Source organism: Streptococcus cristatus (genome assembly GCF_003943535.1).
GTDB lineage: Bacteria > Bacillota > Bacilli > Lactobacillales > Streptococcaceae > Streptococcus > Streptococcus cristatus_L.
Map to the genome: position 1 here is coordinate 460,669 of NZ_RJPU01000002.1, position 57,095 is coordinate 517,763.

Annotated in this window: 54 protein-coding genes and 1 riboswitch (1 of these 55 running past the window's edge); of the genes, 11 read left to right on the top strand and 43 right to left on the bottom strand. The window is 43.6% G+C overall.

Going from position 1 to position 57,095, the window contains the following annotated elements; genetic code table 11:
* The 19 genes from D8790_RS05520 to D8790_RS05605 all read right to left on the bottom strand — a co-directional run.
* Window positions 1-368 carry the 5' portion of a sensor histidine kinase gene (locus D8790_RS05520; protein ID WP_125387875.1) on the bottom strand. The gene continues 1,012 nt to the left of window position 1, outside the view, so only the first 368 of its 1,380 coding nucleotides appear in the window; its start codon is at window positions 366-368; its stop codon lies off the left edge, out of view.
* Window positions 358-1,032 carry a response regulator transcription factor gene (locus tag D8790_RS05525; RefSeq protein ID WP_125387876.1) on the bottom strand — a complete coding sequence of 225 codons (675 nt, stop codon included), beginning with the start codon at window positions 1,030-1,032 and terminating at the stop codon, window positions 358-360. The genes D8790_RS05520 and D8790_RS05525 overlap by 11 nt, the downstream gene beginning before the upstream one ends.
* Window positions 1,033-1,151: 119 nt before the next feature.
* A complete protein-coding gene (locus D8790_RS05530) occupies window positions 1,152-1,589 on the bottom strand; it encodes a hypothetical protein (protein WP_125387877.1) in 438 nt (145 codons plus the stop codon).
* Between the two features lie 216 nt (window positions 1,590-1,805).
* The gene (locus D8790_RS05535; RefSeq protein ID WP_125387878.1) at window positions 1,806-4,349 is read right to left on the bottom strand and encodes a M1 family metallopeptidase; all 2,544 of its coding nucleotides are present in this window, start codon (window positions 4,347-4,349) and stop codon (window positions 1,806-1,808) included.
* Window positions 4,350-4,572: 223 nt separating this feature from the next.
* Entirely contained in the window at window positions 4,573-5,226 is a 654-nt protein-coding gene (phoU, locus tag D8790_RS05540) for a phosphate signaling complex protein PhoU (RefSeq protein ID WP_125387879.1), read from the bottom strand.
* A gap of 50 nt (window positions 5,227-5,276) precedes the next feature.
* Entirely contained in the window at window positions 5,277-6,035 is a 759-nt protein-coding gene (pstB, locus tag D8790_RS05545) for a phosphate ABC transporter ATP-binding protein PstB (RefSeq protein WP_125387880.1), read from the bottom strand.
* Between the two features lie 27 nt (window positions 6,036-6,062).
* Window positions 6,063-6,866: a phosphate ABC transporter ATP-binding protein PstB gene (pstB, locus tag D8790_RS05550; RefSeq protein WP_125387881.1), complete on the bottom strand. Its 804-nt coding sequence runs from the start codon at window positions 6,864-6,866 to the stop codon at window positions 6,063-6,065.
* 10 nt (window positions 6,867-6,876) lie between these two features.
* On the bottom strand, window positions 6,877-7,761 hold the full coding sequence (pstA, locus tag D8790_RS05555) for a phosphate ABC transporter permease PstA (RefSeq protein WP_125387882.1): 885 nt from the start codon (window positions 7,759-7,761) through the stop codon (window positions 6,877-6,879).
* Entirely contained in the window at window positions 7,751-8,668 is a 918-nt protein-coding gene (gene pstC, locus D8790_RS05560) for a phosphate ABC transporter permease subunit PstC (RefSeq protein WP_005590255.1), read from the bottom strand. The genes pstA and pstC overlap by 11 nt, the downstream gene beginning before the upstream one ends.
* On the bottom strand, window positions 8,665-9,549 hold the full coding sequence (locus D8790_RS05565; protein ID WP_125387883.1) for a phosphate ABC transporter substrate-binding protein PstS family protein: 885 nt from the start codon (window positions 9,547-9,549) through the stop codon (window positions 8,665-8,667). The genes pstC and D8790_RS05565 overlap by 4 nt, the downstream gene beginning before the upstream one ends.
* A gap of 97 nt (window positions 9,550-9,646) precedes the next feature.
* Window positions 9,647-10,960: an RsmF rRNA methyltransferase first C-terminal domain-containing protein gene (locus tag D8790_RS05570; protein WP_125387884.1), complete on the bottom strand. Its 1,314-nt coding sequence runs from the start codon at window positions 10,958-10,960 to the stop codon at window positions 9,647-9,649.
* 1 nt (window position 10,961) lies between these two features.
* Window positions 10,962-11,732: an inositol monophosphatase family protein gene (locus D8790_RS05575; protein WP_125387885.1), complete on the bottom strand. Its 771-nt coding sequence runs from the start codon at window positions 11,730-11,732 to the stop codon at window positions 10,962-10,964.
* Complete coding sequence (locus D8790_RS10500) at window positions 11,722-12,000, bottom strand: UPF0223 family protein (protein WP_045497230.1); 279 nt, start codon at window positions 11,998-12,000, stop codon at window positions 11,722-11,724. The genes D8790_RS05575 and D8790_RS10500 overlap by 11 nt, the downstream gene beginning before the upstream one ends.
* 3 nt (window positions 12,001-12,003) lie before the next feature.
* Window positions 12,004-12,402 (bottom strand): Spx/MgsR family RNA polymerase-binding regulatory protein, encoded by a 399-nt coding sequence (locus D8790_RS10505; RefSeq protein ID WP_005590248.1) that lies wholly within the window; start codon window positions 12,400-12,402, stop codon window positions 12,004-12,006.
* A 119-nt stretch (window positions 12,403-12,521) separates the two neighbouring features.
* Window positions 12,522-13,445, bottom strand: coding sequence for a bifunctional riboflavin kinase/FAD synthetase (locus D8790_RS05585; RefSeq protein ID WP_312023748.1), 924 nt, complete (start codon window positions 13,443-13,445; stop codon window positions 12,522-12,524).
* 143 nt (window positions 13,446-13,588) lie between these two features.
* Window positions 13,589-14,590: a UDP-glucose 4-epimerase GalE gene (gene galE / locus D8790_RS05590; RefSeq protein ID WP_125387886.1), complete on the bottom strand. Its 1,002-nt coding sequence runs from the start codon at window positions 14,588-14,590 to the stop codon at window positions 13,589-13,591.
* A 77-nt stretch (window positions 14,591-14,667) separates the two neighbouring features.
* Window positions 14,668-16,149 carry a UDP-glucose--hexose-1-phosphate uridylyltransferase gene (gene galT / locus D8790_RS05595; RefSeq protein ID WP_125387887.1) on the bottom strand — a complete coding sequence of 494 codons (1,482 nt, stop codon included), beginning with the start codon at window positions 16,147-16,149 and terminating at the stop codon, window positions 14,668-14,670.
* The gene (locus D8790_RS05600) at window positions 16,146-16,805 is read right to left on the bottom strand and encodes an HAD family hydrolase (RefSeq protein WP_061909096.1); all 660 of its coding nucleotides are present in this window, start codon (window positions 16,803-16,805) and stop codon (window positions 16,146-16,148) included. Before D8790_RS05600 ends, galT begins: the two co-directional genes overlap by 4 nt.
* An 11-nt stretch (window positions 16,806-16,816) precedes the next feature.
* Window positions 16,817-17,995 (bottom strand): galactokinase, encoded by a 1,179-nt coding sequence (locus D8790_RS05605; RefSeq protein ID WP_125387888.1) that lies wholly within the window; start codon window positions 17,993-17,995, stop codon window positions 16,817-16,819.
* Window positions 17,996-18,192: 197 nt separating this feature from the next.
* On the opposite strand from D8790_RS05605, the gene D8790_RS05610 reads away from it, so the two are divergent.
* Complete coding sequence (locus tag D8790_RS05610; protein WP_125387889.1) at window positions 18,193-19,194, top strand: LacI family DNA-binding transcriptional regulator; 1,002 nt, start codon at window positions 18,193-18,195, stop codon at window positions 19,192-19,194.
* 14 nt (window positions 19,195-19,208) lie between these two features.
* On the top strand, window positions 19,209-20,144 hold the full coding sequence (gene birA, locus D8790_RS05615) for a bifunctional biotin--[acetyl-CoA-carboxylase] ligase/biotin operon repressor BirA (protein WP_125387890.1): 936 nt from the start codon (window positions 19,209-19,211) through the stop codon (window positions 20,142-20,144).
* A gap of 88 nt (window positions 20,145-20,232) precedes the next feature.
* Here the strand turns inward: birA and D8790_RS05620 are convergent, their stop codons facing one another.
* The 3 genes from D8790_RS05620 to dnaG form a co-directional block, all read right to left on the bottom strand.
* Window positions 20,233-20,571 (bottom strand): metal-sulfur cluster assembly factor, encoded by a 339-nt coding sequence (locus tag D8790_RS05620; RefSeq protein WP_125371420.1) that lies wholly within the window; start codon window positions 20,569-20,571, stop codon window positions 20,233-20,235.
* Between the two features lie 123 nt (window positions 20,572-20,694).
* Entirely contained in the window at window positions 20,695-21,807 is a 1,113-nt protein-coding gene (rpoD, locus tag D8790_RS05625) for an RNA polymerase sigma factor RpoD (protein WP_002895944.1), read from the bottom strand.
* A 2-nt stretch (window positions 21,808-21,809) separates the two neighbouring features.
* The gene (dnaG, locus tag D8790_RS05630; RefSeq protein WP_125387891.1) at window positions 21,810-23,615 is read right to left on the bottom strand and encodes a DNA primase; all 1,806 of its coding nucleotides are present in this window, start codon (window positions 23,613-23,615) and stop codon (window positions 21,810-21,812) included.
* 132 nt (window positions 23,616-23,747) lie between these two features.
* Between dnaG and mscL the strand changes: the two genes are divergently transcribed.
* On the top strand, window positions 23,748-24,134 hold the full coding sequence (gene mscL / locus D8790_RS05635; protein ID WP_061909123.1) for a large conductance mechanosensitive channel protein MscL: 387 nt from the start codon (window positions 23,748-23,750) through the stop codon (window positions 24,132-24,134).
* Between the two features lie 254 nt (window positions 24,135-24,388).
* Here the strand turns inward: mscL and rpsU are convergent, their stop codons facing one another.
* From rpsU to D8790_RS05670, 6 genes are all read right to left on the bottom strand, one after another.
* Window positions 24,389-24,565, bottom strand: a complete 177-nt coding sequence (gene rpsU / locus D8790_RS05645; RefSeq protein ID WP_000048054.1) for a 30S ribosomal protein S21 — start codon at window positions 24,563-24,565, stop codon at window positions 24,389-24,391.
* Window positions 24,566-24,769: 204 nt separating this feature from the next.
* Window positions 24,770-25,453: a DUF4956 domain-containing protein gene (locus tag D8790_RS05650; protein WP_125387892.1), complete on the bottom strand. Its 684-nt coding sequence runs from the start codon at window positions 25,451-25,453 to the stop codon at window positions 24,770-24,772.
* Window positions 25,454-25,524: 71 nt separating this feature from the next.
* On the bottom strand, window positions 25,525-26,196 hold the full coding sequence (locus D8790_RS05655; protein ID WP_125387893.1) for a polyphosphate polymerase domain-containing protein: 672 nt from the start codon (window positions 26,194-26,196) through the stop codon (window positions 25,525-25,527).
* 273 nt (window positions 26,197-26,469) lie between these two features.
* Window positions 26,470-27,954: a M56 family metallopeptidase gene (locus D8790_RS05660; RefSeq protein ID WP_125387894.1), complete on the bottom strand. Its 1,485-nt coding sequence runs from the start codon at window positions 27,952-27,954 to the stop codon at window positions 26,470-26,472.
* A gap of 15 nt (window positions 27,955-27,969) precedes the next feature.
* Window positions 27,970-28,347 (bottom strand): BlaI/MecI/CopY family transcriptional regulator, encoded by a 378-nt coding sequence (locus D8790_RS05665; RefSeq protein ID WP_125387895.1) that lies wholly within the window; start codon window positions 28,345-28,347, stop codon window positions 27,970-27,972.
* Window positions 28,348-28,458: 111 nt separating this feature from the next.
* Window positions 28,459-28,815 (bottom strand): DUF1304 domain-containing protein, encoded by a 357-nt coding sequence (locus D8790_RS05670; protein WP_125387896.1) that lies wholly within the window; start codon window positions 28,813-28,815, stop codon window positions 28,459-28,461.
* Window positions 28,816-29,008: 193 nt separating this feature from the next.
* On the opposite strand from D8790_RS05670, the gene D8790_RS05675 reads away from it, so the two are divergent.
* Complete coding sequence (locus D8790_RS05675) at window positions 29,009-30,325, top strand: FAD-containing oxidoreductase (protein WP_125387897.1); 1,317 nt, start codon at window positions 29,009-29,011, stop codon at window positions 30,323-30,325.
* A 110-nt stretch (window positions 30,326-30,435) separates the two neighbouring features.
* Window positions 30,436-31,404 (top strand): NAD(P)/FAD-dependent oxidoreductase, encoded by a 969-nt coding sequence (locus tag D8790_RS05680; protein WP_125387898.1) that lies wholly within the window; start codon window positions 30,436-30,438, stop codon window positions 31,402-31,404.
* A 32-nt stretch (window positions 31,405-31,436) separates the two neighbouring features.
* On the opposite strand, the gene whiA is transcribed toward D8790_RS05680, so the two are convergent.
* The 4 genes from whiA to D8790_RS05700 form a co-directional block, all read right to left on the bottom strand.
* Window positions 31,437-32,348 (bottom strand): DNA-binding protein WhiA, encoded by a 912-nt coding sequence (gene whiA / locus D8790_RS05685; protein WP_125387899.1) that lies wholly within the window; start codon window positions 32,346-32,348, stop codon window positions 31,437-31,439.
* A complete protein-coding gene (locus tag D8790_RS05690; protein ID WP_125387900.1) occupies window positions 32,345-33,322 on the bottom strand; it encodes a YvcK family protein in 978 nt (325 codons plus the stop codon). The genes whiA and D8790_RS05690 overlap by 4 nt, the downstream gene beginning before the upstream one ends.
* Window positions 33,319-34,209, bottom strand: coding sequence for an RNase adapter RapZ (rapZ, locus tag D8790_RS05695; RefSeq protein WP_125387901.1), 891 nt, complete (start codon window positions 34,207-34,209; stop codon window positions 33,319-33,321). The genes D8790_RS05690 and rapZ overlap by 4 nt, the downstream gene beginning before the upstream one ends.
* A gap of 67 nt (window positions 34,210-34,276) precedes the next feature.
* Window positions 34,277-34,660: a RidA family protein gene (locus tag D8790_RS05700; RefSeq protein WP_125387902.1), complete on the bottom strand. Its 384-nt coding sequence runs from the start codon at window positions 34,658-34,660 to the stop codon at window positions 34,277-34,279.
* A 133-nt stretch (window positions 34,661-34,793) separates the two neighbouring features.
* Window positions 34,794-34,838, top strand: a riboswitch (PreQ1 riboswitch).
* Window positions 34,839-34,959: 121 nt separating this feature from the next.
* On the opposite strand from D8790_RS05700, the gene D8790_RS05705 reads away from it, so the two are divergent.
* Window positions 34,960-35,937: a nucleoside hydrolase gene (locus D8790_RS05705; RefSeq protein ID WP_125387903.1), complete on the top strand. Its 978-nt coding sequence runs from the start codon at window positions 34,960-34,962 to the stop codon at window positions 35,935-35,937.
* Window positions 35,938-35,941: 4 nt separating this feature from the next.
* Window positions 35,942-36,508 carry an ECF transporter S component gene (locus tag D8790_RS05710; protein ID WP_125387904.1) on the top strand — a complete coding sequence of 189 codons (567 nt, stop codon included), beginning with the start codon at window positions 35,942-35,944 and terminating at the stop codon, window positions 36,506-36,508.
* Between the two features lie 146 nt (window positions 36,509-36,654).
* On the opposite strand, the gene D8790_RS05715 is transcribed toward D8790_RS05710, so the two are convergent.
* The 5 genes from D8790_RS05715 to D8790_RS05735 all read right to left on the bottom strand — a co-directional run bounded on the left by D8790_RS05715 (window position 36,655) and on the right by D8790_RS05735 (window position 40,692).
* A complete protein-coding gene (locus D8790_RS05715) occupies window positions 36,655-37,572 on the bottom strand; it encodes an aspartate carbamoyltransferase catalytic subunit (RefSeq protein WP_061422925.1) in 918 nt (305 codons plus the stop codon).
* Window positions 37,573-37,628: 56 nt separating this feature from the next.
* Entirely contained in the window at window positions 37,629-38,909 is a 1,281-nt protein-coding gene (locus tag D8790_RS05720; protein ID WP_045497156.1) for a uracil-xanthine permease family protein, read from the bottom strand.
* Window positions 38,906-39,433, bottom strand: coding sequence for a bifunctional pyr operon transcriptional regulator/uracil phosphoribosyltransferase PyrR (gene pyrR / locus D8790_RS05725; protein ID WP_005590199.1), 528 nt, complete (start codon window positions 39,431-39,433; stop codon window positions 38,906-38,908). The genes D8790_RS05720 and pyrR overlap by 4 nt, the downstream gene beginning before the upstream one ends.
* A 285-nt stretch (window positions 39,434-39,718) precedes the next feature.
* Complete coding sequence (locus D8790_RS05730) at window positions 39,719-40,345, bottom strand: Pr6Pr family membrane protein (RefSeq protein WP_125387905.1); 627 nt, start codon at window positions 40,343-40,345, stop codon at window positions 39,719-39,721.
* A gap of 8 nt (window positions 40,346-40,353) precedes the next feature.
* A complete protein-coding gene (locus tag D8790_RS05735; protein WP_125387906.1) occupies window positions 40,354-40,692 on the bottom strand; it encodes a zinc ribbon domain-containing protein YjdM in 339 nt (112 codons plus the stop codon).
* A 209-nt stretch (window positions 40,693-40,901) separates the two neighbouring features.
* Here D8790_RS05735 and D8790_RS05740 point away from each other — a divergent pair, with 209 nt between their 5' ends.
* The 3 genes from D8790_RS05740 to D8790_RS05750 all read left to right on the top strand — a co-directional run bounded on the left by D8790_RS05740 (window position 40,902) and on the right by D8790_RS05750 (window position 43,400).
* Window positions 40,902-41,426 (top strand): ECF transporter S component, encoded by a 525-nt coding sequence (locus tag D8790_RS05740; RefSeq protein ID WP_125387907.1) that lies wholly within the window; start codon window positions 40,902-40,904, stop codon window positions 41,424-41,426.
* A gap of 38 nt (window positions 41,427-41,464) precedes the next feature.
* A complete protein-coding gene (locus D8790_RS05745; protein ID WP_125387908.1) occupies window positions 41,465-41,977 on the top strand; it encodes a transcription repressor NadR in 513 nt (170 codons plus the stop codon).
* A 139-nt stretch (window positions 41,978-42,116) separates the two neighbouring features.
* A complete protein-coding gene (locus D8790_RS05750; protein ID WP_125387909.1) occupies window positions 42,117-43,400 on the top strand; it encodes an aminotransferase-like domain-containing protein in 1,284 nt (427 codons plus the stop codon).
* Window positions 43,401-43,440: 40 nt separating this feature from the next.
* Here D8790_RS05750 and D8790_RS05755 read toward each other — a convergent pair whose 3' ends face one another.
* From D8790_RS05755 to D8790_RS05770, 4 genes are all read right to left on the bottom strand, one after another.
* Window positions 43,441-45,180, bottom strand: coding sequence for an ABC transporter ATP-binding protein (locus tag D8790_RS05755; protein ID WP_125387910.1), 1,740 nt, complete (start codon window positions 45,178-45,180; stop codon window positions 43,441-43,443).
* Window positions 45,177-46,925 carry an ABC transporter ATP-binding protein gene (locus tag D8790_RS05760; protein WP_125387911.1) on the bottom strand — a complete coding sequence of 583 codons (1,749 nt, stop codon included), beginning with the start codon at window positions 46,923-46,925 and terminating at the stop codon, window positions 45,177-45,179. Before D8790_RS05760 ends, D8790_RS05755 begins: the two co-directional genes overlap by 4 nt.
* Window positions 46,926-47,037: 112 nt before the next feature.
* Window positions 47,038-47,709: an MmcQ/YjbR family DNA-binding protein gene (locus D8790_RS05765; protein WP_125387912.1), complete on the bottom strand. Its 672-nt coding sequence runs from the start codon at window positions 47,707-47,709 to the stop codon at window positions 47,038-47,040.
* 11 nt (window positions 47,710-47,720) lie between these two features.
* Window positions 47,721-48,353, bottom strand: coding sequence for a copper homeostasis protein CutC (locus tag D8790_RS05770; RefSeq protein WP_125387913.1), 633 nt, complete (start codon window positions 48,351-48,353; stop codon window positions 47,721-47,723).
* Between the two features lie 281 nt (window positions 48,354-48,634).
* On the opposite strand from D8790_RS05770, the gene pepT reads away from it, so the two are divergent.
* Window positions 48,635-49,858, top strand: a complete 1,224-nt coding sequence (pepT, locus tag D8790_RS05775; RefSeq protein ID WP_125387914.1) for a peptidase T — start codon at window positions 48,635-48,637, stop codon at window positions 49,856-49,858.
* Between the two features lie 172 nt (window positions 49,859-50,030).
* On the opposite strand, the gene D8790_RS05780 is transcribed toward pepT, so the two are convergent.
* Together D8790_RS05780 and D8790_RS10740 are read right to left on the bottom strand one after the other, a co-directional pair.
* Window positions 50,031-51,179 carry a glycosyltransferase gene (locus D8790_RS05780; protein WP_125387915.1) on the bottom strand — a complete coding sequence of 383 codons (1,149 nt, stop codon included), beginning with the start codon at window positions 51,177-51,179 and terminating at the stop codon, window positions 50,031-50,033.
* A gap of 117 nt (window positions 51,180-51,296) precedes the next feature.
* Window positions 51,297-57,095, bottom strand: a 5,799-nt coding sequence (locus D8790_RS10740; protein ID WP_221765900.1) for a collagen-flanked surface repeat-containing protein, incomplete at its 5' end; no start/stop codon positions are given.

Sequence of the window (57,095 nt, forward strand, 5' to 3'; positions counted from 1 at the left end):
TTGGCTGATACATTCTGATAATCATCATTCAAAAGAATAGCTGAAGTATTGGCGCTAACATTTACCCTACCCGGTTCCTCAATCTTGATATCATGAGCTTGCACAGACTCTGAATCTTTGTGCTCTGAATCCTTGTTCTCTGGCTCTTGGTATTGCCGCCCCGTCGTCCGATAGGCTAGATTGGCTACCCAGGCGGGATTTTGACTGAGACTTTTGAGATTATCATCAACGGTCGTGTAAAGGCTAGAGCGCATGACTTGGATAATAATGAGCGTCATGGCCGAGAAAATCAGGGTGAAAACACCAAAATAGCGAATGAAATAAGAAAAATCATCCGCATATAAGGTTTTTTTGAGTTTATTCAGCATTCTTTAAAATGTAACCGACACTGCGAAGGGTTTGAAGATTATTCGCAAAAGCCGTTCCTTTCAATTTTTTCCGAATCTTAGATACGTAGACTTCCACCACAGAAATGGTCGTATCGCTGTCAAAGCCCCACAAACGATCGAAAATCTGTGTCTTGGGCAAAATAACATTTTGATTCTGAAGGAAGTAGACCAACAGATCAAACTCTTTACCCAGCAGTTCCACTTCTTTTCCGTCTACCAAGGTCGAGTTGGTCGAAAGATTGACCACTACATCGCCATAGGACAGGGTATTTTCATTAAACTTACCAGAACGTTTGAGCAAGGCCTGAATCCGCATTTTAAGCTCTTCCAGATAAAAAGGCTTAGTCAGGTAATCGTCAGCACCGAGTTCAAAACCATGGCCTTTATCATCGATACTTTCCTTGGCAGTCATGATGAGGACAGGAGTGGTGACCCCTTTTTCACGCAATTCTTTAAGCACTTGGAAGCCGTCCTTTTCAGGAAGCATCAAGTCCAGTAGAATCAGGTCATACACGCCGCTTTCTGCTTCGTATAAACCTTCTTCGCCATCAAAGACCTGCATAACATCTGCAAAATCATCTAAAAAATCAAATACTGAATTTGACAGACCGAGGTCATCCTCCACTAATAGAATCTTAATCATCCTGTTCCTCCCTTTCTAGAAAAAGCTTATGCTGTGTAGTTTAAATAGAGACATGGTAAACACTCTCATTCTATCTTCACTTATCTTTTTCTATTATATCATGTCTTGTCGAAAATGCTTTAAGAATTTGTTGTTTTCGAGTTATTTTCGCTATTCTTATCATCTTTTGTTGTGCCGTCAGCGTTTGATGGCTTCTTTTTTGATTGATTTCCTTCTTGGGGTCCTCCTGGTTGACCATTTCCTTGTGGTGGCTGGCCTCCACCTCCAGGACCGCCTTGGCCATCTTGACCGTTTTGTCCCCCCATCTGTGGTGGCATACCATTTTCATTTCCCTGCCCCTGACCTTGAGGAGGTTGACCACCTTGACCTGGCATCCTGCCATCTTGCTTGTTTTGCTGAGGCATAGTGGCTTGCAATGAGCTCTGTTGCGAGCTTTTCTGGGTCAAAGCACCAATTCCATAGCCACCAATTGCTCCGACAGCTAAGGAGGCACTAGCTACTGCTGTCATCCACCATTTGGTACTCTTTTTAACTACAATCATTTTTTCCATATCCATTAAAGTTTTCCTCTTTCTAAATTTTGTATTTCATGGATTTTAACACTATGAAGCAATATAAAGTTTGATTACACAAGTTCACATCTTTTCACGTGCTAGAGTTATTATAGGGAGTTTTGCTTAAACAGGACTGAATTTTTTCTTAAAGAAGGCTGAAACTATGGGATTCTAAACAAGAAAAAAAGACCAGATATTATAATCTGATCTTTTCATTAGCTAAACTGCTGCCTTGATTGCATTTTCCACCGCTGCTTTTTCACGGGCAATCAAGTCAACACGCGCTGCGATTTCTTTGATTCCCATGCTGATGTTACGGCTGATAGCCATATCGTCCAACTGTGGCTCAAAGAAGGCCTTGTATTCTGCTAGCCTTTCTGATGTCTTGAAAGCATTAGCTGGATAAATAACGAATTTGTCGAAGCTCATATCGCCACCCAAAGCCGCCTTTATCCACTCCCAATTCTCACACGCCCATGTCCAAGCAGTGGCTTGAGTAAATTGGTGATTCAAGAGAGGGAAATACCAACTCATGGCCAAATCTTGTGGTTTTACGATATCCTTGTTTTTCAAAGATTCCAAGATACGAGCAAGTGTTTCTGCGTCCTTAGTGTAAGCCAAAGCAGCTGCCAATTGGCGTTTGAAGCTACCATCAACTGTCGAAACATAATCATTCAAGTATTGGTCGGCCAATTCTTTGCTCTCAAAATGCTTGATTTGGTTGATGAGAATATGTAAGCGAATAGCTGCAGGCAATTTCTCCAAGTTCTCTTGATGAGCAGCAAAAATGCGACTTGCTTCTTGACTTGCTGCTTGATCGTCAGCTGCAATCAGACCTCCTACAACGATCTGGCGAACCAACTCATCCTCATCACTTTCCCCTTCTTTTGCTTCAAAGCCTAGACGATCAAAGTTGAATTTGATAAGTTTAACAACCAATTCGTTATATGCTTTCTCGCACTCGCTTCCTTCGTCCACAAATAGCTTGAGACCGTTCAGAACGGCTTTGACTCCAGAGACAACCAAATAGGAGGTTTCTTCTGTCAGTTTTTCAATAACTGGAACCAAAGCAGCAAATGAAATGCTGCCTGCTTCAGCCAAGAGACGGCGCTCTTGCACCACTTGAAGCTTGCTGGTGCTATCCAAGTCTGTAATGGTATCTAAAATCTGCTCAAGCAAGACACCCTGATAGTCCGTGATATAGTGGGCTGTATTTTCAGTATTAAAGCGCAGAGCACCTTGGTTTTGAGCAGCCAAGGCAGAGTAATTTGGAATTTCCAGCGTTTCTGTCCCCAGCGTATCTGGTAAACCTTTCCAGTTGCTATTCAAAGGCAAGACCCAAGTGCGTTTCTTATCTTCGTGCTCCCCGATAAAGAATTGTCTTTGAGAGAGTTTGAGGGTATCGTTTTCTACTGTAGCTGTCAAAACAGGGTAGCCTGGCTGTTCCAACCAAGAGTCCATAAAGGCTGCTACATCACGCCCAGAAGCAGCTCCCAAGGCATTCCAAAGGTCACGACCGATAGTATTTCCATACTGGTGTTTAGCAAAGTAAGCATTCAAGCCTTTAGCAAAGGCCTCATCTCCCAACCAACGACGAAGCATGTGCATGAGGCGGCTTCCCTTAGCGTAAACGATAGCCGGATCAAACAAAGTATTGATTTCGTCAGGGTGCTTCACTTCCACATGGACAGATTGAACTCCGTCTGTCGCATCTCGTTTAAGTGCCAGAGGAACACCTGTTGTTTGGAAATTCTCAAAGATATTCCAGCTTGGTTCAATCGCATTGACACAGACATACTCCATCATGTTGGCAAAACTTTCATTGAGCCAAAGGTCATCCCACCACTTCATAGTGACCAAGTTTCCAAACCATTGGTGAGCCAACTCATGAGCAACGACAAGTGCCACATCTTGACGGCTGGATACCGTAGAATTTTCATCTACTAAGAGATAAATCTCACGGTAAGTCACCAGACCCCAGTTTTCCATAGCACCAGATGAAAAGTCCGGCAGGGCTACGTGCAGTGACTGAGGAATCGGGTATTTGACACCATAATATTCTTCGTAAAATTCAATTGAGCGAACCGCAATGTCCAAAGCAAACTCTAAGTTGCTGGCTGGGTGAGCCTTAGTTGCATAAACACCAACCAAAGTACCGTTTTTAGTTTTAGCAGTAATGCCTTGCATATCCCCAGCAGCAAAGGCCAAAAGATAGGAAGACATGCGAGGTGTTCTTTCAAACTTCCAAATGCCTGTCGCTTTCCGGTTTTCAACGTTGATTTCAGGCATGTTAGACAAGGCAAGTTCACCTTCTGCTTGGTCAAATTTCAATGCCAAATCAAAAGTTGCCTTAGCCTCTGGCTCATCCACACTCGGAAAGGCTTCGCGGGCAAAGTGGCTCTCAAACTGCGTAGAAATAATCTCTTTTTTCACTCCATCTACAGTATAGTAAGATGGGTAAATCCCCGTCATATTGTCTGTAATCTTACCTGTATAGGTCAAGGTTACTCCCACAGGGCCTGCTGCTTCCAACTCAACATAAAGAGCTTCATTGTCATTATCAAGAGTGAAGGGACGAGCTTGTCCATCTACTTCTACGGCCTCAATCGTCAAATCCTTTTGGTGCAAGGAAATTTTCTCAGATTTGGCTTCACCGGTAATGGTAACTTTTCCTGAGAAAGTCTTATCCGCACGATTTAAATCCAAAAAGAGATCATAGTGCTCTGGAACAAAAGTATCAATAAAATGTGCAACTGCTTGCATGTTTTTCTCCTCATCTAATTGAAGGGGCTGGTATTAAACCAACCTCCATCAAGATTCATCTCTTACTATTCTACCATATTTAGTGACTTTATACTCATCCTAACTGACTCAAAATTGATTTTCATCTTCAGACATAAAGTAATCATTTTAAAGCTATCCTGTTATTCACTTTTCTCCTCCTCAAAACAAAAAAGACAAGCTTAGCCTGTCTTTTTACTATCAATTATAATTCAATAATCTTACCTGTTTCGAAGTAAACGACCCACTCGCAGATATTTTTTGCGTAGTCGCCGATGCGCTCCAGATAAGAAATCACTTGGAAATAATCGCGGCCAGTCACAATCAGTTCTGGATTCTGCTTGATTTCTTCGGTTGCCAACTCACGAATATCGTCAAAGTAATGGTTGATTTTTTCATCCATGGCTGCAATCGTATAAGCCTGATCCACATTTCCGTTCAAATAGACGTTGAGGGTCTCCTCCACGAAATTCTTAACGTCGCGGCCCATTTGTTTAATCTCTTCTTCAACAGACAGGATGCGGACTTCACCTTTCATCCGAATAGTCGCCTGGGCGATAGAAACAGCGTGATCTCCCATGCGTTCCAAGTCGCTACTGGCTTTCAGCACTGTGATAACGGTCCGCAAATCTTGCGAAACAGGCTGCTGTAAGGCGATGATTTCTAGAGATTTTTTCTCTAGTTTTACCTCATAGTCATTTACTTTAGCATCGTCTTCAATGACTTGGCGAGCCAAATCACGATCATGAGTTACAAAAGCTCGCACTGTTCTGTTAATCTGCGACAAGACTTCATTTCCCATCGCATAGAATTGATTATGGAGTTTCTGTAAATCTTCTTCAAATTGTACTCTAAGCATAATTTTCCTTTCAAAAGTTATTTCTGATTTCTTTTGATAAAATCAGAATTCTAACCAAATTTACCACTAATATAGTCTTCTGTTTCTTTGTTGGCTGGATTCATAAACATTTCTTTTGTCGCGCTAAACTCGATCAAATCACCACCCAAGAAGAAGCCAGTTTTATCCGAAAGCCGAGAAGCCTGCTGCATGGAGCGAGTTACCAAGAGCATGGTATAGGTGTCCTTAAGTCCATAGAGAGTTTCCTCAATCTTACCCGCAGAGATTGGATCTAGCGCTGACGTTGGCTCATCCAAGAGGATAATTTTCGGACTGGTAGCTAAAACGCGTGCTACACAAATCCGCTGCTGTTGACCACCAGAGAGACCAATGGCCGAATCATGTAGACGGTCTTTCACTTCGTCCCAGATAGAAGCCCCAATCAAGGATCGCTCTACCGCTTCATCTAAAACCTGTTTATCCTTGACACCGTTGATGCGCAGTCCATAAACAACATTTTCATAAATGGTCATTGGGAAGGGATTAGGCTGCTGGAAAACCATGCCAATTTCCTTGCGCAACTCCACCGTATCTGTCCTAGGACTGTAAATATTATGTCCGTTATAGATGACTGTGCCTGTCGTAGTGACTTCAGGATTCAAATCTCCCATGCGATTGATAGCCTTGAGCAAGGTAGATTTCCCTGAACCTGACGGTCCAATCAAGGCAGTAATTTCATTAGACATAAAGTTCAAGGAGACACTATTGAGTGCTTTCTTTTTATTATAATAAACCGACAAGTCCTTGACTTGCAAAATAGGTTCTGTCATAAGTTCATTCCTTTAGTTTCTTCACCTCTAACCAAAATGACCAGAAACATAGTCATTGGTCGACTGCAGTTTGGCATTTTGGAAGATATTGGCGGTCTTGTCGTGCTCAATCAAATCTCCCAGATAAAAGAAGCCGGTGTAGTCACTGGCCCGGGCAGCCTGCTGCATATTGTGCGTCACGATGATGATCGTATAGTCCTTCTTGAGCTCAAACATGGTTTCTTCTAGCTGCATGGTCGCAATCGGATCCAGCGCAGAAGCCGGCTCGTCCATGAGCAAGATATCAGGCTTGACCGAAATAGCTCGGGCAATACAGAGCCGTTGCTGCTGGCCGCCTGACAAGGTCAAGGCTGATTTATGAAGATCATCCTTTACTTGGTCCCAAAGCGCGGCTTGCTTAAGCGATGTTTCAACAAGCTCATCCAAGATCTTTTTATCTTTTACACCTGCACGTTCATGGGCAAAGGTAATGTTGCGATAAATAGACTTGGCAAATGGATTAGGTCGTTGAAAGACCATGCCGATGTGCTTACGCATTTCGTAAACGTTGATATCAGACCGATTGACGTCTATTCCTTGGTAAAGAATTTGCCCTGTTACCTTAGCAATATCAATCGTATCATTCATACGATTAAGACTGCGGAGGTAGGTAGATTTCCCTGAACCAGACGGTCCAATCAGAGCTGTGATTTTATTCTTTTCAAACTGCATATCAATACCCTTGATGGATTCCTTTTTACCGTAGTAAACATGCAAATCCTTGGTCGAAAGGGCTACCTTTTCTTCAGGAAAAGTAATGATATGTTTTTCATTCCAATTATATTCTGTCATTGCTTCTCCTTTATGCAGAGGTTAATTTCTTGTGCAAGTAAGAACCGAGTTTACGGGCTCCAAAGTTGAAAATCAAGATAAAAATCAGAAGCACCGCTGCTGATCCTGCTGACACCACAGTGCCATCAGGAATGGTTCCCTCACTATTGATCTTCCAGATATGGACAGCAAGTGTCTCCGCCTGCCGGAAAATCGAAATCGGGCTGGTAATGCTAAAAATGTTCCAGTTAGACCAATCCAGAGCTGGCGCAGATTGCCCCGCAGTATAGATCAAGGCAGCTGCTTCACCGAAAATCCGACCAGAAGCAAGGACAATCCCTGTCACAATCCCTGGCAGAGCCTCTGGAATGACCACATGCAGTACTGTTTCCCAGCGGGAAATTCCGAGAGCCAGTCCTGCTTCACGTTGTGTATGGTGAACGTGGCGTAAGCTATCCTCGACATTACGAGTCATCTGAGGCAGATTGAAGACAGTCAGCGCCAAAGCACCTGAGATGATAGAAAAGCCATACTCAAACTGAACAACGAAAATCAAGTAGCCAAAGAGTCCGACTACCACGGATGGCAGCGAGGACAGGATTTCAATGCAGGTACGGACAAAGTTGGTCACTGGACCTTTCTTAGCATACTCTGACAGATAAACTCCAGCCCCCATAGAGAGAGGAACAGAGATAATCAGAGTAATCACCAGCAGAAAGAAGGAATTGTAGAGCTGAATCCCAATACCACCGCCAGCCTGATAGGAAGAAGATTTTCCAGTCAGGAAAGACCAAGAAATGTGCGGTAATCCTCTTACCAGAATATAAAGAATCAGAGAGGCAAGGATAGCAACAATGATACCAGCTATCGTGTAGAGGATACCAGTCGCCAATTTGTCTAATTTCTTAGCGTGCATAGTTTTTCTTACCTCTTTCTTTTGTAATCAGTTTAATGACACTGTTAAAGGCCAAGCTCATCATCAAGAGCACCAGAGCCAGAGACCAGAGAACGTTATTGTCCACTGTTCCCATAACCGTGTTTCCGATTCCCATAGTCAAAACGGAAGTCAGGGTCGCCGCAGGTGTTGTCAAAGAAGTCGGAATCACCGCAGAGTTCCCAACGACCATCTGGATAGCCAGGGCTTCACCGAAAGCACGCGCCATTCCAAAGACCACAGCTGTAAAGATACCAGAGCGAGCAGCCTTGAGAGTCACCCGCCAAATAGTTTGCCAGCGCGTAGCCCCCATAGCCAGACTCGCTTCACGGTAGTGGCGTGGTACAGCACGCAGACTGTCCGTCGTCATAAAGGTAACGGTCGGCAAAATCATGACAAAAAGTACGAAAATACCAGACAAAATCCCAAATCCGGTACCGCCAAAAACAGTCCGAACAAAGGGAACCACAACCTGCAAGCCGATAAATCCGTACACAACAGACGGAATCCCAACCAAGAGTTCGATCGCAGGCTGAAGAATCTTGGCTCCTTTAGGCGACACTTCAGTCATAAAGACAGCCGCTCCAATAGCAAAGGGAGTTGCAATCAATGCTGACAGGATCGTAACAATGAAAGACCCCAAGATCATCGGCAGGGCACCGAATTCCTTACCTGACGGATTCCAAGTGGAGCCAAATAAAAATTCAAACACATTGACTCCATTGACAAAGAAGGTCGATAAGCCTTTTTGTGCTACGAAGATTAAAATCATGGCTACAATCAGGACGATTAAAGACAGGCAGGCAAAGGTGATATATTTCCCAAATTTTTCCAGACGAGAGTTTTTCGAAGGGGATAGTAATTTTTTTGCTAATTCTTCATTTCTCATTTGCTATCTCCTTTTAAGCTCATAACATTTCCATCAGCATCCTTGCTGACCTGCATTTCCTTGATGGAAATATAGCCCATTCCTGAGACGATTCCATCTTGAACTTCATCTGACAGCATGTAGTCCAGAAACTCTGCTGCCAAGCCCTTAGGCTGACCAAGAGTGTACATATGCTCGTACGACCATAGTGGCCAAGCATTGGTCGCAACATTCTTAGCCGTTGGCTCGTAGCCATTAAGCTTCAAAGTCTTGACAGAATCATCCACGTAAGCAAAGGCCAGATAAGAAATGGCTCCCGGTGTTTGAGAAACAATGGACTTAACCATCCCATTTGAATCCTGCTCCTGACTTTGAACGGCTGATTTACCATTCATGATGACACTGTCAAACGTAGCTCGAGAACCAGAGCTTGCCGCACGGTTGATGATGGAAATCTCTAGATTTTTCCCACCCAGCTGCTTCCAGTTGGTCACTTCACCAGTAAAAATCTTCTGCAGCTGCTCCGCCGTTAAATTATCGACAGATACTTCTTTATTGACAATCACGGCAATTCCAGCAACTGCTACTTTGTGGTCAACAAGGGCTGAAGCATCAATCCCTTCTTTTTCCTCAGCAAATACATCTGAGTTGCCAATTTCGACCGCACCAGACTGAACCTGAGACAAGCCCGTACCTGATCCGCCACCTTGAACATTGACCGTTTTTCCAATATTGGCTGAACCAAACTCATCTGCTGCAGCTTCAACGAGCGGCTGAAGGGCTGTCGAACCAACGGCAGTCATGGACTCCCCTCGGTCAATCCAGCTGGAACAGGCTGATAGGCTGACTGCAAATAGCACTAGAACCGCTGACAAAATCAGCTTATATTTTTTCTTTACCATTTTTTTCCTCGAAATCTTGAGAATGATAGTGGAATGTCTATTTGAAAGAAACTGAAAATCCCACTATATCCACTATAACATAGAAAGAGGGCTTTGCCTAGTCTTTTGAACGAAAGCGAAGCCCCTTTGGGAAATAATTTTTCAAGGTATTCCCAGTAATTTTTGCAAAACCCAAACCGTTTCCTTGGGCAAGCACTTGATACCAGCCATTTGGATAGTTTTGAGAAAGTTGAACCGTCTCGCCTGCTACATATTTGCTAAAGGCCTCGTCATCAATCTCAAGGACTGAGACGACTTCACTCGGCCTCAAAGCCAGCCCTAAGGCAAAGCTCGGTTCAAAGCGATTTTTCTTAAATTCTCCTAGATGCAGGCCATTGCGAGCGATTTTCAGCTTGGACATGTCTGGCAGTCCAGCTGGCAGCAGATAAAGATTGTCCCCAAAAGTATCTAAATGTCCTTCTAGCTCAATGTTTAGATGCTTTTTCTGGAAATCTTGCCAGAGTTTTCTCTGCTCTGCTGTCAATTTATTTTTGGTCACCTTGATTTTTTTAGCAGACTGACTGCCTGTAAAACGAAATTTCGCTACAAATTGCCCTTCACCTTTGAAATGGTGGGGATACATACGAGCTGTTTCTGGGAAATCAATCCCTGCCACCATACCATTGACTTTTGGTATTTCCAGCAATTCCAAAGGAAAATTCTCCAAAAGCCAAGCGACAATTTCTTCATTTTCTTCAGGTGCCCAAGTGCAAGTTGAATAGACCAGCTGTCCGCCTGTCGCCAGCATCTTGACAGCGTCCTCTAGAATTTCTCGCTGGAGACGCGCACACTGGGCAGGATATTCCGGACTCCAATACTGGGTAGCATCTGGCTGCTTGCGGAACATCCCTTCGCCAGAGCAAGGAGCATCCAGAACAATGAGGTCAAAATAGCCCTGATAAACCTTAGCCAATCTATCCGCAGATTCGTTGGTGACAAGGACATTTCGCGCTCCAAAACGCTCAATATTTTCCACCAAAATTTTACTACGTTTAGTATTGATTTCGTTAGAAACCAGCAAGCCTGTATTTCCCAGATGAGAGAGTAAATGAGTAGATTTTCCACCTGGTGCAGCCGCTAAATCCAAAACTTTCATACCCTTTTGCGGTGCTGCAACTTGGGCAACCATTTGCGCAGCTGGCTCCTGAGAATAAACTAATCCCGTGACATGTTCTACCGACTTACCAGACATTTTTCCATAATAGCCCCAATCTGTGTTTGGGATAACATCCGCAAATTCTTTCTGATTTTCTTTTAAAGGATTGCTACGAAAAGCTGAAATCGGATCTTGATCAAAAGTCGCAAAAAAAGCCTCTGCTTCCTGACCCAAGAGCTTCTCATACTTTTCCTTAAAACCTACTGGAAAGTCCATACTAGCCTTTTCCCTTTCGTAAATACTCTTGTAATTCGTCTAATTTACACTTTGGTGCAATCATAATCGGCTCTTGAGTCTGAAAATTTGGCTGATTGCCATCTAGAGTCTGAATGACAAAGCCCAGTTTGTCAGCCATCACATAGGCCGCCGCATAGTCCCAAGGCCAATTATAAGAGAAATAGGCGGCTAAACCACCAGCCAAGGTCTTAGCAAAACTAATCCCAGCACTGCCATAGACACGCACACCCAAGCAATCACGAGCCAAGTCAGCTAGTCCCCAGTGATTATGCTCCAGCATACTAGCATTTGAAGCCATAAGATATTGCTGCAAGGGCTTATCGATAAAAGCAGACAACTTTCTGTCATTGCAGTACACATCAAAAGCCCCGCCTCCATGAAAAAGCTGTTCCCTTGTCACATCATAAATCAAGCCGAACTTGCCCTGCCCATTTTCAAAATAAGCCAGCATAATAGCAAAATCAGCCCGTTGGGTAATGAAATTATTGGTGCCATCAATGGGATCAATCACCCAGACATTGCCGTCCGTGATGTCGTGTCGCAGGTCATTTTCCTCAGCCAAAATCGCATCGTCAGGATACTGAGCTAAAATTTTCCCAACCAAGTCATCTTGGATGAAACGGTCCATTTGGGTTACCAAGTCAGTCGGACTGCTTTTTTGTAGGACATCCAAGTCATCATAGAGATGCTCTCTTAAAAAAGCACCTGCCTGATACACTATTTCTTTCGCAAAATGAAATTTATTTTCCAAGAGAAATCATTCCTTTCCCTTTCCTTTTTGCCTCCTGAACAGCACGATAAAGAGAATAGCCACTGACCGTCTCAAACTCACGGCCAAGTCGCTTCTCTTCTCCCTTGCTGGGAACAACTTTCTTGAAGACTGTATAGGACTGAAGCAGTTTCTCCGCTTGAATCTTCTGTTCATAGGCTTGCTCTACGTCATTAAAAAAAGAAAGCACTGAAGCAAGCTCTTCAGTGCTCCACGATAAGTCTAGTGGGTAACTATAATTTTTTTCCATAATTTAAATATCAGCACGCATAGTTGCGGCTCTGAGTTCTTCTTTCCGATAGCCTCTAGGCAAAAAAGCACGAATTTCGTCTTCATTAAAGCCGATTTGCATTCGTTTACCATCGAGGATAATTGGGCGACGCAAAAGACTAGGATTTTCCTCAATCAGCTTAATAAGTGTTGAAATCGATAAATCCTCTACGTCTAAATCTAGTTTTTGAAAAATTTTTGAGCGGGTTGAGATGATGTCATCAGTGCCATTTTCTGTCAATGAAAGAATGTGTTGCAATTCTGGAGCAGACAGAGGGCTCGTCATGATATTATGCTCCGTAAATGGAACTTCATGACCAATCAACCAAGCACGCGCCTTGCGACAGGAAGTGCAGCTAGGCGATAAAAATAATGTAATCATGCTGTTCTCTTCTTATTTTTATATAGTAACTAACTCTATTATACTAAATTTTATCTCTCTTGACTAGATATTTTTGAGAATCGGCTCGAAATACTAAGAAAAATATTAAAAACTGACATTTATTCCGAACGTTCCCAATTTCTTGCCACTTCTTCATCACTCTTTAATTGAGTCACTAGCTCCTCGATACCATCAAATTTAACCATATCACGAATCTTATCCAGCCAGATAATCCGAATCGTATCGCCATAGATTTCCTCCGCAAAGTCAAATAGATTGGCTTCAAAACGAAGCTCATCTCCTTCAAAGGTCACATTTTTGCCAACGCTAGCCATGCCACGAAAAATCTTGCCATTGTGCTCAACATCTACCACATAGACACCATCTGCTGGCAAAATCACGCGATCCAATGGTGCTAGATTGGCCGTTGGATAGCCAATGGTACGCCCTCTAGCATTGCCATGAACCACAATGCCACGAGTAGAGAGAGGATAGCCTAATAGCTGATGCGCCTTGGCAACATCACCATTTTGAATGGTCTCTCTAATCCGAGTAGAAGAGATTTTTTCATCATCTTGATTGACCGATGAGACGATGACAATCCGACCATCGAAATAGTCTGCAAGCTCCTCTGCCTTTCTCTTGTCAGATCCAAAATGGTAATCAAAACCTGCCACAACTGCCTTTGCTTTAAGCGCAGAAACGTACTTATCAAAAAATTCTCGGGCTGTATTTTTAGAAAAATGACTAGTAAAGTCAATCAAGTAAAGGTAGTCCACACCCAAATTTTCTAAGTGAGCAGCTCGTTCCTCCGGATGATTCAAATGCAACATCAACTCTGGCTGATAACGGACAAAAGCTAATTTTGGTGACTCAGGAAAGGTCAGTACCGCAATCTTCAGTCCTTGCTCATCCGCTATCTTCCTAGCTTCCTTAAAAAGTGTCTGATGTCCCTTATGCAGGCCGTCAAAATAGCCCAGAACCAAGACTGTATCTTCTTCCTGATTTATCTCTAATTCATTATTAATTCGTCTTATTTTCATCATTTTTCTATTTTACTATGTATCCGCTTTTTTTACAACAAATTAAATCTAAGAAAAAGAACTTCTAACACTCCAAAAAAACACCTTGCTATTTCTAACAAGGTGTCTCTATCTATATCGCAAAAACTATGAAACAACATTGGTTACTGACGATCATCATAGCCGTTTGGATGACTGGAATGCCATTTCCAAGCAGTTTCGATAATGGTTTCAATATTGTCAAATTTGGGCTGCCAGCCCAGAACTTTTCGTGCTTTCTCAGAGGAAGCAATCAGCGTATCCGGGTCCCCTGGGCGTCGCTCTGCTATTTCCAAAGGAATAGGATGACCTGTCACTTTTCGGGCTGCTTCTACAATCTGCAGGTTGGAAAAACCAGTTGAAGAGCCAAGGTTAAAGACATCTGAAGGCTGTCCAGCACGCAGATGCTCGACAGCTAGAATATGGGCGTCAGCCAAGTCGAAAGGATGGACATAATCGCGTACATTGGTCCCGTCCGGAGTATCGTAATCATCCCCAAAGACGGCAATCTTCTCGCGCTTGCCCTGAGCCACCTGAAGCACAATAGGCAAGAGATGGGTTTCAGGCCCGTGATCCTCACCAATTGAGCCGTCGGGCTTGGCACCAGCTACATTGAAATAACGCAGAGCTACAAACTTGATGCCATAGGCCTGGTCTGCCCAGCGCATAATGGTCTCCATCATAAGCTTACTCTCACCATAAGGATTAATCGGCTTTTGCGGAGTCGTTTCCAGAATCGGAATTTCCTCAGGAATACCGTAAGTTGCAGCAGTTGATGAAAAGACAATATTTTTAACACCGCATTCCTGCATGACCTCCAAAAGAGAAATCATACCGGCTGTGTTATTGTCAAAATACTTGAGCGGATCAACCATAGACTCTGCGACCAGTGAAAAAGCAGCAAAGTGAATAACTGCATCGATGGATGGATGTTTGGCAAAAACGCCACGCATAAAGTCCTTATCCGCCAAATCCCCCTCATAAAAGACTGCTTGAGGACGGACGGCTGCGCGATGGCCAGTCACCAAATTATCGACGACGACTACCTCTTCCTTACCTGCTTCTACCAAACGGTCTACCATGTGCGAGCCGATATAGCCAGCTCCACCTAATACTAAAATTGCCATGTTTCTCTCTTTCTCATCTTGATTTATACTTTAACTATTTTATCAAAAATAAGGACAAATGAAAACTCTTGCTGCAATTATTCTTCCAAACCAACAGATCGTACAAAGCGCATGAAAGCTTCTTGCCCCTCCTCTGTTCGCTTGTAAACTCCCGCGTCTTCCAGCACTCGACTGAAAATTTGTCCGACCGAGGCCTGAACTACTCCTTCCACCGTTTCAGCGGTAACTTTCGGATGCTGGTTTTTGAGTTGATTGGCCCACTCCTGATGATAGGCAGCAACCTGACAGTCTTCTCCCAGCAGGAAAAGTTCTACCTGCTTGAGTTCTTCCTTGAGCCGAGGCGGCAGAATAGCCAGCCCCATAACCTCAATCAGGCCGATATTTTCTTTCTTAATATGCTGGACATCTCTATGAGGGTGGTAAATGCCGTCCGGATGTTCTGGGGAAGTTTGATTGTCCCGCAAGACTAAGTCCAGCTCAAAAGTTCCATCTTTTCTGCGGGCAATCGGTGTGATGGTATGGTGGGGCTCACCCTCAGACTCTGCCAATACCTGCACACTTGGGTCAGAATAAGTCCTCCAAGCTTTCAAGATCTTGTCAGCCAACTTGATTAAATGTTCCTTATTCTCAGATCTCAACCGAATGACGGACATGGGCCACTTGACAATACCTGCCTCTACCTCTTCAAATCCGCTAAAAGTAAAGCTGCAATCCAGCTCTGCTATTTCCATAGGGAAGGTATGACGTCCGCCCTGATAGTGGTCGTGGGTCAGGATGGAGCCACCGACAATGGGCAGGTCGGCGTTAGATCCTGCAAAATAGCCTGGAAAAGTCTCGACGATGTCCAGCAGACGCTCAAAGGTCAGACGGCTGATAGCCATAGGAAGGTGCTGGCTGTGCAGAAAGATGCAATGCTCATTAAAGTAGGCATAGGGCGAATACTGGAAGCCCCATTCCTGTCCGACCAAATCGAATCGAATAATCCGATGGTTAGCGCGGGCAGGGTGATCCAAGCGGCCTTGGTAGCCTTCATTTTCCATGCAAAGCTGGCAGGCTGGATAATGGCTGGTCTTAGCCTTTTTAGCTGCTGCAATCTCCTTGGGATCTTTTTCTGGCTTAGAGAGATTAATGGTGATTTCCAAATCTCCATAGGCAGTCGGTGCTTTGAAAGCAATATTTCTAGCAATAGCCTTGACCTTGATGTAGTCATTCTTTTTACTAAGCTGGTAAAAATCAGCCACAGCTTGCTCAGGATTGGAGCCATAAGTCGTCCAGAAGTCCCGATTGAGCTGACTAGGGGCTGGTGTGATCAAGTTCATGAGCTCAGCACCAAGGATTTCACGCGCAGTCTGACTATCCTCAATCGTCTCTAATCTAACTGCCTCCTCAACCAGCTGGTCCTTGAGGTCAATCAAGTCATCCAACTCAGTCTCAACTTCTAAAACACCATCTCCCACTCGTGCCAAAACACGATTGGTCAAGTAGATTCGATCCATTTCCTCAAATGAACTTTCAGAAATGACTTCTGTGATAAATGCATCTAGAACTCCCTGACTCATTGATTCTCCTTCTTACATTCTAAATAGTCTCTGACAGCGTCTAAATCCTGAAAAACTTGTTCTGTTTTATTTAAGAAAGACTGCGCTGGTATTTTTAAGTCTGGAATACAAATGACTGGTATCCCAGCCCTATACGCTGCCTCAATCCCTGCTTCACTATCCTCTAATACTAAGCAATTCTCTGGTAAAACATTCAAATCACTGCAGGCCTTTAAAAATATATCAGGGTAAGGTTTGCTTCGCTTTACATCTTTTGCAAAAACTAGATGATCAAATAGAGCCAGTATACCATTGCTATCCAAGATCATTCTCGCTCGAGATTCAACACTTGAAGTTGCTAAGGCGATCGGAATGCCTTCTCTTTGCAAAAAAGCAAGCAAATTTTTAGCACCTTTTTTTAAATTTACACCTTTGGCTAATATTCGAGCTTCCAGTTCATAAACTTTTTCCAAGGTTTGGTCAAAGTTCCAAGGTAAATCATAGGTATCCAAAAATCGTTGAACATTCTCCTCTTCCCTATGTCCACTGTATTCTCTAGAATATGTTTCTTCTGTGAAAGGAATTCCAAAATCTTTAAGCAATTCTTGATAAACTTTTAGAGAAATGATCTCAGTATCAGCTAATAAGCCATCTAAATCAAATATTACAGCGTCCATTTACTTCTCTCCTAGTCTAAAACTCGACTGCCACCTGCAACTTCAGCGATATAGAAGCTTGGAGCATATCCAACGACTTCCTCGTAGTGCTTGCCTACAGCTTCCTTAAAGGCCTCAACAGCATCTTTTCGCACCAAAGCAATGGCACAGCCACCAAAGCCTGCTCCGGTCATACGGGCTCCCAGAACACCTTTTTGCTCCCAGGCCGTGTGAACCAAGGTGTCCAGCTCTAGACCAGTCACTTCATAGTCATGCTCCAACGAAACGTGGGAAGCATTCATGAGACGGCCGAACTTGTCAAGATCGCCTGCCTGCAAAGCTGCCCGCGCTTGCAAAGTGCGCTGATTTTCCAAAACAGCATGGCGAGCCCGTTTGAGGCGATTTTCGTCCTCTATCAGATAGCTATACTCGTCAAAGGACCACTCATCCAACTCACCCAAGGTAGCAATAGACAGCTTACGGTTCAGTTCTTCAACAGCTTTTTCGCACTCCGCCCGACGCTCATTGTACTTAGAGTCCGCCAACTCACGTCGCTTGTTGGTATTCATAATCACTACGACATTATCCTTGAGATCAAGCGGCACCAAATCATACTCAAGAGTATTGGTATCTAAGTAAATAGCCCGCTGGTCAGCTCCCATTCCGATAGCAAACTGGTCCATAATGCCAGAATTAACCCCGATAAATTCATTCTCAGTTAATTTACCGATTTTCACTAGGTCCAGACGTTCCAACTGCAAATCAAAGAGTTTCTCAGCAATGACACCCGTCAAAAGCTCTAGAGATGCAGAAGATGATAAGCCAGAACCATTTGGAATATTTCCATAAACATAGATATCTATGCCTCGGTCAATTGTATGGCCTGCCTCCTGCAGAAAATGCAGGACTCCTTTCGGATAATTGGTCCAGTTATGCTCAGGCTCAAAGTGCAGGTTTTCCAGCGGCACTTCAATAATCCCTTTTTCTTCAAAATTTCCTGAGAAGAATCTCAAGAGCTGATCGTCCCGCTTGCGAGCCGCTCCATAAGTTCCAAGAGAAATGGCTGCAGGAAAGACATGGCCACCGTTATAGTCCGTATGCTCGCCGATCAGATTGATCCGACCGGGTGAAAAGAAAGTGTGGTCCGCTTCTACTCCAAAAACCTTAGCAAAATCTGCGCGGATTTGCTCTACTGAAATGACATTTGACATAAACTAAACTCCTTTAAAATGATGATCGATATTGTAATCGTTTTCTTAATTTCATTATAACTGTTTCCGAGTAAAACTTCAATAAATTTAGTAAAATTTTACTCAAGAAAATTATTAGATATTATTTACTAAATTCCTCTTTGTTATTTACTTATTTTTGAGGTATAATAGCCAATATAAGACAATAGGAGAAAAAAATGGCTACGATTAAGGATATTGCCCAGGCTGCTGGGGTCTCTCCCGCTACGGTCTCTCGCGTACTCAACTACGACCCAGCCATGTCAGTCAGTGATGGCACTCGCAAAAAGATTTTTGACATCGCTGAGCAGCTAAACTATAAAAAATCAAGAAAAAGGAAGCCAAGTAAGGCTCAGGCCTACCGTATTGGGCTCATTGAATGGTACACTGAGCAGGAAGAGCTCGATGACCTTTACTACTACTCTGTTCGCTTGGGTATTGAAAAAAAAGCCCAAGAATTGGGCTATGAGATTCTCAGAGTGTTTCAAAATGATTCTCTTGAGCAATTGAAAGACATTGATGGCTTGATTGCCATCGGCAAATTCAGCCCAGCTCAAATCCAGCAGCTGGAGCAGTACAGCAACCACTTAGTTTTTGTCGACAGTGATACGCTTAATGCAGGCCACAGCTGTGTAACGGTTGATTTTGAGAATGCTGTACAGAAGGTTCTTGAGCACTTCATGAACGCTGGTTTTGACCAGATTGGCATGATTGCCGGGCAAGAAAGAACCTCTGATCAGACTAGCCTCATCAGCGACCCTCGTTTGGCAAGCTTTCAGCAGTATCTGTCTGAAAAAGAAATTTATCAACCTGACTTGGTTAAGGTAGGCAGCTTTTCTTCGGAATCAGGCTATCAGATGATGACAGAGCTCCTTAGCGAGCACGAGAACCAGCTCCCGCCCGCCTTCTTCATCTCTAGCGATGCTTTGGCTATCGGTGCCTTGCGGGCTCTGCAAGAACACGGAATCCAAGTTCCCCAAGATGTCAGCATTATTTCATTTAATGATACGTCTATTGCTAAGTACATCTATCCCAGTCTCAGTACGGTCACCGTTTTTACAGAAGAAATGGGCAAGCAGGCTCTGCACATTCTGAATCAAATTTTAACATCCGAAGAGGACTCCATTCCCTATATGGTCAAACTTTCTACCAAGCTGACCATTCGAGAAAGCAGTATTTAACAGAGAAAGAACGAATGAAAACCTACGAACAATTATTTACCATTCTCAGCCAAGCTGACGATTATGCCAATGGAGAAAGTCTAGCCCAGACATTAGGCATTTCCAGGACCTCCATTTGGAAAGCTATTCAACGCTTGGAAAAAGAAGGAATCCAGATCGATTCCGTAAAAAATCGGGGCTATAAGCTCAAAGCGGGGGATTTACTAATCCCAGAAATCATTGAAAAAGAGGCGCCCATCAAAGTTTCCTTCAACCCCAACTGCCAATCTACTCAGATAGATGCCAAAGCAGGTCTGGAGGCGGGTGGCGAAGCAAATACCCTTTATCTAGCTGCTGCTCAATCCGCTGGTCGCGGTCGCTTCGGCCGAGACTTTTTCTCTCCAAAACAGGGCGGCTTTTACATGTCCCTCCATCTCAAACCCAACCTAGCTTTTGATCAAATCCCTGCCTATACCCTCCTGACAGCTGGAGCCATCTATCAAGCTGTAAAAAATCTAACCCTCATAGACATAGATATCAAGTGGGTCAACGATATTTACTACAAGGATAAAAAAATCGCAGGCATTTTAACCGAAGCCATTACTTCAGTCGAGACAGGCTTAGTCACAGATATTATTATCGGGGTCGGGTTCAATTTTTGCATTAATGATTTTCCAGAAGAATTGCAATCTAAGGCTGGATCACTCTTTACAGAGCGAGCTCCTATCAGCAGAAATGAGCTGATTGCTGAAATCTGGAGATGTTTCTACGAAAGCGATCCCCAAGACTTGCTCTATCTTTACAAAAAGCACTCTCTAGTCCTAGGTCGCCAAGTGGGCTTCCATCAAAATAATCAAACCTATAAGGGAATTGCTAGCGATATCTCGGACAGTGGCCAACTTCTAGTCCAGTTGGATAAGGGACAAAGTATCTGGCTCAACAGTGGGGAAATTTCACTAACTAGCTGGTAGTCTACCTAATTGGCATTCAAAAAGCACTTGATGTTTCGTTTCAAGTGCTTTTTCGTATAATCAATCAATTTTTTCCAGTGTGATGTCGCTATTTAATCCCCAAAGCGATTCGAGCATAACGACTCATCTTTTCCACTGTCCAAGCTGGGTACCAAACCAACTTAACATCCGTCTTGGTAACCTCTGGAACATCTGACATAGCATCATAGATCTGGTCAGTCAGAAGATCCGCCAGAGGGCATCCCATGGTTGTCAGGGTCATATCGATTTCCGTTTCTCCATTGGTCTCGTCAAAACGGATTTCATAGATCAAGCCTAGATTGACAATATCAATCCCCAGCTCTGGGTCGATGACCTGCTCCAAGCTCTCTAAAATACGCGTTTTAATCTTTTCAACTTCTTCAGGGCTGTATTTTTTTTCTGACATGCATATCCTCCTTATAGATATGGCAAAAGTTCAAGTTAACTTGAGGCGCTTTTGTTTTCAGCTAGGTTTTCCGCCTTGACGCTTCCTGCTGAAAGATTTCTGCTCCTCGCCGCTCTTCATTTCTTAATCTTCGATAAAGTCTCTGAGTGGTTTGCTACGGCTTGGATGGCGGAGTTTACGCAGGGCTTTGGCTTCAATCTGGCGAATCCGCTCACGGGTGACATTGAAGACCTTGCCGACATCTTCCAGTGTCCGCATTTTCCCATCATCCAGACCAAAGCGCAGACGCAGGACATTTTCCTCGCGGTCTGTCAGCGTATCCAAGACCTCATCCAGCTGTTCACGAAGAACGACACGAGTCGTGTAGTCAACTGGATTTTCAATCACTTCGTCCTCGATAAAGTCTCCTAGATGGCTGTCATCTTCCTCACCGATAGGTGTTTCCAAAGAAACTGGCTCCTGAGCAATCTTGAGAATCTCACGAACCTTATCTGGTGTCATATCCATCCGCTCAGCGATTTGCTCTGGAGTTGGATCTTGGCCTAATTCCTGCAAGAGATTGCGTTGCTCACGGACCAGCTTGTTAATGGTTTCCACCATGTGAACTGGAATCCGAATAGTCCGAGCTTGGTCAGCAATCGCACGGGTAATAGCCTGACGAATCCACCAAGTCGCATAAGTTGAAAACTTAAATCCTTTGGTATAGTCAAACTTATCAACGGCCTTCATCAGCCCCATGTTTCCTTCTTGAATCAAGTCAAGGAACTGCATCCCACGGCCAACATAGCGCTTAGCAATGGAAACAACCAAACGAAGATTGGCCTCAGCCAGACGCTGCTTGGCTTCCAAGTCTCCCTGTTCTACCAAGATAGCCAGCTCCTGCTCTTCTTCATTGCTGAGAAGGGGCACAACCCCGATTTCTTTCAGGTACATGCGGACTGGGTCATTGACCTTGGCTGAATTGCTGCCTAAGAGCTCTTCATCCGTCAGCTCCGCTTCTTCCTCTTCAGTATTCAAGACACGCGCGCTAGGATTTCCTTCCTTATCTGTGATAGAGATACCAGCATCCTGAATGCGTTGCAGCAAATCCTCAATCCCATCAGCATCCAAAGTGAAAGGAATGACTAGCTGGTCATTGATTTCATCGTCTGTCGCTACACCTGTCTGCTTGTGATTGCGGATGAATTCTGCAATTTGAACGTCTAATGTTGTTACTTCTTTTTGTTTTGTAGCCATACCTACTCCATTCTTCTTTTTTGTGCGATTAAGCGCTCCACTTCTAATATAGCGGCATTCTCATCTCCAGTATGCAAAGCTTCTCGAACCTTTTTGCTAATCAGCTGATTATTCTTACGAAGCAATTCGCGTTCCCTAGTCAGCTCAACTTCTGCTAACTCTCCGTCTTCCATCTCCTCTGGCAAATCCTCCTCCAACATTCGATACCAAAGTTGCTGGACTCTTTCTGGTAAGCTAGATAAATCCTGCGAAGTCACTTCACCATTGGCCAGTAAAAGCTCGTATAGCTCCTGCAGTTCCGCCGTATCAAAGGCAAAATCTGTACGAAGCCGATAGCTATTTAAAATCAGCGGATTATGTACCATACGATAGAGGATATGGATTTCCGCCTTTATCAGCCGTGATAGCTGTTTAGACAGCGGAAGATCTACCAGTACAGGTCTTCTTAGAGATTCCGACTGCTGCCCACTTCGACTACTTCGTTCAGTCAAACGACTATTGTTAACCGTATTCTCTACCTGCTGATAATCAAAATCTGGTAGCAACTCAGCCAACATATAAATATATGAATTCTGAGCTGTAATAGACTGCGTTTGAGCAATGATTGGCGCCATTCGCTCCACAAATTCAATCTGAGCCTGCAGGTTTTCGATATTGTCCGGTTTGAGATAACGCAAAAGGAACTCTACATCACTAATTCGCGTTTTGGTCAGAAATTGTCGCAATTCCTCGGCAGAATTTTTTGCAATAAACTCATCGGGGTCCATATTGTCGGGAAAGGATACAATCTCTACCGACATATCCCGCAGCTCCTCTAAAGCCTTGGCTGTCGCAGCCTGACCAGCCCTGTCTCCATCATAAGTCAGAATGATTTTCTTGCAATACTTACGCAGATGCTGGACATGCTCAGGAGTCAGAGCTGTTCCCATAGAGGCGACTGCATTTTCAACTCCAGCCCGATAGGCCGCAATCACATCCATGAAGCCCTCCATCAGATAGACCTCATGGCTCTTTTTAATCACCGGCTTGGCCTTGTCTAGATGATAAAGCTCATAGCTTTTATTAAAAATAGGGGTGCTGCGACTATTCTTATACTTAGCAGTCTGCGAACCAGCCTCCGAATCTTGCCAAATCCGACCAGAAAAGGCGACAACCTGACCCTTGTCATTGGTCAAAGGAAACATAATCCGGTTCTGAAAAGCATCGTAGACCAGATTATTCTCTGCCAAATTAAAAAGTCCTGAGTTCATGATAGTGGACTCATCAAACTTACCAGCCATACTCTTATGAAGATAGTTGCCTTCATTGGGAGCTAGTCCGATTTGAAAATGCTTAATGACTTCATCCGTCAGTCCACGCTGGTAGAGATAAGCGCGCGCTTCTTCTCCTATCTTGGTCGTCATCAGAACCGCATGATAAAACTTCGCTGCTTCTGTATGAATATCATAGAGCGCCTGATGCGGATGATCCTGTCTCGGTCGATCTGCGCTAGCTCTCTCCATACCTAATGAAATGCCCGCTCTGTCTGCGACAATCTGCACAGCATCCATAAAGGATACGCCTCGGTAGTCCTCAATAAACTTGAAAACATCCCCCGACTTGCCACATCCAAAGCAGTGATAGAACTGCTTGTCCTCTACAACATTGAAAGAGGGCGTCTTTTCGCCATGAAAGGGACAAAGTCCCAGAAAATTTCTCCCAGCCTTGGTCAAGGCCACTGTTTCTCCTATGACATCGACGATATTGACACTATTTTTTATTTCAGAAATCATTTCTTTATCCAATAGACAATACCTCCAATTTATCATAGAATATCACTCTATATTTTATAATAATTTGCCGCAAATGTAAAATATTTGATAGGCAAATGACTTGAAATAATTGCTACTTTAAGCTATAATATGACCACAAATATTAAATTATTTTTTGAAAGGAAAAAAATGTTAAAGGATCTTAAAGAATTTTTGCTACGCGGTAACGTGATTGACTTGGCAGTCGGGGTTATCATTGCGAATGCTTTCGGAGCAATCGTCAACTCATTGATTACTGACGTTATCACTCCCCTCTTCCTCAACCCAATTTTGAAAGCTGCAAACTTGAAGCAAATCGCTGAATTGAAATGGAACGGAATTGCTTATGGTAACTTCTTGAGCGCCGTGATCAACTTCTTAGTAATCGGTACTGTTCTCTTCTTCATCGTTAAGTCTGCTGAAAAAGCACAAAGCCTTGCTAAAAAGAACGAAGAAGCTGCTGAAGAAGCACCAGCTGGACCAACAGAACTTGAAGTTCTGCAAGAAATCAAGAGCTTGCTTGAAAAACAAAACTAATATCCAAACAGAGGCTAGGACAAAAGTCCTAGCCTCCTTTGTTGTCTTTGGATTGTCGAGCAAGACGCAGTGGTTGAGTGGGCTCTACTAGGCTGATTCCATCAGCTTTTACAGCCCTACTCAACTGTGCGGAGGTGGGACGACGAAATCGAATTCTAACGAATTACCGATTTCTGTCCCACTCTCTATTTTATTATACGCTTCCCAGTCAAAAGAAAAAAACAGCCAAATTGGCTGCTTTCTCATTCTAGTTATTAGAATTTTTTACGTTTACGAGCTGCTTCTGATTTACGTTTGCGTTTTACAGAAGGTTTTTCATAGAATTCACGTTTGCGTGTTTCTTGAAGAGTACCAGCTTTAGTAACCGCACGTTTGAAACGACGAAGAGCATCGTCAAGAGATTCATTCTTACGTACTACTGTTTTTGACATTTTTTTCACTCCCTTCAAGTCCAAAATCTATATAATGATACCATACATAGGAAGTCGTGTCAAGTATTTTATGTCATTCGTATGTGTCTGGATTTCTGAGGTTTCAAAAAATATTGCTAGCGGAAATACTAAACTATCAGGTTTTACCCGATTTTTGAAAAGTTGCGAAAACCAACTTTCTCAAAATAACAGCTGGTTTTTACTTTACAAGGTTTTTCGTTTTTTGGCTTCTTTCGAGAAGGAAATATTCTTAATTTTCTCATAGCGTAAGAAGCGTTGGATGAGGCGCTGGTCGCTTACATCTGGTTTCAAATAAACCACATAGTCCAACTTGATAAGCTTATTGTCAACTGACTGGACCGAGGTTAACTCAAAGCTTTTGCAGGCTGTTTCAAAGATTGCTTCAAAAAGGACTTCATAGTCTAATTCAGCAGGAATCTGAATTTGTACATAACGTCTGGTTTGACTAACCGAACTAAAACCCATCTTTTCAAAGAGCAACCAAAAGAAGGAAATGAGGAGCGTGAAAAAAACTCCTAGAGTTAAGAAACCCATTCCTGTCGTGATCCCAATCGCTGTCGCCATAAAGATAGCCAAAAGTTCTTTGGATCCTCCTGCTGCTGATCTGAAACGAATCAAACTGAATGTTCCTGCTACAGCGACACTGGTTCCCAGATTTCCATTTACCAAGAAAATGATAATGGAGATAATAGCTGGCAAGAGAGACAGCGTGATGACAAACTCCTTGGTATAAATAGTTTGGTGCTTATAGACCTTGGCCAAAATGAATCCCAAAATCAAGCCAGTCACGAGGGAGGCTGTTAGGGCTAGAGGGTTGACCTTGATTTCAGCCGAAGAATAGGTACTGTTAAATAGTTGTGTAATCATTGTTTCTCTCCTTAAACCTTGACGGCTTGAGGAACCAATTCTTTAGATTTTAGATAGGCTTTGCCGTATTTTTAGAAGGACTGATCTTCAAGGCCGTATTTGTTCAAAATTTCTGACATCCACTGAGGATATTCCCCTGGAACCTTGATCTCCATAATCACCATATCCTCTTCCAATAGTGGATATCCGTGGCGACCTGAAGTCAAGTCTACATCATAATCACGGAAGCGGATATTTGAATCAACCGTCACACGAACTTTTTTGTCCTCTGAGCCTTTCATCGAGTAACGGTCATAGCTAATCACCATTTTCGGTTTTAAGCCTGCATAACGCTCCTGCAACAGCTCCACTTCTGTCTTGACCCGCTCATCGGAAATAGTCTGGTCTGCAAGTCCCTTCTCTATATAATTAACGACGGAAGTTAGATTTGAATCAAGTCGATACTTGAAGCCAACATCCTCCGACTTTTTCTTAATTTCCAAAAATACCTGACTATCCTTTGTTGGCTCCGCTGCATAAGTCCGCATCCGTAGCTTTTCACAACCACCTCTTCTAGCAATCGAATCTTGGATCATTTGAAAATCATCATTGTCAAAATAGACATTTGAAATGGTAGAAGTTGCGTAATCATCTGGAATGAGGTAAGCATGCATTTCAGCTTCTAAGCGAGCCAAGGTCGCACGATCTAAGATGTACTTTGTTTCAACACGTTGGGAGTTAGTTTGGATTTGTTTTTGTTTCATTTGTATTCTCCTTTTGTTCTACAAATGTAGTTTGTGGTTTTAAAAGAAAGAGAGCCCTTGCTCTATCATTTTCTACTTTCCGGACAGTATTTTCAAAGCTTTATTCTACACTTGTAGTTTTTGGAGTCAAGAGGAAAAGTACTAAAATTTAACAAAACTTGAAAATTGACCTCAATTTATGAGTTGAAGACTAGATTTTACCAAAAATAAAGATAAAAAAATTCTACCAATCACTGCTTCTTTCAAGAAAGTCTGATTGGTAGAATCTTTTATCTAATCGTCATCGTCATCATCATCGTCACTATCTTTATCCTTACTCTTTGAGGAGTTAGTTTGAGCAGGAGGTTGGACAGGTGCTGTACTAGTGTTTGTATTTGAATTTGTCACAGTATTGGTAGCAGGAGTTGGCGAGCTAACACTTCCCGTCTGACCTGCATTCCCACTTCCGCCATCAGCTGGAGTCGCTGCAGAAGACGAAGACGGTGAAACTTCTTTTTCAACTGTTACTGTCTTTTCGACAATGGTATGCTGCTTGGATTGGACGACTTTTCCAGTCTTGGCATTGACAAGCATCTCATGAGCCGTCTGTCCATGTGAAAAGAGAATCTTATAATTGCCTTTCTCACGTGAAATTTTCACATCCTTAACGTCCTTTTCAGCCATAGAAAGTTCCTTCAAAACTGTTTCTAAAACCTGACGCTGACTAAGCCCTTCCGCTTTCTTGGACTCTAAGACAAGTTTACTATCTTGTGCGACAGGATTTTCTAAGGCAAAGACCGAGCTAGTCAAGAGCAAAAGTAGAGGAACTGCTACTACGAAAGAAGCAGACAGAAACTTTTTCGGCAGACGACTGTCCATGATGCCAATAATCCGTCTCTTAAGATTAAATTTATCCGAGTAAAAACAAGTCGTCAAAGCAATCGGAGTCTTCTTACTACGGTCAATCATCGTCAGAATGGTCTCACCATAAAAAGTGCGATATGCTGTGTCTTTTCTACTCAGAACATCGTAATCACAGTACATTTCTCCTGCTTCCTGAGTTTCCCGACAAGCAAAACGCACTACTGAATTAAACCAATGCAGGCTCTTGGCGAGAATCGCGAGAAGATTAATCAAGATATCATAGTGCTGATAATGAGTCAACTCATGCTGGAAAATCAGCTGCAGCTCCTCCTCCGTATAGTCCAGCTCCGGTAGCACAATCAAAACATCCCTGAATCCCAGCAACATTGGACTCTGTGTCATAGGATAGTGAAGCAGACGAATCTTGCTTTTAATGCCCATCTTTTCTTTGATCAAATGCAACTGGAACAAAGTCTCTTCGTCCTCAACCTCTGTCCCCCAACGTTGCAACATCTTTTTGAAACGAATATAAGAATAGGCATATTTTCCTAGATGAAATGCACAACCAAGCAGCCAGATAACAAAGAATATTTCAAACCAAGGCAGACCCAGAAAAGCCTCCCAGAGATTTGCCTGGCTAGCTTTTTCAGCTACTTGAGAAACAGTCTGCCCTCCACTTGTCTGGCCAGCTATAACAGCTGTCTGAACAGTCGCCCCAGTACTCAGCCGAATCAAACCAGAGCCAAATTGAGGACGAATTGGGAATAGAAAGCTCAGCAAGATTAAAAACCAGATAAAATACTTGACCTTGACTGAAATCCTGGTCTTAAGGGCTGCAAAAAGAAGGCTCAAAAACAGAACCAAGATCGAGGTTGAGAGACTGGTTAAGAGGAGAGACAAAAGGAACTGTTTCATGGATACTACCTCATCTTACTCTTTCCGATTCAGTAAACTACGCAGCTCATCCAGTTCATTTTCTGAAAAGGAATTGGAGGAAAAGAGAGTCTTGACAAATCCACCCATAGAATGTCCGCTATAGCGCTTCAAAAAGTCTGACGTCTCTACTTCTAAGTATTCCTCTTCCGAAATTAAGGCCGTATACTGCCTTTCACGTCCCTTGCGAACACTTTCTAAAAAGCCCTTTTCCGTCAAGCGAGCTAAGACTGTCAACAAGGTTTGAGGCTTCCAATGGTTATCTTCGCCCAGCTTTTCCATGATTTGGGCAGAGGTCGTTGGATTTGGTAGGTGCCAAATAATCTTTAAGATAGCAAATTCACCATCTGGTAAACGTTTAATTGAATGATTCATTACATTTCCATACTTTCTAAAGTCTTCTTCTAATTTTATTCTACACATGTCTAATAGAAAAGTCAAACATTATGTAAAAAAAGAGCTGGGAATCACTATTTCCCGCTCTTTCTAGAAAAATAAACTCAACAAAGTCAACATTGCTAGTCCGCCCTGCTTGAACAAAATTTTCGGATCGCTAGTCACTGCACCATAAGCCGCTACCAAGATGATATAAACCATAAAAATCCCCAGCCAAACTGGACTAGGCTGCACAAAGGCCGCAATTAAAACCAAAATACCCAGCAGACCATTATAAACTCCTTGGTTTTTGAAAAGAGTATTGACCGACTGCTGCTCCAACTCTTCTTGTGACATACCAAAGATCCGTGCTGTCGTAGCTGAAGTCGTTGCGAAGGTCTCTAAGTACATAATATAGAAAAATTCCAAGGCAACCAAACTCGCCAAAATCAGTGTAAAAATAGACATTTTCTTCTCCCTATAGAAATTTATGACGGAAAAAGTATAACATGGAACAAGAAAAAGTGCTAAAATTTGGTTCTAATAAAATGGACAAAGTGTATAAAGACGTCTTAAAGCACATTTTTAAAATAGGCGTAGCAAAATTCAGCAATTTCTGATTAGATGTGATACAATCTTTTTAAAAAATGGAGGTAAAATTATGTTAACCTATGATTTAATTGTCATCGGCTTTGGTAAGGCCGGTAAAACATTGGCAGCCAAAATGGCGTCCCAAGGAAAAAAAGTTGCTTTGATTGAGAGAAGTAAGGCTATGTACGGGGGAACCTGTATCAATATCGCCTGCATCCCAACCAAGACTCTGCTGGTCGCAGCTGAAAAAGGCCTAGCTTTCGACCAAGTCATGGCTGAAAAGAATGCTGTAACCAGCCGTCTCAACGGGAAGAACTACTCTGCAATCAGTGGCGCTGGTGTCGACATCATCGATGCGGAAGCTCATTTCCTTTCCAATAAGGTCATCGAAATTACAGCTGGCGATGAGAAAGAGGAACTGACTGCTGAGACTATTGTCATCAATACTGGCGCTGTTTCCAATGTCCTGCCAATTCCTGGACTGACTGAAACCGAACATGTCTATGACTCAACTGGCATCCAAAATCTGAAAGAACTTCCTAAACGCTTAGGAGTTCTGGGGGGCGGTAACATCGGCCTAGAATTCGCTGGACTCTACAACAAATTGGGCAGTCAGGTGACTGTACTGGATGCTGCACCTGTCTTTCTCCCTCGAGTAGAGCCTTCTATCGCTACTCTAGCTAAGCAATACATGGAAGAAGACGGAATCCAACTCCTGCAAAATGTGCAAACCAAGCAAATTAAAAATGATGGTGCTGAAGTTGTCGTTGTGACAGAAGATGGAGAATTCCGCTTTGATGCCCTGCTCTATGCTACTGGTCGCAAGCCGAATGTTGAACCACTGCAGTTGGAAAATACTGACATCGAGCTGACAGAGCGCGGAGCGATTAAGGTCGATAAACACTTGGAAACATCTGTACCTGGTGTATTTGCAGCGGGCGATGTCAATGGCGGTCTGCAGTTTACTTATATCTCGCTTGATGACTTCCGTATCCTTTATAGCTATCTGGCTGGCGACGGCAGCTACACACTGGAAGACCGTAAAAACGTCCCTACCAGTATGTTTATCACACCACCTTTGGCTCAAATCGGATTGACTGAAAAGGAAGCCCAAGAGCAAGGACTGCCAATTGCAGTGAAAGAGATTCCCGTTGCAGCAATGCCTCGCGGACATGTCAATGCTGACTTACGTGGCGCCTTCAAGGCTGTTGTCAATACAGAAACCAAAGAAATCGTCGGTGCGACTATCTTCTCAGCAGGGGCTCAGGAAATCATCAATATCCTGACTGTAGCCATGGATAATAAGATTCCTTACACCTACTTGAGCAAGCAAATCTTCACTCATCCAACTCTGGCTGAAAACCTCAATGATTTATTTGCTATTTAATGTTAAGCCCCTGATGGGGCTTTTACAATCCCTATAAAAATTTAACTACATTTCAACCTCTTTTTGTGGTACAATAATGCTAGTTTATTTTAAAAAGATTGAGGAAAATTATGTCTGAACTGTATGATATTACGATTGTCGGTGGCGGTCCAGTTGGCCTATTCGCAGCTTTTTACGCTCATCTGCGCCAAGCCAAGGTTAAAATCATTGATTCCCTGCCTCAACTGGGCGGACAGCCAGCCATTCTCTATCCAGAGAAGAAGATTCTGGATGTACCGGGCTTTACTAATTTGACTGGCGAAGAGTTGACTCAGCGTCTGATTGAGCAGCTGGAAACTTTCCAGACTGAGATTTGCCTCAATGAAACAGTGCTGGATATCGTTAAATCTGATGATGGCTTCACCATTACGACTTCTCAAGCACAGCATCAGACCAAAACCATTATCATCGCCATGGGAGGTGGTGCCTTCAAACCGAGAGCTTTGGAGTTAGACGATGCTGAAAGCTACAGCAACCTTCACTATCATGTTTCAAACATCAACCAATACGCAGGCAAAAAGGTTGTCATTCTGGGAGGCGGTGACTCGGCTGTTGACTGGGCACTAGCTTTTGAAAAGATTGCGGAAACCAGTCTGGTTCATCGTCGGGATAACTTCCGGGCTTTGGAGCATAGTGTGGAAGAACTCAAGGCTTCTAGCGTTGAGATTAAGACACCATTTATACCCAGTCGATTGGTCGGCGAAAATGGCAAGATAACCCACTTGGAAATCAGCCAAGTCAAGGGAGAGGAAAATCATCTTCTACCTCTGGATCACCTCTTTGTCAACTACGGTTTTAAATCCTCTGTCGGTAATCTCAAAGATTGGGGCCTAGAGCTCAACCGTCACAAAATTTTGGTCAACAGCAAGCAAGAAACTTCCATGCCAGGTATCTATGCAGCTGGGGACTGCTGTAGTTACGAAGGTAAGATCGACTTAATTGCGACTGGACTAGGTGAGGCGCCTACTGCTGTCAACAATGCCATTAACCATATCTATCCTGAGCAAAAAGTCCAACCTAAACATTCTACAAGCCTATAAAAAACAGCTGCCGAGCTCAAGCTCAGCAGCTTTTATAATTCATCTGCGATTTTATTGATTTTTCTCAAGCGATGATTGACACCGCTCTTAGTCAGTGGCCGGCTCAGACTATCAGCTAGCTGCTGGATGGAGTAGTCTGGATGTTGGATACGAAGCTGGGCTACCTCCTGCAGATCTACAGGTAAACTCTCAATGCCGATATTATCGCTGATTTTGGCAATATTGTTGATGGTTTTCATACTGGCTGTGACCGTACGGGCGATGTTCGCTGTCTCCGCATTATTAGCGCGATTGAGGTCATTACGCGCTTCCCGCATGAGCTTAAGAGACTCAAACTCAGCCGTAGCTTCCATAGCCCCGATGACAATGAGAAAATCCATGATATCCTCAGCCCGCTGCAGATAAGTAACAGCCCCCTTCTTGCGCTCAATGGTCTTGGCATCCAGCAGAAAACGGCGCATCAAAGCAGCTAAATCCTCAGCATGATCCAAATAAACGGACAGGATTTCCAGCTGGTACTTGCCCGAGTCTGGCTCCCGCATACTACCACTAGCCAGAAATGCTCCCCTCAGATAGGAGCGACTGGCTTCGTCATCTGACAGAATAGCCTGGTCAATCCCTGCCTCGATACCAAAAAAGGAGTCAGCCAAGTGCAGATCAGAAAGGATTTCTTCAACTTTCTGATCCAGAAATACTGTATAAACTCGATTCTTGCGCAGATTAGTCTTCTGATGGTGGCGGATTTCTGATTTGACCTGATAAAGATCCAACAGCAATTCATAGAGATGGCGAGCAATCTTGGCGTTTTCTGTTGAAATGAATAAGGTGAGGCCGGTCGAAGAAATTCCCAAACTACCAGCCATCTTGATCATGGCTGCCAACTCGTTTTTGTCGTTTACAGATAGGCTTAAAAGCTCTTCTTTTACCTTCACTGTAAAACTCATTTGCGCACCTGTATAATCTGCATCAATTCATCAACAAGCAACTCGCCGTCATGGAAAGCTCCGCCATTTTCCAAACGAAGGAAATTTGATGAAATGACACGTGGAACTTGCTCCTGCAACCCTCGAAAATTATGATCAACCTGAACCAGATATTCATCAAATTTATTGCTGTTCATATACTCGCGCGGGACTGGCTCGATATTGACCAAGACAGTATCAATGAACTTTTTGCCCAGATGACGATGCAATACTTGAACGTGGTCGCTATCTGAAAAGTGCTCTGTTTCGCCGCGCTGGGTCATAATGTTGCAGACATAGGCTACTTCTGCCTTAGTATCTAAAATAGCTTGGCCGATTTCTTCGATTACGAGGTTTGGCAAGATGGAGGTAAAGAGAGAACCTGGTCCCAGCACCACCATATCGCTATCCAAAATGCTCTGGACCACCTTTCTACTGGCAACAGGCTTTTCATCATCATAGGTATTGGTCACATAGACCCGCTCAATCATACCAGCCTTACTGGCTAAATTACTCTCACCGACAACTTCCGTTCCATCAGTAAACACAGCATGCAGAGTCAGCGGAGTGTCGCTTGAAGGGTAGATTTTACCTGTTGTATGGAAAAACTTGGTCAGAAGCTGCATGGCATTATAGGTCGAACCCTGCATTTCGGAAATGCCTGCAATAATCAGATTCCCAAGGGGATGACCTGCTAGAACACCGTCTCCTTTGGCAAAGCGATACTGGAAGACCTTCTCATAAAACTTTGGCATGTCGGACATGGCGACCAAAACATTTCGCAAGTCACCCGGCGGCGTCAGCTGCTGGATGTTTTTACGCAGCTCACCAGAACTACCGCCATCATCTGCAACTGTGACAATGGCTGTGATCTCCACATCCTTTTTCCGTAGGCTGTTTAAAATAACTGAAATTCCTGTACCGCCTCCGATAACTGTAATTCTCGGTTTTCTCATGAGCGGTTCACCGTTTCCTTCCGGCGATTTTTGTCGCGATGGCTGGCATTGACAGGCCAATTTTTCGCTAAATCATCCGCCAAACGCTGTGCAAAAGCCACACTACGGTGTTGTCCGCCCGTGCAGCCAACTGCGATAGTCAGCACAGACTTTCCTTCCTTTTGATAGCCGGACAAAATCGGCTCAATCAAGCCCAGCAGATGCTTGTAAAATTCTTCTGACTCCGCATGGTTCATGACATAGTCAAATACATCCTTATCCAATCCTGTCTGATTGCGCAGCTCAGGTTTATAGTAGGGATTAGGCAGAAAACGCACATCAAAAACCAAGTCTGCATCCAGAGGCAAACCATATTTAAAACCAAAACTCATAACCTCGATGCGAAAACTGTGCAGGTCAGCCTGGTTTGAAAATTGTTCAGAGATGGTCTTTCTGAGCTCCCGTGGTGTCAGTTCTGTCGTATCTACAACATTTTGACTGAGATTTTTCAGAGGAGCTAAAAGTTCGCGCTCCAGTTTAATACCATCTAAAATTCGTCCGTCAGCTGCCAAAGGGTGACTGCGTCTAGTTTCCTTATAGCGAGCCACCAACTCCTTGTCAGCCGCATCTAAAAATAAAATTTTAAAATCGATTTCCGTGCTTCTTTCTAGCTCATCCAGAATATCCTGAATCTCCAAAAAGAAGGAGCGACTCCTCATATCAACAACCAGAGCCAACTTATCATTGTCCTTTGTCCCTTCGACCAACTGCAAAAACTTTGGTACTAAGGTCGGCGGCATATTATCAATGGTAAAATAACCCAAATCCTCAAAAGACTGGATAGCGACAGTCTTTCCGGCACCGCTCATTCCTGTCACAATCACTAATTGAATCTTGTGTTCAGCCATTCTTTCTCCCTTCGTCTAACATTTTATTTCTAAAAAAGGACGGGAAACTTCTCCCGGTCCCAATCATTTATTCTACAATCTCAGCAATGACTTCGATTTCGATTTTTACATCACGAGGCAAGCGAGCCACTTCCACTGCCGAACGAGCTGGAAACTCACTCTTAAAGGCTGTTTTGTAGACTTCATTAAATGGCACAAAATCATTGATGTCACTTAGGAAACAGGTTGCCTTGATCACATGGTCAAAATCTGTTCCAGATGCTTCCAAAATAGCTCCTACATTTTTTAAAACTTGCTGGGTCTGCTCTTCAATCGTTGCACCTACAATTTCTCCCGTCTCTGGTGACAAAGGAATCTGACCACTTGCAAATAAAAGGTTGCCAACGATTTTTCCTTGAACATATGGTCCGATTGCTGCCGGTGCTTTATCTGTTTGTACTATTTTTGCCATTGTATTCTCCTCATTTCTTTTATCTTACTTATTATATCATAAAGTCAAAAGACTGACTATTCTTGTCCTCCTTCCCATTGACTTTTAGGAAATTTTTCTTTATGATAGTAAATGCATAATTCAAAACACTTGTTTTGGACTGGTTCGCAAACTTCCCAGTATAAAAAACTAAGTACCCTTATATTCTAAAGTAATGTAATTGCGCATAGTTTTTTCTGGTGTCCTGCCACTTTGGCAGAACTAACTGAGAGGTTGAGACGGAGGTTTCAGCCTTATTTTATTTCTCAAAAGGAGGACCTATGAAAAGAAAAGTTATTATTGACTGCGATCCTGGCATAGACGACAGCCTAGCCCTACTCTATGCCCTGCAACACCCTGACCTGGAAGTCGTTGCTTTGACCATAGTCGCTGGAAATGTCCCAGTAGAACTTGGTCTTGAAAATGCCTTTAAAATCTTAGAAAGGCTGAATAGGCTAGATATTCCAGTCTATGTAGGAGTCGACAAGCCCTTGGTTCGTGACTTCGTCTCCGCTCAGGATACCCACGGCATGGATGGATTGGGGGAAAGCGGGATAACGAGAAGTAGTTCCACCCAAGCCCAGCCAAAAGCTGCTTATGACTTTCTGGCAGGCTACTTCCAAACCAATAAGAATACTTCTATCATCGCGCTAGGACCTTTGACCAATATTGCCTTAGCTCTTAGGAAAAATCCTACACTTGGTCAACAACTAGACCGATTTGTCAGCATGGGCGGCAGCTACAAATCGCATGGGAACTGCTCGCCCGTAGCGGAGTACAACTACTGGTGCGATCCGCATGCAGCCCGAGAAACCTATGAAAAACTTGGAAAAAAGATTGAAATGGTCGGTCTAGATGTCACGCGAAAGATTGTCTTGACGCCTAATCTCTTGGAATATATGCGTTTTATCAATCCTGAAGTCGCTGACTTTATCGGAAAAATCACTCGTTTTTACTGGGATTTTCATTGGGAGTATGAACATATCATCGGCTGTGTCATCAACGATCCATTGGCCGTTGCCCATTTCCTTTATGAAAACCTTTGTCAAGGATTTGACTCCTTCGTCGATATTGCAACGGAAGGCATTGCCATGGGACAAACGCTAGTTGATGCCTATCATTTTTATGGTAAGCAAGCCAATGCCAAGGTACTGACCCAAGTAAACACCCACCTCTTCTTTCAGGATTTTCTCTCCGTGATACTCAACACTTCAAAGGAAATCATCTGCCAAGATCTAGAAACTTTAAATTTAGGATAAGATTATGAAAAAAATAACACCATTTACCATTACATTGACAGCCATCTGCATCGCTCTAAACTATGTCGGTGCCAACATCGCCCTTTTTCTAAAACTTCCTATTTATTTGGATACTTTTGGAACGATATTAGCCAGCCTCGTTTTAGGACCTATTTTCGGAGTAGGAACTGCGCTTGCCAGTGCTCTTATTAGCGCTTTTACAACAGATATCTCTGCTATTTATTTCTCTCCAGTAGCCATTCTTTTGGCTCTGCTCGTCTCAGTCTTTTTCACTGCTGATTCAAAACCAAGACTAAACCTTCTCTGGAAAACGGTTCTAGTCTCTCTGCCAGCAACTGCTTTGGCCTCTCTGATTACTGTGATAGTCTTCAAAGGGATCACTCCGAGCGGTTCCAGCATCATCGTTCAGGGTTTACATGGATTCGGCCTAGATTTGGTGACCAGCACTATCATCGTCCAAGCGCTAACCGACTATGCAGACCGCCTCATCGTTATTGGGGTCAGCCTTGTCTTCATCCCACAACTCAAAAAAGTCATCCCAAGAATCTTTGCAAAATCCAGCAATGCATAAATCAAAAGAACTACTCAGAAAACATGATTTCGAGTAGTTCTTTTGATTTTAACATTTGTTTTTTATAAGTTTTTAAGGTTAAGTTTAAAAAAGGAGTAGGCAGACTCTTCTTGAGTCCAAGCCTACTCACAAGCTACATTCTGAGATTAATTGCGCCCCTTGAGAACAGCCTCAATGATTGCCATTCTGACAAAGACGCCATTTGTCATTTGTTCTACAATTCGAGATTTTGGAGCTTCAACCAAATGGTCTGCAATTTCAACATCGCGATTGACAGGCGCTGGGTGCATCAGGATCGCAGTGTCCTTCATACGATCATAGCGCTCTTGCGTCAAACCATGGAGTTTATGATAATTTTCCTTAGAGAAAATGGAGTTGTAGTCATGGCGTTCGTGCTGTACGCGGAGGAACATCATGACATCCACTTGGTCAATCACTTCGTCAATCGTTACGAACTTACCATAGTCAGCAAATTCCTCACTTCTCCACTCATCTGGACCAGCAAAGAAGAGCTCCGCACCAAGACGTTTTAAGATTTGCATATTAGATTTGGCTACACGAGAGTGATCAAGGTCACCAGCGATAGCTACTTTCAAACCATCGAAATGACCGAACTCTTGGTAAATTGTCATCAAGTCAAGTAAACTTTGGCTTGGGTGCTGACCAGAACCATCACCACCATTTACAATAGAAGTTGTAATTGTTGGACTTTCGATCAATTCTTTATAGTAGTCCACCTCAGGGTGACGGATGACACAGACATCTACACCGAGAGCTGACATAGTCAAAATCGTGTCGTACAAAGTTTCTCCCTTGTTGACTGAGCTTGTCTTGACATCAAAGTCAAGCAGGTCGCATCCAAGTTTTAATTCTGCTACTTCAAAAGCTTTGTGAGTCCTAGTTGAAGATTCAAAGAAGAGATTTGCAACGATATGCTGCTCATCATAATGAACCTTTGCGCCGTTTTTAAATTCAATCCCGCGCTTGATCAAAGCCATTACTTCTTCGTTCGTAAGGTGTTCCATAGATACAAGATTTTTAAGTGCGATTTGATTTGATGACATGATGTTATACTCCTTTTTTATTAAAAACTTTGGACAAATGTAGCGATCTCATCAGCCTAATTTTTAGGTTCTGGCAGGATGAGGTAGAGGGCAATTCCGAGAACAGTTGACAAGGCAACTCCTGAAACTTGCAGACCTGATAGTTGCAAGGTCAGACCACCGATACCAGATACCAGAACGACACTGGCAATCAGCAGGTTCTTTTTGTTGTCAAAATTGGTTTGGGCTTCAATCAGAATTTTCAAACCGCTGGAAGCAATTACCCCGAAGAGGGCGATGGAAATGCCACCCAAAACTGGACTTGGAATCGATTGGAGCAAGGCAGATACTTTCCCAACAAAACTCATGACAATAGCCAATACAGCAGCACCAGCAATCACATAAACACTGTAGATTTTATTGAGCGCCATCACCCCGATATTTTCACCGTAGCTGGTTACTGGCGGAGCACCAAAGATACCCGCGATAACCTGAGCCAGACCGTCTCCAGCTAAAGTCTTATCCAAACCAGGCTCTTTAAAGAAATCCTTGCCTGTCAAGCTATTCAGAACCATTACATGCCCAAAGTGCTCTGTCATCGTTACAAAGGCGATCGGTGCCATTGTTAGAATTGCACTTGGATACAATTTAAAATCATAATCTATAAATGGAAGATTCATCGGTGGAACGTGGAACCAAGAAGCTTTTGTCACGTTAGCAAAAGAGATAATCTCCTGACCTGTCACCGCTCCGACGATCAGAGCGAAGATATAGCCAACAATCAAGCCCAGCAGTACCGGAATAATACCAACGATTTTCTTACCGTAGATGTTAAATAAAATGACACAGAGGAGAGTTACCATCCCGATAGCAAAGTAGGTAATGTCGTAGACCTTCTGGTCTCCAACAGTCTTATACATCACATCGCCAACGGCTGTGCCCGCTAGACTCAGACCAATCACCATGATGATAGGCCCTACCACTACTGGCGGCAAAATCTTATCAATCCAAGCGTTACCTGCGAATTTCACGATGAGGGCTACGATGAAGTAGACCAAACCTCCCGTGATAGCACCTTGCGCAACCGCAGCAATCCCATCTGTCTTCATTAGGATTTGCATGGCAGCGATATAAGCAAAGCTGGAGCCCATATAAGCAGGAATTTTGTACTTGGTCACTGTCAAGTGGGCCAGCGTTCCCAAACCACTTGAAAACAGGGCTACCGCTGGGTCAATTCCCACCAGAATCGGAACCAACACCGTTGCACCAAACATGGCGAATAAATGCTGGAATGAAAGTCCTAAGAGTAAGCCAGGTTTTGGCATATCATGGACATCGTATTTAACTTCTTGACTCATCTTGTCTCCTCCTCTACAATCAGAACTCGGTCCTGACCATCTTTTTCAGTCATTTCAACAATAATCTCTTCAAGGTGGCTCGTTGGAATATTTTTGCCAACATAGTCTGCCCGAATCGGCAACTCACGGTGCCCGCGGTCCACTAGAACAGCGAGGCTGACACGTGATGGCCGCCCATTGCTGACAAGATTATCAATGGCTGCGCGGATAGTTCGGCCTGTATAAAGCACATCGTCAACGATAATCACTTCACGATCAGTAATGTCAACTGGAATCACTGTCGTGTCTTCCTTGACCTTGATATCGTCACGGAAGGGCTTTGTATCCACTTCGCAAACTGGAATCTCAATTTTCTCAAGCTGAGCCAGTCGTTGTTGGATGCGTTTGGCAATGAAAACCCCTCTGGTCTTAATGCCTGCCAAAACAATTTGGCTTAAATCCTTGTTGCGCTCGATGATTTCATAGGTGATTCGCGTGATGGCACGATTCATAGTGATCTCATCGACAACTTCCTTTGTCTTCATCTAAACCTCCTAAAAACATTAAAAAAGCCTCCTTTTGCAAGGAGACCTCAGAAAATAGAGACAGGCTGAAACAAGACGCACTTGTCACACTCCACCCATCATTTTTACTTTGCTCCTTGCCTATCTCTCTGGATAGAATTAAAGGACTATTTAATTGTTTATAACTATACCACAATTTCAATTCTATTTCAAGAAAAAAATGAACTTTTTTTACGATAAATTGCTGGTCCATTTCAACAAAATAAAAAACAGAGAACATCTGTTTTCTATTCCTATTATAAGAATCTAAACTTTCTTCTTTGAAAATGAGATAGATTTGATTCCGTAAAAAATATAACCAAAGACCAGATAGGCCACAAAGATAATCAGGCACATCTTGATGACATAAGGCCAACCATGCTTATAGACATTCAGGAAAAAGTAGGGAAAGGGTTTATCCTTAGCATTCGGAATATCAATTTTCAAGAAAAAACCGTTAATCAGGGCAAAAATCATGTAAATCAAGGGGACACTTGTCCAAGAAATGGGATCAAACCAACGATACTGCCGCGTTTTATCAAATACAAGAGTATCAAAGAAAAACATGAGGGGCACAATGTAATGGCAAAGGAAATTTTCCAGCCGATAAAAATCCGTCGCAATCGGAGCTAAGAGCAAGTGATAAACGACGCAGGTGATCATGATACACATGGTTACCCCGCCCTTCACGCGCAACAGCTTGGGACACTCCCAGTTATTGTCCGTCCACATTCTAAAAATGAGGTAGGCGATAAATAAAAGAACCAGAAGATTAGACAAGACCGTGTAGTACATCAACATTCCCACGCCATACTTGGTGATTTCCAGATAGACTCCGACAAAAGCTAAAATCAGAAGAAGAATACGATAAGAAAGAATTACTTTTTTATTCATAGCGTTTCTCAGATTTTCTTAACAAATTCTGACTTGAGCTTCATCGCACCAAATTCGTCAATCTTACAGTCAATATTATGGTCGCCTTCGACAATACGGATATTTTTCACGCGCGTTCCTTGTTTGAGATCCTTAGGAGCACCTTTGACCTTCAAGTCCTTGATTAAGGTAACTGTATCTCCATCGGCCAACTGGTTTCCGTTCGCATCAATAGCCACTGGCCCAGCTTCTCCTGCTGCAACTTCTGCTGGATCCCATTCGTAGGCACATTCTGGGCAAACTAAAAGAACACCGTCTTCATAAACGTATTCTGAGTTACATTTTGGGCAATTTGGCAAATTATTCATTAAATCATTTCTCCTTATAGACGGACAGACATTCAGAAAAAGAACAGAACCTGAATGACATCCATATTTTACCGTCTTATTATACGATATTTTATCTTATTTGACAAATGTGTCCAGAAAATCATCCTATTTTCAAAAAATTTTCTTGACTTTTGTGACAAAACAATGTACTATTCTAATGTATATACAGTTATTTCAAGGAGATTATTATGAAACCAAAATCTAAAAATCAGTTTATGACACTGACCGCTTTCTTGACTGCCCTAGCCATCGTCATCCCGCTGGTCATGCCGATTAAGATTGTCATTCCGCCCGCTTCCTTTACTTTAGCCAGCCACGTTGCAATCTTTCTAGCCATGTTTATCTCGCCCCTCATGACAGTCATTGTCGTCCTCGGCTCTACCATCGGATTTTTCATGTCTGGCCTTCCTTTCATCATCACCCTGAGAGCCCTGTCTCACCTGCTCTTCGGGACTATCGGCGCTCTTTACCTGCAAAAGCATCCTGGTATATTGGACAATCAGAAAACGACCTGGATCTTTAATTTCGTGCTGGCCCTGATTCATGCCTTTGGTGAGGTAGTGGTCTGCATTCTCTTTTACACAACAACAGCCTATCCAGCGAATGCCTTCTATATCCTCTTCGGTTTAGTTGGATTTGGAACTATCATTCACAGCATGGTGGACTTTGTCATTGCAAAATTTGTCTATCAGGCTCTGAAAAAGATTCGTTAAACCTTGAATCTTCTAGAGATTTGATTTACAATGAAGATATGACAAAAAAACGAAGAAATGATTTATTAGAGCTTTTAAAAGAAGCTCGGCAACCTTTAAACGGACAATTTTTGGCAGAACAATTTCATGTCACTCGCCAAATCATCGTTCAGGATATTGCTCTGCTGCGGGCTGATGGTGCGCCCATTATCAGTACCAATAGGGGCTATCTCTATAGGGAAAGTAATGAACCCGCTCATTGTCATAGGCTCTTTAAACTCAAACACAAGGCGGACGATATCGAAGCCGAACTTTTGGCCATCGTTGATAATGGCGGGCGGGTGCAAAATATCATGATTGAGCATCCTGTCTATGGGGAAATCCAGACCTATCTGAAATTGACCTGCCGTCGCGATGTGCAGCAATTTTTAGAGCAAGTCTCAGAGAGCGATTTTCGTGCTTTATCCGAGCTAACAAATGGAGTTCACTACCATCTAATCGAGGCAGATTCTCAGCAGGACTTAGACTATATTCAGAGAGCTTTAGCTGCACTGGGCTTTCTGCAAGAATAAGCGTGAGGCAAATATTCTAGATTGAGCCAGTTTTGAAGGAAATTCAAGGCTGGTTTTTTATATTTTGAATGAACAAGAAACTTTGTCAGCTTCCTAGAAATAAGGTAAAATAAGAGAAAGAAATCTGTAGGGGGACAGAATGGCAGCAAAAGCTAAATACCAAATCATCATGGATAAAATTATTAGGGACATTGAAAAAGGAAGACTTACTACGGGGCAAAAGATTCCCTCCGTCCGCAAGCTGGCAGACCGCTACCGTTGCAGCAAGGATACTGCCCAGAAGGCTCTGATTGAGCTTCGTTATCAGAAGTACATCTATGCTGTACCTAAGAGTGGCTACTATGTCTTGGAAAATGACCAAAACAAAAAGGAAGATATTGAGCTGGCTGTGACAGACGACCGCCATCAAGCCTATGAAGACTTCCGCCTTTGTGTCAATGAAACGCTGATCGGTCGAGAAAACTATCTTTTTAATTACTACTCCCAGCAAGAAGGACTGGAGGAGCTGCGACAGTCAGTCCAGCGCTTACTCTTGGACTCCGTAGTCTACACTTCTGCAGATAATCTGATTCTGACTTCCGGTACCCAACAAGCCCTCTACATTCTCTCTCAGATTGACTTCCCCAATAACAAAGAGACCATTCTGGTTGAGCAGCCTACCTATCATCGGATCAACGACTTACTGCTAAATCAGAAACTGCCTTATGAGACTATTGAGCGTAAACCGACTGGGATTGACCTGAAAGAATTAGAGCGGATTTTTCAAACAAGGCAAATCAAGTTTTTCTATACGATTCCCCGTTTCCACTATCCACTAGGACATTCCTACAGCCGTCAGGAAAAGGAAGAAATCCTTGCCCTCGCTGAGCGTTATGATATCTATATCGTTGAAGACGACTATCTGGCCGACTTTGATAGTAAGCGAGAACTGCCGTTTTACTATCTAGATGACAGCCAGCATGTTCTCTATATCAAGTCTTTTTCCACCAGCCTTTTTCCCGCCCTGCGCATCACTGCTTTGGCTCTGCCACCTCAGATCCGAGAAACCTTTCTATCCTATAAAAAAGCGGTTGACTACGATAGCAACCTCATCATGCAAAAGGCTCTTTCCCTCTATATTGACAATCTGATGTTTGAAAAGAATCGTCTGGCATTATTGAACCAACTGGAAATTGAAAAAAATGAGGCACAAAAGCTCTTGGACTCTATTCATTTCCCTCTGCCCCACCAATTGACAACCGATGGCGTGATTTTTGACCTCCAATCCCTCTCCTCAGTCAGCTCTCTCAAACATAGCAAGCTGCCGCTGGACTTTTTTGAAAATAGCTACATTCAGACCTGCCCCTACCACTATGCTAAGCTACGGTTTGATGGTTTAAAAGAAAATCTGGAAAAATTGAAAGACTATCTAAAAAAGTTGTAGGCTTATTGTCCTACAACTTTTTTGAATTTCTCCTTGTTTATCAGGCATCCATCATCCCTGCCTGCAGCTGATACATTTTCTTATAGTTCCCATTTTGTGCTAGAAGCTCTTCGTGGCTACCAGACTCAATAATGCGCCCTTTATCTAAAACGTAGATGCAATTAGCATCCTGAATCGTGGACAGCCGATGGGCGATGGCAATAGTGGTTCGCCCCTGCCGCATTTTCCGGAGGGAATGCTGGATCAACTCCTCAGTTTCCGAATCAATATTGGCAGTAGCTTCGTCCAAAATCATGATTTTAGGCTTGGTTGCGATGGTTCTGGCAAAGGCCAAAAGCTGTCGTTGGCCACTAGAGAAGGTGGACCCGCGTTCAGTAACCGGATTATCATATCCCTGAGGCAGTTGGCTGATAAAGTCATGGGCATCAACAAAGCGAGCTGCTTCTTCGACCTCTGCTTGTGACAGACTTTCCTGATACATGCGGATATTGGAGGCAATGGTGCCGTGGTAGAGAAAGGGATCCTGCAAGACAAGACCGATATTGCGGCGTAACTCTGCTTGACTATAGTCTCTGATGTCTCTGCCATCGATAAAAATCCTACCTTTTTCAAATTCATAAAAGCGCAGGAAAAGATTGATAATAGAAGATTTTCCCGAACCCGTTGATCCGACAAAGGCAATCGTCTCACCTTGCTTGACGCTAAAAGAAATATCCTTTAGAATCTCTCTCTTTCCGTCATAGGAAAAGCTCACGTGCTGAAAGTCAATATTGCCTGCCTGAATCTCAGGTCCCTCTTCAGCTTGTTCAGGCTCAAAATCTCGACGATCCATGAGTTCAAAAACACGCTCCGCAGCCACCATGGATGTCTGAAGAACAGAGTAATTTTGCATGACATCAATCAAGGGATTGAAAAGCTGATTGACATACTGGATAAAGGCATACATGACGCCTGCAGTTACTCCAGCTACTTGCCAGCTCAAGCCAAAATAAGTCAGAATAAGAGCATAAGCCAAGATTTTCAGCAAGGACATGGCTGGGCGCAGAAAGAGACTGTTCACATTCAGATAGCGATTACTAAAGTCCAAATGCTCTCCATTGATTACTTCAAATTCTTCGATTAGCCGCTTTTCCTGACTAAAAGCTTGAATGATCCGCATCCCTTCAATGCTCTCAGAAAGTTTGACATTGAGGTCGCTCAGTCTGGCTCGAACTTGCTTGAGCAAGCGATTGGACAGCCGCTGATACAAGATAATCGAGCCAAGCATGATGGGCAAAAAGAGGACAATCAGCAGAGTCAGCCGCCAATTCAGAGCCAGCATGGTTGCAATTGTCACTACCAAGATAAGTATAGAGCTGAGAAAGTTCGAAAAAATACTGCTAAACATATCAGCCACTGACTGGGTATCGTTGGTCAAGCGGGAAACAATAGCTCCTCCTGCAGTCTGATCAAAATACGCCATCCCTAATTGCTGCATATTCGCAAAAGTCTCCTGACGGAGATCGCGGACAATGCTATAAGCCACCCGTGCAAAGGCATACTGCCCCAGAAAAGTAAGGAGCACCCGCAAAAGAAAGAGACCATAGTAAATTCCCAGCAAATAGAGACCACTTGAGGCTGCTTCACGGCTGACAAACTGGTCAATATAAGACCGAGCCAAGAGCGGCAAGGCCGTTGTCACCAGAGTTGTCGCAAAAATAAAGACTAGAGCCAAGAGGCTAATCCATTTGTAGCGCCACATATAATCTAGAAGGCGTCTAAAAGTTGATTGTTTTGTCATTTTGCAGACTCCTCCTCAAAGCGTTCATATAGTTGTTGATTTTGATAGGTTTGAGCATACCAGCCCTGTGCTGCTAGCAATTCTTGGTAGCTACCTCGCTCCTTGATGTGGCCATTCTCCAGCACTAGGATCAAATCCGCATGGACAATGGCTGACAGACGATGGGCAGTGATAATGGTCGTCTTGCCAGCTCGTTCCTGCTTGAGATTTTCTAAAATCACATGCTCGGTCTTGGCATCTACTGCTGACAAGGAATCATCCAAAATCAAAATTTCTGGATTAGTGATGAGGGCTCTGCTCATAGCCAAACGCTGCTTCTGACCGCCAGAAAGCGAGACGCCTCGCTCTCCAAGTAGCGTATCCAAACCATCTGGCATAGCCTTAATATCCTCATAAACACCACACAGCTGGGCTGCTCGGATGACTTGCTCTTCTGACAGTTCTGGATTAGCAAAGCGGATATTGTCCCGAATGGACAGGGCAAAGAGTATCTGATCCTGAGGCACATAACCAATCAGACCACGCAGATCCTTAAGAGCATACTCTCGAATATCGTGGCCATTCAGATAGATTGCTCCTTCTTGAATATCCTGCTCCCGAAGCAAGAGGCGCAGCAAGGTGGTCTTCCCGGATCCAGTCGGCCCAACAATCCCCAAGGTCTGACCTTTTTCTAATGTAAAGTGAATATCCCTCAAAGTCACTTCGTTCTCATAAGCAAAGTAAGCTATCTCATAGTCCAGTCGGCCATTTTGAATACTAGCAAGTGGCTGCTTGGCTTCCTCTACATCCGACTCCTCAGCCAGCAAGTTCTCAATCCGTTCATAGGAAACGGCTCCCCGCTGACTGATATTCACTAGATAACCCATCGCCTGCAGTGGCCACACGAGCATATCCAGATAAGTCATAAAGGTAACCAGATCACCGACTGTAAATTGACCTTTAGAGATAAATATTCCTCCGAAAATCAAAGTCAGAACGTAGGATAAGCCGACAAAAATCAGCACCATAGGGTCAAATAGGGAATTGTACTTGGCAGCCAAGATGTTCTTTTGGTAGACTTCTTGGTTGATAGCTGCAAAGGCCTCCGTCTCTGCATTCTGATAACCAAAAGACTTGGTCACTTTTATCCCCGCTACGCTTTCCTGAACTTTGTTGTTGAGGTCGGAAAAAGCCTCCTGAGCCGCTTTAAAGCTCTCGTGATTCTTCCGACCAATCAAGCTGGTCCCCCAAGACAGAAAGGGCAGAGGGAGAATCGCAATCAAGGTCAGCCGCCAGTCCAAGACCAAGAACATGGTGATGAGGGTCACCAAGGCTGTAATAGAAGCATCTACCGCTGACATAACACCACCGCCAGCTACGCTGACTACCGCATTGATATCATTGGTCGCATGTTCCATGAGGTCACCCGTTCGGTATTTTTGATAAAAACTTGGCGACATTTGCGTAAAATGCTCAAAAAGCCGAAAGCGTAAGATGCGTCCCAGATTATTTGCTGTTCCAAAGATGTAGAGCCGCCAGACATAACGCAAACCATACATAATAAAAGCAGCCAAAATTAAAAGGAGAAGATTATAAGCAAGTTCTCCAGCAGTCAGACTCCGCCTAGCAATTCTATCTATGACCTGCCCAATGACTCGTGGCGGAATCAGATTAAAAACACTGACCAGAGACAAGGCCAAAATGCCGATCATATAACGCCGCTTCTCCAGTTTAAAAAACCAGTCCAGTTTTCTGATAAGATTCATTTTGTTTCCTCATTCCAAACAAAGGACGGACAGCCCTTAATCCGACTGTCCGTTTCTCACTATCTCTATTATACGCTATTTCATCTAAAAATGAAACTCAGGCAAACTATGCTCATCTTTTCTTAGTCAGGACAAAGCTGGTGTCCAACAAATCAAAAAGTTGCTGGTCGGGCAAGGTTCCATCTAAGGGCAGGCTGAGCCAGTATTTTTTATTCATATGAAAGGCGGGATAAATTCCCTTTTGATGAATAAGTTCCGCAACTCGGTCACTCTTGACATTGAGAACCTCGATCGCACCATTGCGCTCCTTTTCAAACTTAGACCAATCGGTCGTCAAAAAAGCTCCGTACCATTTCTTACTATCCTGATGGCGAAAAACAGCGGCTCTATTAGCGCTTTTACGAGAAGAATTTTCCCAAAGATACTCCAACTGCCCTTGATAAGTAGTCGCCACATAGCTACTCAGTCGCTGACTTTGCTCATAAAGAAAGCCTACTTCCTCAAAGCAATGCTGCCGAATATCCAGCAAAACCTCCTGACAGGCCGCCCTGACTTGTCCGACAAATTCTCCAGCCATACTTTCTATCTTGACTTGTCGATATTCGTCACCTGTATCCAAGTCAAGCACCTGAAAATCCAGCTTTCCATCAGAAATCAGCACATCCATCCGGAAGTCACAAGCCATGATCTCAGTCGAATAACTGTATTCTACACCAGACCTGACAAAGCCATAATCCAGCAAACTTTCTTCCTTCAGCCTGTATTTTTCAAATAAATCCAGCATGAACTTTCCTGCTAAAATACTACTTTGGTGCCGTGCAATTGATCGACACCCAAAGTGTCAGCAATCTCAACACGATTTTCTAGGTTAATCCCACCACCAGGTAAAATCTCTATCCGCCCTGCCGCATGCTCAATCAATTCATCCAGCCAAGCCAAATGCTCTAGAATGGACTCTGACGCTGGCCCGCCATGAGTCAAAATCCGCTTAACTCCATGTTCAACCAGCCAGTCTAGCTCTCCGAACTGATATTCAGCAGGAATAGCATCAAAAGCCATATGAAAGACCACATCCAGCCCCTGAGCCGCCTCAAGCAGCCGCTCCATCTTAGGATAATCAATCTCATTATTTTCCGTTAAGGCACCAAAAACGAGGCCATGGCTCCCTGCTTCACGTGCCTTCTGAATGTCCGAGAGCATTATCTCGATTTCCATATCTGAATAGACAAAATTTCCACCACGAGGACGAATCATGATCATCACAGTCGCATCATAAGGCTTGACCATTCGTACTGCAGCCTCAATGACACCGTAGCTCGGCGTTGTTCCACCAACTGTTAGGTTATCACACAGCTCAACCCGCTTCGCTCCAGCCTCTAAAGCCTTGTCTAGCAAGGTAATATTCTCTGCACAAAATTCATAAATCATGGCACTACCTCTTATTTACTATATTGATTTTCTACTTTTTATTATATCACAAAATTCCCTTTAACATGCACCCCTAGCATATTTGCCACTGCTTTTCTCAATCATTTTATATTCATAGGCTTGCAAAAAATCCTATTCTTCAAGCTTATAAGGCTTATTTTCAACTATTTCCATTGCGCTCATCTTCCAAGCCTTTTCAACTATAGAAATGGTGACTTTCGGATGTCTTTTGTTCAAGATTGTGCTAAAATAGACTTAATCTATGAAAACAAGGAGCCTTTATGAAATACCCTAATCTTTTAGATCGTTTCCTGACCTATGTCAAGGTCAATACACGCTCAGACGAGACATCTACTACTACACCCAGCACCCAAAGTCAGGTGGACTTTGCTAACAATATCCTCATTCCTGAGATGAAGCGAGTTGGCTTGGAAAATGTCTACTACCTGCCCAACGGCTTTGCGATTGGAACTCTGCCTGCCAACGACCCAAGCTTTACCCGTAAGATTGGCTTTATTTCCCACATGGATACGGCGGATTTCAACGCAGAAAACATCCAGCCACAGGTCATTGAGAATTATGACGGCGGTGTGATACCGCTTGGGCAATCTGGCTTTAGCCTAGACCCTGCAGACTTCGCCAGTCTCCATAAATACAAGGGCCAAACCTTAATTACGACTGATGGAACCACCCTTCTGGGAGCAGACGACAAGTCAGGTATTGCTGAAATCATGACTGCTATCGAATACCTGTCGGCCCATCCAGAAATCAAGCATGGAGAAATCCGCGTTGGCTTTGGTCCAGACGAAGAAATCGGTATCGGAGCTGATAAATTTGACGCTGAAGACTTTGATGTGGACTTTGCCTACACAGTGGACGGTGGGCCTCTAGGCGAGCTCCAGTACGAGACCTTTAGCGCTGCTGGAGCAGAATTGACCTTCCAAGGCCGCAATGTCCATCCGGGAACTGCTAAGGATCAGATGGTCAATGCACTCCAGCTGGCTATTGACTTCCACAACCAGCTGCCAGAAGACGACCGACCAGAGAAGACCGATGGCTACCAAGGCTTCTACCACCTGATGAACCTGACCGGAACTGTCGAAGAAGCTCAGGCTAGCTACATTGTCCGTGACTTTGAGGCAGAAGCTTTTGAAAATCGCAAGGCTGCTATGCGGGCCATTGCTGATAAGATGAACCAAGAGCTGGGCAGCGAGCGCGTTATCCTAACTCTCAAAGACCAGTATTACAACATGAAGCAGGTCATTGAAAAGGACATGACACCTATCCATATCGCCAAAGCAGTCATGGAAAGTCTCGACATCCAGCCTATTATCGAACCAATCCGTGGCGGAACTGACGGCTCTAAAATTTCCTTTATGGGTATTCCGACACCAAACCTCTTCGCCGGTGGTGAAAACATGCACGGCCGCTTCGAATATGTCAGCTTAGAAACCATGGAACGCGCTGTCGATACCATCATTGGCATCGTCTCTTATCAAGAATAAATAAAAAACAGAAATTCATAAGGAATTTCTGTTTTTTTGCCTTTTAAAACTGAAAGTTAAGCTAATAGCAACCGCTCCAAGAGCAAACAAGGAGAAGACCAATTGGTCCTCTCCAAAGTTTAGCATGTATCAGGTCGTTATAGTCGACAAAAAACTGTAATGACAGATTCAATTAAGCTTCTGGACCGTTGATTACCTCTATAATCTTCTCAATAATCTCATTATCTAGATACTGTTCAAACTGAGGCAAGTATTCATAATAATTCTTATAAGTATCGGCCTGTCCTGCCATAATCAAAGCTCTGAAGCCTTGGTAGGCAACTTCAAAATTCCCTATTTTGACACCATTTTCTAACAATTCAAATGGAATCCAATAGTCATAAACCCTGTTCCAGCTGAAAAGACTATCCGGATTCAATTCTAAATCCTTAGCCATATAAGCATAAGCAAAAGCAATGTGATGCTGCCCTGCTTCTCTATATAATTTGGCTAATTGAGACCATGCTTCAGCGCGATTAGGGTTAATCTGGATAGCTTTTTCCAAATACTCCCGTCCTTCAAGAGCTTTCCCTTCATTTTCATAAATTTGCGCTATTTCTAGACAAGAATAATAAGCTTCCTCTGACCATCCATCCGTCATAACTGCACGTTTTTTGAACCAAGACAAGGCCTCCTGATATAAACCTGCATCACGATAAGATCTCGCGCAATAAAAGGTATATCTAGGCTCTAAATCAGGGTCTTGATTATTATAAACAGCATTTGCAAGTACAGTTGCATCATGATAATATTTATCATCGTCTAGACTTCGTGCGCCTCTTGTTCTTGCAATGACTGAATAAGGTCCTACAAGATTTCCATAACTGGCACCTTCAGGCAATTCAATAAATTCATGCACGACTCCTCGCCAATAAATTTCTGGATTATTTTTAACAAGAGCTACACGACGAAATGAAAGAACTCCACTCTCATCTGAAAAATTGAGATAATAGGCATCTGCTTCAAGATCAGTAGAGATTTTTAAACTACCTTCAACGAAATCATCTGCATCAAAGATTAGAATATAGTCTCCCTTTCCTCTTGCATAATTTAGGGCTAAATTTCTATTATGTGCAAAGTTTTGCCATTCATCTTTGTGCAATTCTCCTGGAATCCCCACCTCACTAAAAAAGTTCAAGATGAGGTTTTCCGTTCCATCTGTGGAGCCAGTGTCAGAAATGACCCAGTAGTCAAATGTGATTGAATTGACCAAATTTTGGAGTGTTTCCAAAATTATATGGGCTTCATTTTTTACAATCATATTCAATACAATTGATGACATTCAATTCCTCCAAAACATTAATACAACAAAACTAGAGGCTAGTAGAATTTTAATAATCCTAATAGCCTCTGTTTTACTCTAAACTTGATATTGCTTAAATTTTATAAAGAGAATATCTTAGAGTTCTTCTTCTTTTCGCTTAGAAACACCTAAGGCAGCTAGAAGTGCAGCTGATAGAAGTCCTGCGCCTACCACACCTACTTCATGGTTGCTATTGTCACCAGTCTTAGGAAGGGTTCCTGACTTAGCTACTACTTTGGTTGTTCCTGCAGGTTTTGTTGGCTTAGCTGGAACTGTTGGAGCTGTTGGAACTACTGGTTTTATTGGATTAGTAGGACCTGTAGGACCAGTTGGGCCGGTTGGACCAGTTGGGCCGGTTGGACCGGTTGGGCCGGTTGGGCCGGTTGGACCTGTAGGGCCGGTTGGACCAGTTGGACCTGTAGGGCCGGTTGGACCAGTTGGACCTGTAGGACCAGTTGGACCGGTTGGACCTGTAGGGCCGGTTGGACCAGTTGGACCGGTTGGACCTGTAGGACCGGTTGGACCTGTAGGGCCGGTTGGGCCGGTTGGACCTGTAGGACCGGTTGGACCAGTTGGGCCAGTTACACCCTTGCCATCTTTACCGTCCTTACCATCTTTTCCATCTTTACCATCTTTACCATCTTTTCCGTCTTTGCCGTCCTTACCATCTTTACCATTTCTGATAATTGTAGAAGATGTTACTTCATCAGAATCAACCTTACCATTGTTATTCTTATCAATTCCAACAAGAATAGTAACACTACCATCTTCATTTTCAACGAGCGTTACAAGTGAGCTTTGACCATCTTTTCCATCTTTGCCGTCCTTGCCATCTTTACCGTCTTTTCCATCTTTAACGATAGTAGCAGAGGTTACTTCATCTGAATCAAGCTTACCATTGCCATTTGTATCAAAACCAATCTTAATAGTGTGTGTACCATTTTGGTTATCAACTACTTCTGCTAATGGTGTCTTACCATCTTTACCGTCTTTCACGATAGTCGTTGAAGTTACTTCACTTGGATCAAGCTTACCGTCGCCATTCTTATCAAGACCAACTTTAACAGTATGAGTACCGTCGTTGTTGTTAACTACTTCAGTTAATGATGATTTACCATCTGCACCAGTTGCGCCTGTCGCTCCTGTAGCACCATCTTTCACGATAGTTGTTGAGGTTACTTCACTTGGATCAAGCTTACCGTCGCCGTTCTTATCGAGACCGACCTTAACAGTGTGCGTACCATCGTTATTGTTAACTACTTCAGTTAATGATGATTTACCATCTGCACCAGTTGCGCCTGTCGCTCCTGTAGCACCATCTTTCACGATAGTTGTTGAGGTTACTTCACTTGGATCAAGCTTACCGTCGCCGTTCTTATCGAGACCGACCTTAACAGTGTGCGTACCATCGTTATTGTTAACTACTTCAGTTAATGATGATTTACCATCTTCACCTTTATCGCCCTTAGCTCCGGTCGCTCCTGTAGCACCAGTTGCACCATCTTTCACAATAGTCGTTGACGTTACTTCACTTGGATCAAGCTTACCGTCACCATTCTTATCGAGTCCGACCTTAACAGTATGGGTACCGTCGTTGTTGTTAACTACTTCAGCTAATGGAGATTTACCATCCTTACCGTCTTTAACGATGGTAGATGAGGTTACTTCGTCTGAATCCAACTGACCGTTGCCATTCTTATCGAGTCCGACTTGAACAGTATGGGTGCCATCGTTGTTGTCTACAACCTTAGCCAATGATGGCTTGCCATCCGCTCCGGTTGCGCCTGTAGCACCAGTTGCGCCATCTTTGACGATAGTTGTTGATGTTACTTCACTTGGATCAAGCTTACCATCACCATTCTTATCAAGACCAACTTTAACAGTATGAGTACCGTCGTTGTTGTTAACTACTTCAGCTAATGGAGATTTACCATCCTTACCGTCTTTAACGATGGTAGATGAGGTTACTTCGTCTGAATCCAACTGACCATTGCCGTTCTTATCGAGTCCGACTTGAACAGTGTGAGTGCCATTGTTGTTGTCTACAACCTTAGCCAATGATGGTTTACCATCCGCTCCTGTTGCACCGTCTTTAACGATAGTCGTTGACGTTACTTCACTTGGATCAAGCTTACCGTCGCCATTCTTATCGAATCCAACTTTAACAGTATGAGTACCGTCGTTATTGTTAACTACTTCAGTTAATGATGATTTACCATCTTCACCTTTATCGCCCTTAGCTCCGGTCGCACCAGTTGCGCCGTCTTTCACGATAGTTGTTGACGTTACTTCACTTGGATCAAGTTTACCGTCGCCGTTCTTATCGAGTCCAACTTTAACAGTATGGGTACCATCGTGGTTATCAACTACTTCAGTTAATGATGATTTACCATCCTTACCATCTGCACCAGTTGCGCCGTCTTTAACGATAGTCGTTGATGTTACTTCACTTGGATCAAGTTTACCGTCGCCGTTCTTATCGAGTCCAACCTTAACAGTATGCGTACCGTCGTTGTTGTTAACTACTTCAGTTAATGATGATTTACCATCTTTACCATCCGCACCAGTTGCTCCAGTAGCACCGGTTGCGCCATCTTTAACGATAGTTGTTGAAGTTACTTCACTTGGATCAAGTTTACCATCACCATTCTTGTCGATTCCAACTTTAACAGTATGAGTACCATCATGGTTGTCAACTACTTCAGTTAATGATGATTTGCCATCTTCACCCTTGGCTCCGGTTGCACCTGTTGCGCCATCTTTGACGATAGTTGTTGAGGTCACTTCGCTTGGATCAAGCTTACCATCACCGTTCTTATCAAGACCAACTTTAACAGTATGAGTACCGTCGTTGTTGTTAACTACTTCAGCTAATGGAGATTTACCATCCTTACCGTCTTTAACGATGGTAGATGAGGTTACTTCATCTGGATCGAGCTGGCCATTGCCATTCTTATCAAGACCGACTTTAACAGTGTGAGTGCCATCGTTATTGTCTACAACCTTGGCCAATGATGGCTTGCCATCCGCTCCAGTTGCTCCTGTAGCACCTGTTGCGCCAGCTTTTCCATCTTTGACGATAGTTGAAGATGTTACTTCATCTGGATCCAACTGGCCGTTATTGTTCTTATCAAGTCCGACTTGAACAGTATGGGTGCCGTTGTTGTTATCGACAACCTTAGCTAATGGAGATTTTCCATCCTTTCCGTCTTTGACGATAGTAGATGAGGTTACCTCGTCTGGATCCAATTGGCCATTGCCATTCTTATCCAGACCAACTTTAACAGTGTGAGTGCCGTTGTTATTATCGACAACTTGGGCTAATGATGGCTTACCATCTTCTCCTTTTGCTCCGGTAGCTCCGGTCGCGCCTGTTGCTCCAGTTGCGCCGGCTTTTCCATCCTTACCATCTTTGATGATTGTAGATGATGTTACTTCGTCTGGATCCAACTGACCATTTCCGTTCTTATCAAGTCCAACTTTAACAGTATGAGTACCGTCGTTGTTGTCTACGACTTGCGCCAATGATGGCTTGCCTTCTTCTCCTTTGGCACCAGTTGCGCCTGTTGCTCCAGTTTCACCTTTATCGCCTTTAGCTCCGGTCGCACCTGTTGCACCAGCTTTTCCATCCTTACCATCTTTGACGATAGTTGAAGATGTCACTTCGTCTGGATCAAGCTGACCATTGTTGTTCTTATCGAGTCCGACTTGAACAGTATGGGTGCCATTGTTGTTATCAACAACTTTAGCTAGTGGAGACTCACCATCCTTCCCGTCTTTAACGATGGTAGATGATGTTACTTCGTCTGGATCCAACTGACCATTGCCGTTCTTATCCAGACCAACTTTAACAGTGTGAGTGCCATCGTTGTTGTCTACGACTTGAGCCAATGATGGCTTGCCATCTTCTCCTTTAGCGCCAGTCGCACCTGTTGCGCCTGTTTCACCTTTATCGCCTTTAGCTCCAGTGGCGCCTGTTTCACCTTTATCACCCTTAGCTCCGGTTGCGCCAGCTTTTCCATCCTTACCATCTCTGATGATTGTAGATGATGTTACTTCGTCTGGATCAAGCTCACCATTACCGTTCTTATCAAGTCCGACTTGAACAGTGTGAGTGCCGTTATTGTTATCGACAACCTTAGCCAATGGAGATTTACCATCCTTACCGTCTTTAACGATGGTAGATGAGGTTACTTCGTCTGGATCGAGCTGACCATTGCCATTCTTATCCAGACCAACTTTAACAGTGTGAGTGCCGTTGTTATTATCGACAACTTGGGCTAATGATGGCTTACCATCTTCTCCTTTAGCTCCGGTCGCGCCTGTTGCACCTGTTGCACCAGCTTTTCCATCTTTAATGACTGTAGAAGATGTCACTTCATCTGGATCCAATTGGCCATTGCCATTCTTATCCAAACCGACTTGAACAGTATGGGTGCCGTTGTTGTTATCAACAACCTTAGCTAGTGGAGATTTTCCATCCTTACCATCTTTAACAATGGTAGATGAGGTTACTTCGTCTGGATCCAATTGGCCATTGCCGTTCTTATCCAGACCAACTTTAACAGTATGCGTGCCGTTGTTATTATCGACAACTTGGGCTAATGATGGCTTACCATCTTCGCCTTTAGCGCCAGTCGCACCTGTTTCACCTTTATCACCCTTAGCTCCAGTTGCACCAGTAGCACCAGTGGCACCGGTTGCGCCAGCTTCTCCATCCTTACCATCTTTAATGATTGTAGATGAAGTTACTTCGTCTGGATCAAGCTCACCATTACCGTTCTTATCAAGACCGACTTGAACTGTGTGTGTGCCATTGTTATTATCGACAACCTTAGCTAGCGGAGATTTTCCATCCTTACCGTCTTTAACGATGGTAGATGATGTTACTTCGTCTGGATCCAACTGACCGTTGCCATTCTTATCAAGTCCAACTTTTACAGTGTGCGTGCCGTCGTTGTTGTCTACGACTTGCGCCAATGATAGCTTACCATCTTCTCCTTTGGCACCGGTTGCACCTGTTGCTCCAGTTTCACCTTTATCGCCTTTGGCTCCGGTCGCGCCTGTTGCACCTGTTTCACCTTTAGCTCCGGTCGCACCTGTGGCTCCAGTTTCACCTTTATCGCCCTTAGCTCCGGTTGCGCCTGTTGCACCAGCTTTTCCATCCTTACCATCTTTGATGATTGTAGATGAAGTTACTTCGTCTGGATCAAGCTCACCGTTACCGTTCTTATCAAGACCGACTTGAACAGTATGAGTACCGTTGTTGTTGTCAACAACCTTAGCTAGTGGAGATTTACCATCTTTTCCGTCTTTAACGATAGTAGATGAGGTTACTTCATCTGGATCGAGCTGGCCATTGCCATTCTTATCCAGACCAACTTTAACAGTGTGAGTGCCGTTGTTATTATCGACAACTTGGGCTAATGATGGCTTGCCATCTTCACCTTTGGCACCAGTGGCCCCTGTTTCACCTTTATCGCCTTTAGCTCCGGTCGCGCCTGTAGCTCCAGTTGCGCCTGTTTCACCTTTATCACCCTTAGCTCCTGTTGCACCGGTAGCACCTGTAGCTCCAGTTGCGCCAGCTTTGCCATCCTTACCATCTTTGATGATTGTAGATGAGGTTACTTCATCTGGATCGAGCTCACCGTTACCGTTCTTATCCAAACCGACTTGAACAGTATGGGTGCCGTTGTTGTTATCGACAACTTTAGCTAGTGGAGATTTACCATCCTTACCGTCTTTAACGATAGTAGATGAGGTTACTTCATCTGGATCCAATTGGCCATTGCCGTTCTTATCAAGACCAACTTTAACAGTGTGTGTACCGTCGTTGTTGTCTACGACTTGCGCCAATGATGGCTTGCCATCTTCACCTTTGGCACCAGTTGCGCC

Bases quoted from the DNA above. Each gene is read 5' to 3' on its own strand.
- D8790_RS05525 (WP_125387876.1), bottom strand. From the start codon at position 1,032: ATGATTAAGATTCTATTAGTGGAGGATGACCTCGGTCTGTCAAATTCA.
- D8790_RS05530 (WP_125387877.1), bottom strand. From the start codon at position 1,589: ATGGATATGGAAAAAATGATTGTAGTTAAAAAGAGTACCAAATGGTGG.
- D8790_RS05535 (WP_125387878.1), bottom strand. From the start codon at position 4,349: ATGCAAGCAGTTGCACATTTTATTGATACTTTTGTTCCAGAGCACTAT.
- phoU (WP_125387879.1), bottom strand. From the start codon at position 5,226: ATGCTTAGAGTACAATTTGAAGAAGATTTACAGAAACTCCATAATCAA.
- pstB (WP_125387880.1), bottom strand. From the start codon at position 6,035: ATGACAGAACCTATTTTGCAAGTCAAGGACTTGTCGGTTTATTATAAT.
- pstB (WP_125387881.1), bottom strand. From the start codon at position 6,866: ATGACAGAATATAATTGGAATGAAAAACATATCATTACTTTTCCTGAA.
- pstA (WP_125387882.1), bottom strand. From the start codon at position 7,761: ATGCACGCTAAGAAATTAGACAAATTGGCGACTGGTATCCTCTACACG.
- pstC (WP_005590255.1), bottom strand. From the start codon at position 8,668: ATGAGAAATGAAGAATTAGCAAAAAAATTACTATCCCCTTCGAAAAAC.
- D8790_RS05565 (WP_125387883.1), bottom strand. From the start codon at position 9,549: ATGGTAAAGAAAAAATATAAGCTGATTTTGTCAGCGGTTCTAGTGCTA.
- D8790_RS05570 (WP_125387884.1), bottom strand. From the start codon at position 10,960: ATGGACTTTCCAGTAGGTTTTAAGGAAAAGTATGAGAAGCTCTTGGGT.
- D8790_RS10500 (WP_045497230.1), bottom strand. From the start codon at position 12,000: ATGGAAAAAAATTATAGTTACCCACTAGACTTATCGTGGAGCACTGAA.
- D8790_RS10505 (WP_005590248.1), bottom strand. From the start codon at position 12,402: ATGATTACATTATTTTTATCGCCTAGCTGCACTTCCTGTCGCAAGGCG.
- D8790_RS05585 (WP_312023748.1), bottom strand. From the start codon at position 13,445: ATGAAAATAAGACGAATTAATAATGAATTAGAGATAAATCAGGAAGAA.
- galE (WP_125387886.1), bottom strand. From the start codon at position 14,590: ATGGCAATTTTAGTATTAGGTGGAGCTGGCTATATCGGCTCGCACATG.
- galT (WP_125387887.1), bottom strand. From the start codon at position 16,149: ATGAGTCAGGGAGTTCTAGATGCATTTATCACAGAAGTCATTTCTGAA.
- D8790_RS05600 (WP_061909096.1), bottom strand. From the start codon at position 16,805: ATGGACGCTGTAATATTTGATTTAGATGGCTTATTAGCTGATACTGAG.
- D8790_RS05605 (WP_125387888.1), bottom strand. From the start codon at position 17,995: ATGTCAAATGTCATTTCAGTAGAGCAAATCCGCGCAGATTTTGCTAAG.
- D8790_RS05610 (WP_125387889.1), top strand. From the start codon at position 18,193: ATGGCTACGATTAAGGATATTGCCCAGGCTGCTGGGGTCTCTCCCGCT.
- birA (WP_125387890.1), top strand. From the start codon at position 19,209: ATGAAAACCTACGAACAATTATTTACCATTCTCAGCCAAGCTGACGAT.
- D8790_RS05620 (WP_125371420.1), bottom strand. From the start codon at position 20,571: ATGTCAGAAAAAAAATACAGCCCTGAAGAAGTTGAAAAGATTAAAACG.
- rpoD (WP_002895944.1), bottom strand. From the start codon at position 21,807: ATGGCTACAAAACAAAAAGAAGTAACAACATTAGACGTTCAAATTGCA.
- dnaG (WP_125387891.1), bottom strand. From the start codon at position 23,615: ATGATAAATTGGAGGTATTGTCTATTGGATAAAGAAATGATTTCTGAA.
- mscL (WP_061909123.1), top strand. From the start codon at position 23,748: ATGTTAAAGGATCTTAAAGAATTTTTGCTACGCGGTAACGTGATTGAC.
- rpsU (WP_000048054.1), bottom strand. From the start codon at position 24,565: ATGTCAAAAACAGTAGTACGTAAGAATGAATCTCTTGACGATGCTCTT.
- D8790_RS05650 (WP_125387892.1), bottom strand. From the start codon at position 25,453: ATGATTACACAACTATTTAACAGTACCTATTCTTCGGCTGAAATCAAG.
- D8790_RS05655 (WP_125387893.1), bottom strand. From the start codon at position 26,196: ATGAAACAAAAACAAATCCAAACTAACTCCCAACGTGTTGAAACAAAG.
- D8790_RS05660 (WP_125387894.1), bottom strand. From the start codon at position 27,954: ATGAAACAGTTCCTTTTGTCTCTCCTCTTAACCAGTCTCTCAACCTCG.
- D8790_RS05665 (WP_125387895.1), bottom strand. From the start codon at position 28,347: ATGAATCATTCAATTAAACGTTTACCAGATGGTGAATTTGCTATCTTA.
- D8790_RS05670 (WP_125387896.1), bottom strand. From the start codon at position 28,815: ATGTCTATTTTTACACTGATTTTGGCGAGTTTGGTTGCCTTGGAATTT.
- D8790_RS05675 (WP_125387897.1), top strand. From the start codon at position 29,009: ATGTTAACCTATGATTTAATTGTCATCGGCTTTGGTAAGGCCGGTAAA.
- D8790_RS05680 (WP_125387898.1), top strand. From the start codon at position 30,436: ATGTCTGAACTGTATGATATTACGATTGTCGGTGGCGGTCCAGTTGGC.
- whiA (WP_125387899.1), bottom strand. From the start codon at position 32,348: ATGAGTTTTACAGTGAAGGTAAAAGAAGAGCTTTTAAGCCTATCTGTA.
- D8790_RS05690 (WP_125387900.1), bottom strand. From the start codon at position 33,322: ATGAGAAAACCGAGAATTACAGTTATCGGAGGCGGTACAGGAATTTCA.
- rapZ (WP_125387901.1), bottom strand. From the start codon at position 34,209: ATGGCTGAACACAAGATTCAATTAGTGATTGTGACAGGAATGAGCGGT.
- D8790_RS05700 (WP_125387902.1), bottom strand. From the start codon at position 34,660: ATGGCAAAAATAGTACAAACAGATAAAGCACCGGCAGCAATCGGACCA.
- D8790_RS05705 (WP_125387903.1), top strand. From the start codon at position 34,960: ATGAAAAGAAAAGTTATTATTGACTGCGATCCTGGCATAGACGACAGC.
- D8790_RS05710 (WP_125387904.1), top strand. From the start codon at position 35,942: ATGAAAAAAATAACACCATTTACCATTACATTGACAGCCATCTGCATC.
- D8790_RS05715 (WP_061422925.1), bottom strand. From the start codon at position 37,572: ATGTCATCAAATCAAATCGCACTTAAAAATCTTGTATCTATGGAACAC.
- D8790_RS05720 (WP_045497156.1), bottom strand. From the start codon at position 38,909: ATGAGTCAAGAAGTTAAATACGATGTCCATGATATGCCAAAACCTGGC.
- pyrR (WP_005590199.1), bottom strand. From the start codon at position 39,433: ATGAAGACAAAGGAAGTTGTCGATGAGATCACTATGAATCGTGCCATC.
- D8790_RS05730 (WP_125387905.1), bottom strand. From the start codon at position 40,345: ATGAATAAAAAAGTAATTCTTTCTTATCGTATTCTTCTTCTGATTTTA.
- D8790_RS05735 (WP_125387906.1), bottom strand. From the start codon at position 40,692: ATGAATAATTTGCCAAATTGCCCAAAATGTAACTCAGAATACGTTTAT.
- D8790_RS05740 (WP_125387907.1), top strand. From the start codon at position 40,902: ATGAAACCAAAATCTAAAAATCAGTTTATGACACTGACCGCTTTCTTG.
- D8790_RS05745 (WP_125387908.1), top strand. From the start codon at position 41,465: ATGACAAAAAAACGAAGAAATGATTTATTAGAGCTTTTAAAAGAAGCT.
- D8790_RS05750 (WP_125387909.1), top strand. From the start codon at position 42,117: ATGGCAGCAAAAGCTAAATACCAAATCATCATGGATAAAATTATTAGG.
- D8790_RS05755 (WP_125387910.1), bottom strand. From the start codon at position 45,180: ATGACAAAACAATCAACTTTTAGACGCCTTCTAGATTATATGTGGCGC.
- D8790_RS05760 (WP_125387911.1), bottom strand. From the start codon at position 46,925: ATGAATCTTATCAGAAAACTGGACTGGTTTTTTAAACTGGAGAAGCGG.
- D8790_RS05765 (WP_125387912.1), bottom strand. From the start codon at position 47,709: ATGCTGGATTTATTTGAAAAATACAGGCTGAAGGAAGAAAGTTTGCTG.
- D8790_RS05770 (WP_125387913.1), bottom strand. From the start codon at position 48,353: ATGATTTATGAATTTTGTGCAGAGAATATTACCTTGCTAGACAAGGCT.
- pepT (WP_125387914.1), top strand. From the start codon at position 48,635: ATGAAATACCCTAATCTTTTAGATCGTTTCCTGACCTATGTCAAGGTC.
- D8790_RS05780 (WP_125387915.1), bottom strand. From the start codon at position 51,179: ATGTCATCAATTGTATTGAATATGATTGTAAAAAATGAAGCCCATATA.